This window comes from Tunicatimonas pelagia (assembly GCF_030506325.1).
Taxonomy (GTDB): domain Bacteria; phylum Bacteroidota; class Bacteroidia; order Cytophagales; family Cyclobacteriaceae; genus Tunicatimonas; species Tunicatimonas pelagia.
Genome location: NZ_CP120683.1, coordinates 403,700 through 461,370 on the forward strand (window position 1 = coordinate 403,700; position 57,671 = coordinate 461,370).

Genomic DNA, 57,671 nt, shown 5'->3' on the forward strand with positions numbered 1-57,671 from the left:
TATTATTCAACCTCCCTTAGTTATCCCTGATGGTTGGGTACCTCAGCATAAAAGGGCGTTTTTTACGGTAGGAACAGGTTACTTACTTGACTTACAGTAACTTAGATAGACCGATATTCCTGTGAAATTGAAGAAATTTACGGTAGATCAAAGTGGCATAGCTATTCTTATCGCGTTGAGTAGCTAAAATCTAACGTCATATCACGCGTCAGTTCAGTCACAGGCTAAATATAATCTTATTAAAGTTAAGTTTCTAATAGGCCTGGTTTGCTTATAGCGACAAAAAGGCGGTAGTCGCGCTGTAAAATAAGAACCTGACAGCAGTAGTTCCTACCGTAAAGTTCGTCCTTTTATGCCCTGCGCCCCATAGTTTACAGCCCTATCGGTGCAGAAAATAAATAATACCAGTATTGACTGGTTAGGCACTTTTACTGTAGGTTTTTATGCCCCCTTACCCCTCTTTTTTTAAAGGGTAGGTGTGACTTGATTCCTTTGCTTCACTCAGTAAGATTAGTATCTGTTTGCTAATTCTTCCTTTCCTAAAGGAGATGCAGGGGATTTATAAACCGATTGTGCTTGGCAAGTGTACAAGTTGACCAATATCGATATAAAATAAACCTTATTCTGATAAGACTCAACTTCTTTTAGCGTAAAACCGGTGGCTCAGGCACGTTGATAAGCAGAATAATATCGAAGCTTTCGGCTAGGTTTGTAGAGCTAGTTCCGGGTTTGCTGTACATTCTTTCGGATAGCCACTGCATTTCTTCCGAGCTTAAGTTTCCCCGGCGTACATCAATAATGTAGGCACTATTGCCTTCTTCTTCACGGCGATCGTTACCCCAAAAGCGTTGCTCTAGCGAAAGGGGTATGGGTTCTTCCTCAAATTGATACATCCCCACTCCTACCGCTAAATAATTATTTTGAAACCGTTCACTCAAATGCTGACCTAGTGATCCGGGAGTGCTCCGGCTCATCTCTTCATTCGGAACCCACGCTACTAGCTGTAAGCTAGAGTCGCTCTGACTAATCCATTCAAAATATTCCCCCAAATCTTTGTCAATGTTTTGGTAGTAGTCTTTTAAATCCGATAGGTTCGTTAAGTAGCGATTTATTACAGCTAACGACTGATAAGCTTTTTGTTGCTGCTCATCGGTAAGATCGGGTAAGTTATCCCGAACCGAGCAAAACCTGAGTAGCAAATAGTCCTGATACGAAGGTGAGTCGTAGTAGTACAACCCCCAAGTTTGCTGTAGGTCGAGTAGCGAGCGAACGTCACCTACCAGCGTACTCACTTCTTGTTGCCACGCAGAGTCATTACTCTGGGTCGCTACGCTACTAAGTAGTTGCAGGCTACTGGCTATATCCTCTCGCTCGTAGCCGAGAAGTTCTACTTCGGGGTGGTCATTGCTCCAATCCAACACTTGAATTACCTCAGCCGTATAGTCATCGTCCAAAACGGTAAAACCCTCATCCAGATACTTTACAATTTGGGTAGCCCGATTAGAATCTAGCTGAAAAGCAACCACTGGATAGTCCATTCCCGCCAGCAGAAATTGGGTGACGCGTGACCGTGAGGTGAATGTAGAAATTGTGTCGTGACCAATACCAATAGCTTGCTTACCCTTTACATACTGTTTTAATGCTGCTAGTCCGGCCGGAGTACGGGTGTGCATAGGTACTGCCTCATCCATTAGCCACTGTCGGGCGGTTTCATCCGTAAGCACTGAGTCTTTTACTAGTTGGTACACAGTTCGTTCGTAGAGCATGGTGGTGTATACCGCCCCGGTGCTTACCAGCCAACAGGGGGCGGGGGTTCGATTTACAGCATCAATGGTAGGTTCTACCCAGTAGTAATCATTAATCACAAAAGCAAACTGAGTGTCGATTCCTTTCAAAGAATCTGTGGGCAGCACTAGCTGATACGTAGCTGATGTTGATAGTTGTAGAGGATGCGCATCAGTCTGCCACCCATTAAACTCTCCGGCTAGAGCCACACTGTGAATAGCAATCTCAGATGAAGGTACTACGTTACCATCGTCTTCCTGAATAACGTATTGATGGTTCTTCATCTTCAGTTCAAAGATTATTTTATCCTCTTGCGTAGAGTACCCTATAATCGCCTGAGCTTGGGCGGTACTAATTAGAGGAAATACCAAAAAGAAAATAAGAATAGACTTCGACATTGTGGTAGTATTTAAGCAATTGAAATCGGCTAACGCATGAGGCTAACTACGCCTTCATCTGTACCCGATGCTTGCCCAAAATAGCAGTACCACAATCAAAATTCAATGACTAAAATCAGGCAGATCACGAACTTCGGTTAAGGCCAAGTGGGGATAATAAGCAGGGCCTAACATGACTTTGGTCATAAAATCAGGGGGTAAGCTTTCGTAAATTAAGGCTTTAAGCATTTCAATCATGCCCAAGCTATCGCAATACCACCGGCTACACCTTACCTACTTAGATGAGATTCTTGTGCCCATCGCTCGTGAGCTAGGCTACTCCGAAAATACTGAACAGGCATTAGCATTAATAGAATCACTGTTCAGTACTATCTGCCGAATCCTTCCGTTTTCTCAAGCCATACAGCTATTTACCGCTTTGCCCCTACCATTTCAGGCACTTACGCTCGGGCGATGGGAGGTCGATCGGTGGTTGCCTAACCCAATTACCTCCTTATCTGATCTGCTGGATGAGGTTGTCGCTTCTCACCCCCAACTATACCCGAAGGGTGAAACGGGCAAAGTACTGGCGCAACATACTCTGTTGGCCATAATGAAGGTGGTTTCAGTTCATACCTCTCCCCCAGAATTAGAACAAATTATTAGCGTTTTACCCAGCGATGCCCGAGAACGCATTTATGCCTCTATTGCTTTGTATCATCATAATCAGATTAACACTCCAACATCTAAAGTATCCACCCTATGATTACTTTCGTGCAATTAGCTACCACTATCGTTCGCATTTCTTCTAAACCTACCCAGGGGGCTATTGACTTGAAGGAGTACTGTTGCACCAAGCTTGTTAGCTCCAACTAAAATTCAACTTTCAACCTGATTAGCTTACAAATTATAACTATTAAATAACAACATATGAAACCGATAAAGCACATCCTCGCCCCCACCGATTTCTCTAACCGGGCTACCCGAGCGTTGAAGTACGCTATCTCACTAGCCCAGGCTACCGAAGCTAAACTATTTATTCTAAATGCTTACCCCATGACGGGAGTGTACCTCGATATCATGGCTAGCCAAGAGCAAGTTGTGAACGAAGTTCAGGAGCGTTTTCAGGAAATAGAGCGCGTCCATTTAAAAGACAATAAAATTACCTACGAATTTCTGGATAGTGGGGCTTTTCCCGAAGATGCGATAGAAGAAGCTATTAAAGAGCAAGAAATTGATTTAGTAGTAATGGGCAACCGGGGCGATAGTAACTTTGAAAAGCTGCTCGGGAGTACCACTTTTCACCTCATGACCCGTACCTCCTGCCCTATTTTAGCTATTCCTGAAAATGCTGTTTTTTCTAAAGTAGATTCCATCTTATTTGCTACCGACTATCAGAAAATAGATCGCCCTAAGACTTTTCAGGGGCTTATATCGCTGGCGGATGCTTTTCACGCCAAAATTGATGTACTACACGTTTCTAAGTCAGATGGTAAGCTGGAGAATAACAAGCTTACCGTAGGTGACTCGCTGGAGCGCGCGCTTCATTCGGTTCGCCATTCTTACCACTACCAGCCCGGTGAAAATGTGCTAGAAGGGTTACGAGCATACCTGGAAAGGCACAGCGAGGTAGGTATTTTAGCCATGATGCCCCGCGATCATACTATCTGGGAGCGACTTACTAGAGGTAGTATCACCAAACAAGTAGTCTTTGAGACCGACCGTCCGGTACTCGTATTTCACGGCCATCGTTCCTGAGTATTGTTAGAAAAAGTGATTAATGATAAGACAGCAGTCAGTCGCTTTCCTTTGCCTTCATTGTAATAATTTTGGTGCGTATATTAGTCCGATGGAACCTAACGTATAAAATGCGCGGACATCATGTTTAACTCCAGGAATATACGTCTCTATGACTCGGGATATTATCGATATTAACGACTTCACTATTCTGGTGGAGACATCTGCCGCAGAAGAAACCTCAGTGGATTCTTGCGTTTTTGAAGAACCGCTCATTGCCGTGGCGTTTTACGGCTCAGGTAATGTTAATTTAAGCGTACGGTACGGAGAAAAGCAGAAAGACTTTAGCTACACCAAAAGTATGGCCCTGTCATTTTATGCCGACGATCAGGTAGAGTTTATCCACACCGTATCGGCACAAAAGCCACTCCGTTGTATCGTAATTGCCACTGCGCCTAGAAACCTACAACAGCTTCCCCATCATGAGGGTGAACTATTCTCCCAACTCTTATCTCAGCTAGTAAATCCTGCCGATCACTACGTAGAAGGCCCGTTGTTTTACATGACTCCGGAGATACAGACCGTTGTAGATCAAGTATTTGAAAATCAGTATCAGGGTAAGGCTAAGATGATGTTTTTCCGCAGCCAGATGACATTGCTGCTCGCCCACTTTTTCGGCCAGCTATCCAGTCTGAACGAAGTAACATCTTCGAGCGGGGGGATAAAAAATGAAGAAAGAGAGAGGCTGTACCAAGCCAAAGAGATTCTTACTGCTAATCTGGAAAACCCGCCTTCCCTTACCGAATTATCCAGGCAAATTGGATTGAATAGCTTTAAACTTAAAAAAGACTTTAAGGCGCTTTTTGGAGTACCAGTATTCAAGTATCTTCAAAACGAACGCTTGACCCGAGCGCACACACTACTTCGGAATCAGGACGTATCCATTCAGGAAGCTGCTTGGCACGTAGGCTACGACAGCCTGAGCTCGTTCTCCAATGCTTTTGTCCAAAAATTTGGCTTCCGTCCCAGCGAAGTGAAACGATAATCCTTTTCAAACAAATCTTGATCCTTTTCGGACAAATCGTCCGCTAGAGTAAGCGCTAGCTTTGTCTCATTACCTTAACACAACAAGTAATGAGCAAAATCAACGCAATTGTCATTTTACCTTATCCCATAGGGGAGGCTACCGAAGCTTTTTCGGAGCACCCGCTTTCTGGCTGATTACGACCGAGTATTTCCTAATCGTCTCTGCTTACTGGAACCTCAAGGTAAACCCGAAAAGCATACCGACTTAACTACAGACATTTCTATCATATCAAAACCCATAAACCATGGAAATTTCATTTAAATCAATTACACTTTATACAGCAGTAGTGCTGACTGGCCTTTCGGCCGGATTCTTTTATGCTTGGGCGGTATCAGCCATTCCTGGTATTCGCAGAGTGGCAGACCTTACCTATCTGGAAACCATGCAGTCTATCAACCGGGCCGTTTTAAACCCCGCTTTCTTTCTGATTTTCTTCGGTAGTTTAATCTTGTTAGTAATCAGTACCGTCCAACAGTATCAGGCCGGGCTCGTCTTTTGGCTAATGCTAGTAGCGACCACCATTTACTTGATCGGAACTTTCGGGGTGACAGTCTTTGGTAATGTACCACTCAACAACATGCTAGATGCCCTAACAATTAGCGAATTAAGTCCCAATCAGATCATTGAGACCCGGCAGCAGTACGAAGTGCAGTGGAACCAACTACACACAATCCGAACTTGGTTTTCCGTGCTTTCATTTCTAGTCTCACTGCTAGCAGCCTTCAACTTTTCAAAAATACTTTAATGGATACCGGAATTTAAAATCGATCATTGATGGAACCAAAGAACGAATGACTAATGACTAATGACTGATGAATAATGATTAATGGCGTGAGACCCTGTGCAGTAGACAATGAGCAATGGGTACAGCTAAACCCCGTACATCAAACTACGCTAACACCATAACACCTGAACACTTCAACTTTCTAACTCGCACGACGGCCGCCTGTAACTCAGTGCCCGTGGACTATCGACGATGGACTGTGGACTGTCGACTATTGACCGTGGATTAGTCAACAATCAGCAATTCAACCATTCTATTAACTAATAGTCTCAGTCTAAATCTGGGACGAATTTTATCACTTTATAAACATCAACAATTATGACTAGCAACATTTTAGTTATCGGCGGAACCGGAAAAACCGGCCGAAAGGTAGCCCAACGACTACAAGCGAAAGGGCAAAACGTTAGAATTGGATCGCGTAATGCTAGCCCGGCGTTTGACTGGCAAGATTCCACTACCTGGCTCACTGCACTGGAAGGAATGAACAAAGTGTACGTTACCTTTCAACCCGACTTGGCTGTACCAGGAGCAGTAGAAGCAATTCGGGCATTCGTTAATCAAGCTCAAAAAAGTAAAATTAAGAAACTAGTGCTTCTGTCGGGGAAAGGAGAACAAGAAGCTGAGCGATGCGAACAAGCTATTATGAATTCGGGACTGGATTACACCATTGTACGAGCCAGTTGGTTCAATCAGAATTTCAGCGAAAGCTTTTTTCTAGACCCTATTCGGGCTGGCCACGTAGCACTGCCTAAAGCCGAAGCGAAGGTACCTTACGTAGACACAGATGATATTGCCGACGTAGTGGTGGGGGCACTAATGAGCAATCAGCATAACAGTCAAATCTATCAATTGACTGGCCCCCAACTGCTCACCTTCTCGGAGGTAGTTCGTGAAATCGCTCAGGTCGCCGGCAGAACAATTCAGTTTACGCCAATATCAATGGATACCTACGCTACGATGCTGAAAGAACAAGGCGTACCTAAAGAATACATCTGGTTGATTAGTTACCTATTTACCGAAGTGCTGGGCACTCCCGGCAACAATATAGTGACTGACGATATCGAAAAAGTACTAGGCCGAAAACCCAAGAGCTTTTCTCAGTACGTGGCCGAGACTGCGATCACAGGAGTTTGGCAACCTCAGGCGACAGCATCGGTGTAAACTCAGTAGATGCTACTTCTCTCAGGGAAGTAGCATCATTTCTTAACGACGACCAAAAATATACCCTAATTCTCTACAAACCTCTTTGATGTAACCGTGCATTCTTACTGGACTCGATAGATCATTCCGAAGCACATAAACTATGTGGCAAAAACGAGGTTGTATTTAAAACTTTCTTTAAAATAATTTCAAAATATTGTTTGATTTTCGCGAAACCTCTATCATTGTGTGAAGTGTAGCCGAAGTAGATGGAACAGGATCAACTTTTTATTTTAACCCGCTTAAAAAAGGGGCACGAGTCTGCCTTTCGGGTAGTGTATGATCGCTATCACCAGCGTATTTACGGCTTCTCTTTAAAGTTCACTCACTCCGCAGAAGATGCTCAGGAGGTGGTGCAAAACACTTTCATTAAGCTTTGGCAGCACCGTGCTCAAATTGACCCTAAACAACCGTTAGAACCCTATCTCTACCAGATTGCAAAGAATGAAAACTTAAAGTTTCTTCAGAAAGTAGCCCGAAATAAGGATTTACGCGATCAATTGCACCAGCGAATGAATTCGCTAGTATCTACTACGGAGCAAGAAGTCATTTTTACTGAATACACTGCTATTGCTCAGCAAGCTATTGCGCTACTTCCTCCCAAGCGAAAATTGGTATACGAACTATCGCATCAGCAAGGAAAAACCACTCGCGAGATTGCCACGTATATGGGTACTACTCCCCAAACCGTACGCCAACAATTAGCGCAAGCCTTGCACTTTATAAAAATCTACCTCAAGCAACACGCTGACCTCAGCCTAGGATTATTAATGGCTCTACTGGCTCAGTTCTAATAATCGCTATCTACACTACTCTAGTAATTGATTACATATTTGGAAGCATTCATTATGCTATGAAATTTCCACCTCTTGCTTTATTTTTTTAAATTATTATCACCTGTGACTCACCTTTGCTAAAAATTATATAAAAATTCAAACAGTTATCTTCTTTTTAACTGCCAAGCGGATAGTAGATATAAAACGTGTTTATGTCTCAAAATCAGCAGCAGTTACTTCAAAAATACTTGGCCGGTCAGTGTAACCGAGCCGAATTGGAGGAGCTACTCAACTATCTGCAAAATCATCCAGAAGGCGAAGCCCATCAAGATACTATTCAAAATCTCTGGCAGGAACTTCACGATACCCAAACTCTTACTCAAGAACAATCCGAAGAGTTATATCAGCAGATTTCTGATCGCTTGCCCCGTCAACAAGTATCTGCTCCCTGGAAAATAGCCGCTAGTATTGGCGGGGTACTACTAGGCCTACTGCTAGTTTATTCCCTGTGGATAAATGGTGAGGTAACTCAAATGGCCGGTTTTGCTGAAACTCGCACCATCGTTCTACCTGACCAATCTACCGTAGTGCTAAACGGTAACTCATCGGTCCGTTACGATCGGCAGTGGGACTCTAGTGCGCCTCGGCAAGTTTGGCTGGAAGGTGAAGCTTACTTCTCGGTTCAACACCTGGCCAACGATCAATCATTTACGGTCTATACCGATAACCTGGTAGTGGAGGTGCTGGGAACTGAGTTTAATGTGCAGAGCCGACGCGGAGCCACTCAAGTAACCCTGGATGCCGGAAAGGTGAAACTCAATGGTTTAGGAGCAACGGCTACTCAATTTGCTAATGTCATCTTACAACCCGGTGAGCAGGCGACCCTTACTGAGCAGCAAAATTTCGTACTCACTACCGTGGAAACCGCTCCGGTAACCGCCTGGCGAAACCACGAGCTAATCTTTAATGAAACTCCCCTCAGTGAAGTGGCGCACACCATTGAGGACTTGTACGGTCATCCGGTGATTATTGCCAGTGATAGCATTCGGCAACTAAAGCTCACTGGTACTTTACCCAACAACGATATGAACACCCTCTTAGCACTACTGAGCGAGATATTTGGCATTCAGGCTACTGAAGAGGAAGGAAAGATACAACTACGAGAATAGCACTTTACCACTACCTATGTACCGAGTAAAAACCTTAACAACACCAATGATTACACTATGAACACATCCGTACCTCCCCCGCAACGGTCAGCTAGGCTGATCGCTTTATTGTTTCTTTTTCTGGCTACTTTTTCGGCCTCAGCTCAGGAGCTAGCTGCCCACTGGACAGCTACGGCTTCAACTCCCGAGCAAACAACCGCTCAATCGCTCAAACAGACCCTGTTTGAGATAGAAAAAAAGCATGACATCAAAATTACCTATCAGAGCGATTTGGTGAATGATAAAACCATCGATATTCAGCAGGCGCAACGCCTACTATCTGTATCCAAGAACCAACTGGAAGGAACTATACACCAACTCGTTAAACCGATGGGCTTACAGTTTCGGCAGTTTCAGGCGGATTACTACATTCTCCAGAAGCGAGCGAAATTACCGAAGGTGGAAAAAAAATCTATCCAAAACACCACTTCGCCGGATCAAGTACCACCTGTAGTATCTCGTAGTTTTTCTCAGTGGAAGGCATCCCGCCAGCGTTACGTGGCCGTCATTACCGGGACAATTACTGATTTATCCGATAATAGCACCTTGCCCGGGGTCAATGTAATCATTAAAGGAACGTCTACTGGAACGGTCACTGATCTGGACGGAAAATACCGGATAGAAGCCTCTCCCGAAGATACACTTTCATTTTCTTCAGTAGGCTACGAAACCGAAGACATCTACGTAGGGAATCAGACCATCATCAACGTAGCGATGGCTCCCAGCATTACCTCCCTTTCTGAGATTGTGGTAGTGGGATACGGAACTCAGGAGGAAAAAGATTTGACTTCGGCTATTTCTACCGTCGATGCGGAGGAAATTCAGCAGACCCCTACCGCTCAGGCTATGCAAGCTCTTCAGGGACGGGTAGCTGGGGTACAAATTGTAAGCAATGGTGCTCCGGGAGCTTCGCCTACGGTGCGGGTACGAGGGGTTGGCTCATTCGAGGGCAATGCCGCGCCACTCTATGTGGTTGATGGAATGTTCTTCGATAACATTGACTTCCTCAACCCCAACGACATCGAGACCCTTTCGGTACTCAAAGATGCCTCAGCTTCCGCCATTTACGGAGTGCGAGCCGCCAACGGCGTAGTGCTGATTGAAACCAAGTCGGGCGACTATGAGCAAGCGCCTGAAATTGTGTACGATGGCTACTACGGCATTCAAAATCCGCAGAACGTGCTTCAAATGGCGAATACCGAGCAGTTTGTACGCTACGTAAATGAAACCGGTTCAGCCGCGGATATCGAGTTTGTTGACAATGCTATACAACGCTTCGGTCAAAGTAGCACCAACCCCGGCATACCGAATGTAAATACTGATTGGTACGACGTAATTATGGAACCCGCTAGCATCCAGAATCATACACTGAGCTTCAACGGCGGTGGTGCCAAAACCCGCTACTCCATCGGTGGTAGTTACTTTAATCAACAAGGATTGCTAAAATCAGCCCGTAACGACTTCACCCGGCTTAATTTTCGCACCAAGCTCGACTCGAGAGTAAAAGACTGGTTAACAGTAGGGGGTAACTTCAATGTGAGCACTTCCCGCCAATTTGTGGGTGAAAATGCGGCTTGGTTTCGGGGCTACTTTGCTGTTCCTATTCTTCCGGTTTACGATGAGCTGAACACAGCAAACGAAGATCAACTTTCTAATGCTCAACTGATTGGCTACCGTCAAAGCCAAAACCCACTTTATCCACTGTTGTATAATGATGACCGTAACCAAACGGGAACGGTTAACGGGAACTTCTATGGCGAAATTGACATCGTGCCTAATATTCTTTCCTTCCGCTCATCGTACAACTACAGCTTAGAAGGAAAGACCGCTCGTAATGTGGATTTTGCCTACGCTGACGGTAATCAAGATTTTCTTTCGGCCATCCGGCGCAATAATCTAGCGACATTTGACCAGGTTTGGGATAACTTCTTGACTTACGAAAACAACTTTGGCGATCACTTCTTAACCGTAGTTGGTGGCTATTCCTACCGTAGTGAGTACGCCGAGCTATTATTTGTTCGGGGAGAAGATATTTCGCCTATCCCAAGTCGCGATCAACAGGAATTATGGTACCTATCCCGGGCTTTGAACTTCGATGTTGACAATATTGGCGATGCAACGGGTACCGATGGAGATAATGAGGACATCTTCGGTAACCGAACGATTAACGGTCAACTGTTCTTCCAGTCGTTCTTCGGTCGGGTAGCGTACAATTACGACGACCGCTACTTACTGTATACTACCTACCGTCGTGATGGTAACAATAAATTTCAGCAGCAGTGGGGAGACTTCTTCACCTTTGGTGCGGGCTGGGTGCTCTCAGAAGAGAATTTCTTTAATGCCAACTTCATAGACTTCCTCAAACTACGCGGTAGCTGGGGACAACTGGGCAACGATAATATCCGCCCAGCCGTGGGGGCACCCACCCTGGAAGAAACCACTACCGCTATTGATGGGGTGCTGGTTACCGGACGTCGCTTACGCCCTACCTTCGACCTGATTGAACAGTGGGAAACTACCGAGGAGATCAACATCGGCCTTACTTCCCGACTATTTAACGAGCGTTTATCAGTAGAAGCCGACTACTTCATCCGCGATACCGAGAATCTGGCAGTGGGAATCATCCCTCCGGTATTTCGGGATACGGAGCGACGCAGCCGCGGCGAAATTCGCAACGAAGGCTTAGAGCTTAGCCTCAACTGGAGTGATAACTTTCTAGATGGGTTCTCCTACAATATCGGGGGAAATTTGGCCACACTAAACAACGAAGTGCTGAGCTTGGGCGGTGATGTCCAATACCTAAACGCCGGTTCAGGAGAATTTCGCCAGCGATCCATTATCGGCGAACCCTTCCAAGCCTTCTACGGCTACGAAGTGGTAGGTGTGTTTCAAGATGAAGAGCAGATCAATAGCAGTGGTTATACCCAGGAATTTATCACTGACAACAGTCTGGAACCCGGTGACTTCTTCTTCCGCGACCAAAACGGCGACGGGGTGGTAGATGCCGATGATCGAGTGGTACTCGGATCGTACCTACCTACCCTAAACTATGGCTTCAACTTTGGGCTATCGTATAAGAATTTTAATCTTACCGCTAACTTCCAGGGTCAAACAGGTCATCAAATCCTAAACCGCAAGCGGGGGGAAATCATCTTTACCAACGATACCAATCTGGATGCCGAACTAATTAACAACTTATGGCGAGGCCCGGGCACATCCAATCGCTACCCATCGGCCGCTGGGCTGCGAAAAGGCTGGAATCAGAATATGAGTGATTACTTTGTGGAAGACGGTAACTACTTCCGCATTCAGAATGTCCGCTTGTCGTACCTGCTTTCCCAACAACCTTGGTACGGTGAAAACTTACCCAAAACCCGCCTAACCCTGACCGCCGAACGACCACTAACAGTTTTTAACTACAACGGCTTTAACCCGGAAGTAAACGATGGTATTGACCGTCAGGTGTACCCCATTCCAGCCGTTTACACCATTGGATTAAATATTACTCTTTAGCAATTAATTCAAATGAATAGTATTATGAAATTTCATAAGGAAATATATCGCTTACCAGTGCTAACACTGTCACTTTTGTGGGCAGTCTCTTGTCAAGATCAGCTCGAGCAACCTCTGCAAAATCAGGATATAGTGGAGAATATTGATTACTCGGAGACGAGCAATATGATTTTGATGCTCTACGGCTCCTACGCCGAGCTAAACGATTCGCAGTGGGCAACTTTCCCGATTATCTCGGTACGGGGCGATGATGTGAATGCTGCTGGTGATCAAGTGCCACTTACCGCTACCGATGAGTTTCGTTATGATCGTAACTTCTGGATGTATAATTCTACTTGGCTTAATCTGTACACCGATATTTTATATTGGCACGGAGCGATGGAGGAGATTGAGAAATACCAAGAAGCTGGAGCCGATGCTTCTGCCGCCGACCAATACATTGCCGAAATAAAGGTGATGCGAGCCTTTGAAATACTGCAATTAGCAAAATTATGGGAACGCATTCTCATTCCTGAATCCTCCAGCCCCAATGACTTATTTGATATTGAACTTAGCTCGTTTGAGGAAGTAATGCAGCACCTGTCAGCTCAGATGGATGAAGCAATTCCCTTACTGCCCAACGTACGCCCGAACGAACGCACCGACGTACCCGGCGGGGTAACCCGCTATACGGCTTTGGCAGTGAAGGCAATGGCTCATCTGGAACTACAAGACTACCAAGCGGTAGCCGACGCTACCAGTCAAATTATCGGTACCAACGCATTCTCTTTAGTAGAAGATTACTACCAACTGTTCAAAATACCCGGAAAGCTGAGCGACGAGAGCCTGCTGGAGTGGCAGTACTCAGATTTTGGTATGGCATCCGGCACCCGGACTCGCTACCTGTGGAACTTCTTCGGACCCTCTAACTGGACCCCGGCGGTAGAAGGAGCTGGGGGTGGCTGGGGCTTCTGGGAACCCAGTGTAAAGTACGTAAAATTTATGCTCGACCGGGGCGAGCGCGAGCGACTGGAAACTACTGTCTTGTTCACCCCCGATGGGATTGCCGAAATTCAGTCAGACCCGGATTATGCTACGTTGCCCGATTGGGTTTCTAACACTACGCAGTCGGGTGATACGTTTAACAATCATCCCCGCTACAACTTTCTGAGTGGTAAGTTTTACTTACCTTCCGACCAGCTTACGCCCGGTCGGTTCACCTACGGTGAAAATAACAACTTCCAAGTCATTCGCTACGCAGAAATACTGCTGATGCACGCCGAGGCCTTGGTGAACGGGGCTACTAGTTCGTCCATTACCGCCGACGAAGCAGTGAACTTGGTACGCACCCGGGTAGGCATGGCACCACTTAGCGGAGTAACGCTGGATGATGTGTTGGATGAAAAGTTTGCTGAGTTCGGTACGGAATGGGGAGTCCGCTTTTATGACCTTACCCGCTATAACCGAACCGACGAGCTAAACTACGCCGAACGCAGCTACGATCCTGCTACTGATCGCTACTTGCCGTACCCACTGGAGCAGCAAGATCTTTTACCCCAAGTTCGGGAAGCTGCCCAGAATAATAATGGTTAATGAAACCGGAGGATGGAAAAGACAGAAAGGTGAAAGACAATGATCGTCCTTCATTCTCCATCTTCCCTTCTCCTTTAATTACAGGTAAACCACCCGTAAAAAACGGCTCAACTAATCTAAACTTTACTTACGAATGAATTTAACAATACGGAAAATGGAAAACGGAAGACGGAAAACGGAGGACAGAAAAGATATTCCGTTTTCCTTTCTCCGTTCTCCCTTCTCCATCCTTCACATTTTACGGTCGGCTACGTTAATACTCTTGTTTTTTGACGTTCTCGCTCAAGAGACTCAGATGCGTACCTATTGCAACCCAATTAATCTTGATTATACCTACATGATTTATAACGCCCATCGCGACCTGTCGTACCGGTCGGGGGCTGACCCAGCGGTGGTGGAGTTTCGCGATGAGTACTATATGTTTGTGACCCGCTCGATGGGCTACTGGCACTCTACTGACTTACTGAACTGGCGATTTATCAAACCCCAGCAGTGGTACTTTGAAGGGTCTAATGCTCCGGCTGCTTTCAACTACCAAGATTCTTTGTTGTACGTAGCGGGCAATCCGTCCGGTGCCATGAGCGTGCTATACAGCGATCGCCCTGCCAAGGGAGAGTGGCAGGCAACTCCGGCCATACTAACCCAGTTGCAAGATCCGGCTTTGTTTATCGACGATGATCGGCAAGGGTACATTTTCTGGGGGTCTTCTAACAAGTTCCCGATTCGTGCCCGCACGCTGGATGTAGACAAAAACTTCCGCCCGAGCGAAGAAGTATACGAACTGTTTAACCTTGAACCGGAACAGCACGGCTGGGAGCGATTCGGGGAAAACCACGCCGATACAATACTGGGTGGCTATATTGAGGGGCCGTGGATGACCAAGTACAACGATAAATACTACTTGCAGTATGCCGCCCCCGGCACGGAGTTCAATGTGTACGGCGACGGAGTTTATATCAGTGATAATCCACTAGGACCGTACGAATACGCGCCTAATAATCCATTTTCTTACAAACCAGGCGGGTTTATTAACGGGGCTGGACACGGCAGCACAGTAAAAGGACCGTTAGATATTTACTGGCACTTCGCTACAATGGCAGTGGCAATCAACATTGGTTGGGAGCGACGCATCGGAATGTTTCCCACTTTTTTTGATGAAGACGGCCTGATGTACTCCGACACCTACTTCGGTGATTATCCGCACTTTGCTCCAGCGGTTCCGGGTCAGCAGGGAGGTTTTGCTGGTTGGATGCTACTTTCCTACCAAAAACCAGTAACCGTATCTTCAAGTCAAGATAATTATTCGGCAACTCAGGCCGTAGACGAAAATGTAAAAACCTACTGGCTAGCACAAGAAAACAATGATGAGCAATGGTTAGAAATTGACCTAGAAACTCCAGCCACTGTTTACGCCATTCAAGTAAACTTTGCCGACCACCAGGCCGGATTGTACGGCAAAGTTTCCGGTTTGCAGCATCGCTACTGGGTAGAGGGTTCCGCTGACGGAGAAAGTTGGGAAGTACTGGTTGACCGAAAAAATAGCTACGAGGATACCCCCAACGATTACGTAGAACTATCTACACCGCAGAAATACCGATACATCCGCTACCGCAATATCCAGATTCCCACCCCGTACTTAGCCATCTCCGGTTTGCGCGTATTCGGAAAAAGTGATGGAAAAGTCCCTCACCCGGTTAAAGGATTTTCAGTACAGCGAAAGACTGACCGTCGCGATGCAGTAATTAGCTGGAAAGAAAATGAAGCCGCTCAGGGCTATAATGTGTTGTGGGGTATCGCTCCCGATAAACTGTATAGCTCCTGGCTGCTCTACGACGAAACTCAACTGGAGTTGAAAAGCTTGAACGTGGATCAGACCTACTATTTTAGCGTAGAAGCCTTCAATGAAAACGGCGTTTCCGAACGGTTAGATGTAATTAAGGTCGAGTAATTTTTTCCGATTATATAAAAAATTCAATATTATTTAACGTGAACTATGGATTAAAAACTGATTTTTCGCCGTTTGGGGGAAGATTTGCTGTCTGAGCGAAGTGAGTTTCAAAGCTTCCTAGATTTTTTGCATACTTTTTCATCGATGGAAAAAGTATGAGCCACCCGGCTTGAGGGTGAGACACTGAAAATCAGGTGCTTATAGATTGCCATTGATAAAATCTAATCCATAGTTCACGTTATTTAGCGCACTTCAATCTAGCATGTTAGTATGAGTGAAACTATAATTGGTGTTGTTATTGGAGGTCTGGTATCAATCTTTACTGTACTTGTCACAAAGCTGTTTGATTTGAAGCTAAAAGATAAAGAATACGAAGCTGCACTGAAGAAGGAGTATTTTGTCAAAAAGTTAGCTGTTATGGAAAAAGCAGTCAGTCAATGGTTTATTCTGGTTTCTGTTTTGGATAGTACATCTCACTTTTTTAAGCTCTCATTAAAATGGGTTGAGGAAGGAGTTATTCCTGAGGAAATTCAAGTAGAAATATCTAAAAATATTGAGTATCAGTTCCAAAAGATTAATGACTCCTCTTATGACATTTCTAATGCAATCTTCCTCTACTATGATTTGGATGAGAAAGATTTTTTGAGCCAAGGCCCCTCAGGCAAGTTTCTAAAGATATTGGCTGAAATAAATGTACTAAAGTGTGATCTAGAGCTTCTTTATGATGTAAGGGATGGCGCTAAGGGAACTGAATTGGAAGGTAGAGTGGAGAAGTCAATTGATATTAATGAAAAAGCTACTTTAGATAAAATTCATGAATTATCTAGTGTGCTTGAGGAAATCAAATCCACCTTCACTATCCTAATTAAAGAAACGAGAAAAGATTTAAAGAAATTTGAATGAACTGAACTTATTGAAGTTCAAAATGATACGGTCACAATCATTAGTTTTTAGTATTTGTCTAAAACCTTATTAAAATATAAAAAATCTATCTCGTGTTATAACTAATACACTGTGTAAGAAGTTTTCAAATGTTTTATATCGTCATCGGACGCCGAGCGTTGCGAGAAGCGAAGAATGAGCGACGTGTCGGACAGCCGATGCCGCAATCCTGCGTTACGGCGGATGGTGCGTGAGATGGTCGCGTCGGCGATCGCGCGGCGAACCGTCCGATTCGCGGACTCGCCATGACAAAATAAGTATACATAAATTTTTTACACAGTGTACTAACAACCTATTCTATAATGAAAAGAATTACTCCTCTAGCACAATCTCTCGTCTTAGGGCTAACTATTTCTCTATCTACTTCAGCACAGCCTCATCAAGCAAGTCAGTTCCGAGCTAAAGCTGACTCCATTATCGCACTAATGACGCTAGAGGAAAAAATTGGTCAGCTAAACCTACCCGCTGCTGGAGATATTACTACCGGACAGGCCGCCAGCTCCAACATTGCCGAAAATATTAAGGCGGGAAAAGTTGGTGGATTGTTCAATGTTAAATCGGTAGAGAAGATTCGGGATATTCAGCGGGTAGCGGTAGAGGAAAGTCGGTTGGGAATTCCGCTGCTATTTGCGATGGACGTGATTCACGGTTACGAAACTATGTTTCCTATTCCGTTGGGGCTGGCCTGTAGTTGGGATATGGAATTGATTGAACGAACCGCCCGTCTGGCGGCGGAAGAAGCCAGTAGCGATGGTATCTGTTGGACTTTCTCGCCGATGGTTGATATTTCCCGTGATCCGCGCTGGGGTCGCGTATCCGAAGGCTCCGGCGAAGATCCGTATTTAGGTTCGCAGATAGCCCAGTCGATGGTGAACGGCTACCAGGGGGGTGATTTATCGCAGCCTAACACCATACTTTCTTGTGTGAAACACTTTGCGTTGTACGGCGCCTCCGAAGCGGGCCGCGACTACAATACCGTGGATATGAGCCGTCTGAAGATGTACAACACCTTCTTTCCACCCTATCAAGCTGCCGTTGAGGCGGGAGTGGGTAGCGTGATGACTGCGTTTAACGAGGTAGACGGTATTCCGGCCAGTGCTAACCGATGGCTGATGACCGACGTACTCCGTAATCAGTGGGATTTCGATGGGTTTGTGGTAACCGATTATACCGCCATTAATGAAATGACCGCACACGGTTTAGGTGACCTGAAAACGGTATCGGCCAAAGCTCTTCAAGCTGGGGTTGATATGGACATGGTGGGCGAGGGTTTTCTGACTACGCTTCAGGAATCGCTCAATGAAGGTAAGCTTTCCGAAGATCAGATTGACGAGGCTTGTCGGCGGATTCTGATAGCCAAATTCCAGTTGGGACTTTTCGACGACCCGTACCGCTACTGCCGTGCGGAAGAAGCCGAAGAGGTTATTTTTTCGTCGGAACACCGGCAGGAGGCTCGGGAAATGGCCACCCAAACCTTCGTTCTACTCAAAAACGAAAACAATGTATTGCCACTGTCAAAGGATACTAAGATTGCTTTGGTAGGCCCACTGGCGAAAAATCGAGAAAATATGCCCGGCACCTGGAGCGTAGCGGCCAACTTTTCCGAATCAGTTTCGCTATACGACGGACTGATTAATGCCTTGGGCGACAATGCCACCATCACTTACGCCCGAGGGGCTAATATTGTAGAGGACGCTCTACTGGAAAGTAGAGTAAGTATCTTTGGCAAACCCACCTACCGCGATTCCCGCTCGGCGGAAGAAATGATTGAAGAAGCAGTAGAAGTCAGCAAGGATGCCGATGTGATTGTTGCCGCCGTAGGCGAAGCGGCCGAAATGAGCGGAGAAAGCTCCAGCCGCACAGATATTAATTTACCCACAAGTCAGCGAAAATTGCTGGAAGCATTGGTAGCAACTGGTAAGCCCGTGGTGATGGTACTATTTACCGGTCGCCCGCTATCTATCACCTGGGCGAATGAGCACGTTCCGGCTATTCTGAATGTTTGGTTTGCCGGTAGCGAAGCCGGAGATGCTATTACTGATGGGCTGTTTGGGGATGTTAATCCGTCGGGAAAACTAGCGATGACTTTTCCGCAGAACGTGGGGCAGATACCAATTTATTATAATCACAAAAATACGGGTCGGCCTCTACCCGAAGGACAGTGGTTTCAGAAGTTCCGGTCTAATTATTTGGATGTTACGAATGAACCCCTCTACCCTTTCGGCTACGGCCTCAGCTACACTACTTTTGACTACGGCGAGCTACAACTAAGCAAGACCAGTCTAACTGGAAACGAAACGCTACAAGCCAGCATTGAGGTAACCAACAGCGGTGAGTATAGTGGGCAGGAAGTAGTACAACTCTACATTCGCGATGTGGTAGGTTCTATCACCCGCCCAATGAAAGAGTTGAAAGGATTTCAAAAAATCAGCTTAGCTCCGGGTGAAACCCAAACGGTGCGCTTTGAAATTACTCCTGATGATCTGAAATTCTATAATTACGATCTGGACTATGTTTGGGAACCGGGTGAGTTCGAGATAATGATTGGCGGTAACTCAGCTGATGTCACCACCCAAGCAGTTCAGTGGAGTAAATAGCTGGGCAATTCAGAAAAGTGGGCTAAGTACTTAGAGCGTGTTTGAACTTTATCCTTTAGTTTTCTGATGGCTGTTTTCCGCCCATACTTCGCCTTTTTTTCGGACGATAGCTTAGGCTATCCTCCTCAAAAAGAGTCTCGTCTGTCCGAAAAACACCTCATAATAAATTCTAAAAATAAAATCCAAACACACTCTTAGCAGAGCGAACAAAACTAAGCAGAAGCACCTTAGCCGAGCCGTTTGGGTACAAACAAGCGTTACTTCTAATTTGGTCGCTTATCTTCGTGCTTGGATTTACCGCGCTTATGTACTCCTTTTTTGATATTCTGCTGTTCTTAGGAATCAGCCAAGGGCTGTTTCTGGTAATTGCCCTACAATCGCTGCAAAACCGCAACGTAGAAGCTAACCGAATGCTAACGCGCTGCTTGCTCATTGCCGTGCTGATGCTCTTTGGGCGAATCGCTCTGCTCCGGGTGCAAGAACTCTGGGTTTGGCGGTTTGCCATTCTGGCCGATACAACTATCTTTCTGTTCGGCCCCTGGTTGTACGCTTATTTCCACCGACTATTTTTACAGAAGACAGGTAGCCCCGCACTACAAGTTTGGGAATATGTACCCGCTTTACTAAATGCACTTTTCTTTCTCTGGACACTGAGTTTGAGTTTAGAACACTTTATGCAGCTATACCAAGAAGTGACTTTTCAGTATATTTTCTTAGCAGTAGAGGCCGGAGGCATCATTTCATTATTTGTGTATCTGTTCCGTATTTCTAAACTGATTCAGACCTACCGGCGGGTAAAAGATCAGCAAATTTCATTTCCTCAAACAGCCTTACCTTTTTCCATCATTGTCGTAGGGTTTCTGACCATACTCGGACTGCTTTGGGTGGTTAGTTTTATTGCTGCCTACGGATTTCAGACGTACTTGCCCGTACTGAATTACAGCACCTTTTGGGTAGCCATTCCGATTCTGACCTATCTCATTGGTTACTACAGCCTCCGACAACCGGAAATTTTCCGTGTACACGTACCTCCTAAAACGCAAGTAAAGCGCGACCGACTAGACCCCATTACGGTACAACGGCTAAAAAAGCGACTTCAGTTTTACCTGGAAGAAGAGCACGTGTACTTGCAAGATGACCTCACACTCAAAAAACTGGCCGATATGATAGACACCTCACCCAACAATCTAAGTTGGTTGCTAAACCAGGTGTACCAGACAACTTTCTACAAGTACGTCAACAGATACCGGGTACAGTCGTTTGTCCGTCGGGTAAAAAATAAGGAGCACGAACAGAAAACGCTGCTCGGTTTAGCCTTTGATTCGGGCTTTAGCTCCAAGTCGGCCTTTAACACCTCCTTCAAAGCTGAAACCGGATTTACTCCCTCCCAATTTGTGAACAGCAGGAGTAGCGATGGGTACAGAAACACCCAGTTGTGAGCAGAAAGGCGGGTTCGTAGCCTGGTTTTCGGTGTTTTGGGGAAAACCTAATCTCACCGAACATGAAACAATTTTCACACATCTTTTTTCTGTTTTCCCTCACACTCGGAGTACTTGCCTGCACTGAAGATGATACAGCCGATGGCCCGGTTATTCCCACGGCAGAATTGGTAGCTCAAAATATACAATTAGCCGATCAGGGAAACGTTGATAATCCTTCGGATATTGAAGTACGCTTTGAAACGCCTAGCCAGTCGGGCGATGTAGACCGGTTTAGTCTGTTCTTTGCCCAAGTTGCCGATACCGCTTCGGTAACTGAGCAATTAATTGACGGCTTTTCGGCTGAACAGCAAACCGTGGTGGACAATACCGAAAGTGAGCACACACTACGATTGGGAGCCGATCAAACCGATGCGCTGGGGAAAGCTTTCGATGCTACCCAAAGTTATATTGTGTACGTGGCCAGCATCGGCACTTTTGAAGAAACTCCGTTTACTGTTATAGCTCAAACTGATGCTCCTTTCCAGTTAAGTGAAGAGCTGTTAGTACAAACTCTTATTCCCAATTTTGGGGCCAGCGACGGTTTATTCGTAGCCTCCGACGGTACAATTATCGCCTCTGATTTTGGCGCATTTGATAACGATTTGCAAATAGGGTTAGGCACAAAAGTACTAGCCGTTACTCCCGAGGGCGAAGTCAGCGAGAAAGCCAGCGGATTTATTGCCCCCATGGGTGGCGGAATGGATAGCCAAGGTAATTTCTACTTCACCCACGAAAATGGCGGCGATGGACTTGATGGCAAAGTAGTTCGGGTTACTCCCGATGGCAGCACCGCCGAAATAGCTACCTTGCCCGGTTGGCCTTCGGGAATTGCTGTAGACAGTAATGATAATCTGTACATCGCTAATTTTGCGGGGCCACTTCTGCATAAAATTACTCCCGACGGTACAGTTTCGGTAGTGGCTCAAGATCAGCGACTAACCGGCTGTGTAGGAATTGATATAGACGAAGATGGAAATATTATCACCGCCAATTTTAATGACGGGTCAATCTACCGGGTGAATGCTGGTACCGGCACTATTAGCCTTATCGCTCAAATTCCTGACCTGGTAGAATTCTTTGCTATTGGCTATATCACCTTATTTGAAGGAGATATTTACGCCACGGGGATAGGCGATAATAAGATTTTCAAAGTAACGATGGCTGGGCAGATAAGCACCTTGGCCGGCACTGGTGCCAACGGTAGCAACGATGGTCCGGTAGCCACCGCTACGTTTTCTAACCCCAATGGCATTGCGGTTGATACAGCTGCACGTCGCCTGTACATTTCTCAGTTCGGGGAACGGGCACTTCGCTTTATTCAGTTTTAGCAAAACATTGTTGCTACTCTCTAAGCTTTTAGCAGTGAAGTAAAGCAGTAATGAAGTAAACTGAGGGCAGTCTAAGTAGGCTGCCTTCTTTATTATAGACTTTCTACTTTGGGCTTCAACCTTCCGACTCCTGCCCCTCACTAATTTCACCGTTAAAAAAAATGATTACTGCGCTATTTTCCTTGATAGTCTGCTGAACATTAAATAGTTTGAGGTTCAGATATTATCGTTATTACACAACTATCGGGATAGTATGGTAGAGAAATATTTAGACGTGTTGGAAGTATGGTTTAAACAGCGCAAGCAAACCATCACCGCTTTTTCGGGCGGAATAGATTCTAGCTTGGTGTTGTATCTGTCGCATCATTTTTTGGGCGATAAAGCCATTGGATGTATTTCGGCCTCCGCCAGTTTAAAGCAGCGCGATTTAGATTTAGCCATTGACTTCTGCGAAAAGTATGGAATTAAGTTGAAGATTATTCGCACCGATGAACTAAACGATGAGAACTACTTGCAAAATCCGGCCAACCGCTGTTACTTCTGTAAAAACCATTTGTACATCGCTCTTACTTCATTAAAAGAAAAATACCCCGGACACACGCTGCTAAACGGCACCAATGCCGACGATTTAGGCGATTATCGTCCGGGCTTACAAGCCGCTCGTGAACACAACATAGCATCGCCGTTCGTAGATTGTGGCATCAATAAACAAATGGTAAGAGAAATCGCCAAACATCTCGGTTTAGCCCACTGGAACAAACCCGCTAGTCCCTGCCTTAGCTCCCGGGTTCCCTACGGAGATAGCATCAGCCGACAGAAGCTGAAACAGATTGAATCTGCCGAGGCAATCCTCAATCGGTACGGCTTTCAGGATGTGCGGGTTCGTCACTTTCAGCAGGAAGCTCGCGTAGAAGTCCCCGCTCAAGAAATGGCGCGGTTACAGGCGGTGTTCCCCCTGGTTTCGGAAGAGATTAGGCAGCTAGGTTTTACCTTTTGCACTATTGATGGAGAAGGTTTGGTTTCGGGTAAACTAAACCGTGCTCTGCATGAGTAGCGATAACTTTAATATTGACCTAGACCGAAAAGGCCGACTGGGTTTTCCCGAAGTAATTTTTGGTCAGTCTAAAACGGTGGAACAACTGAAAAGCATCCTCGCCTACCACCAGCAACAAGCAATACCTGCTTTAGCTACGAAAGTACAGGCCGAAAAAGCCCAGCCTCTGTTAGCAGAATTTCCCGAAGCCTTTTTTGATGAAGAATCTGGGGTGTTTGGGCTGAACCTAAATGATAGCAATAAAACTGACCCCGCGATAGTCATTGTCTCCGGGGGCACTTCCGATGCCTACGTGGTTAACGAAGTATTTTACACCCTCCGTTACTTAGGCGTAACCGCCAGCCGTATTCAGGATGTAGGGGTATCTGGTTTGCATCGGCTAATGAACCGCCTCGAGGAAATCAAAACGTATAAAATTATTATTGCAGTGGCCGGGTTTGAGGCCGCACTACCCACGGTGTTGGGCGGACTCGTAGCTCAGCCCATTATTGCGGTACCCACTAGTGTAGGCTACGGAGTAGCGGCCGAGGGTCAGGTAGCTCTGCACAGCTTACTGGCGAGTTGTGCTAATGGTATCACGGTGGTCAATATTGATAATGGCTACGGAGCGGCGATTGCAGCCTTTCGGATGCTACATACTTTTAAACCAAATCAACCATGAGTGTACTGTATATTGAACCCTTTGCCGGACTGGCCGGAGATATGCTACTGAGTGCCCTCTGCGGTTTATGCGATGGATACGACGAAGTAATCGGCTTACCCGAAAAACTTAACCTGCCCGATGGCAAAGTAGAAATCAGTACCGTGAATAAGAATGGTATTGTTTGCAAGCACGTCAAAATCATTGATTTAAATGAAGCGGCTCAACCCAATGGGCAGGGTGCCACCACACACTCGCACTCCCACAAACATACGCACTCTCACGACCAAGGACATTCTCACTCGCATAATCATTCCCACGCTCATCGCCACCTATCCCATATCAACGACATTATTGATAAGGCGGAGATTAGTGATAACGCTAGAAAAATTGCGAAAGAAATATTTCTAATTATCGGTAAGTCCGAATCCAAAGTACACGATATACCACTAGAGAAAATTCACTTTCACGAGGTAAGTGCGGTAGATTCTATCTTAGATATTGTGGGTTGCGCCGTGATGCTGGATACGCTGAACGTAGAAAAAACCTACTCCGATCCGGTGTGCTTGGGTAGTGGCACGGTAAAAACCCAGCATGGAGTGTTGCCCGTACCGGCACCGGCCACAGCGGATATACTACGCGGAATCCCTACTTTCAAAGGGAATGAGCCGGGCGAAAAAACTACTCCTACCGGAGCGGCGATTCTTCAGTATCTGAACCCTGATTTTTCGGTTCCTACGTCAGCGATAAAACAGTCAGCTTACGGGCCGGGCACCAAAGATTTTACCGTCGCCAACGTAGTGCGGGTCTCGCTACTTGCTTCTTCTCCTATTGAGCAGGCGGAGATGTACGTGATTGAAACCCAACTGGACGATACGTCTAGCGAAATTCTTGGATCCGACTTTCAGCAGCAGTTGCTGGAACTAGGGGCATCGGATTTTTACTACACTCCCATCCACATGAAGAAAGGGCGACCCGGACTTAAGATTTCGGTGCTCACTAGCCCACCTTCTTTGGAAAAAGCCTGCGAGTTTATTCTGGAACACACCCCCACCATCGGGCTGCGCTACTACAAAGTAGGTAAGCAGATGCTGAGCCGAAATGCCCTGGAAATTGAAACGGAGTACGGAACCGTAAAAGTAAAAGAATCAATAAAACCCTCCGGCCGGCGGCAGCGCAAGATTGAATACGATAGTCTGCGAGAGATCAGTCAAAAGCTTAATAAATCGGTTCTGGAGACCCAAGAACTATTGCGACCACTAGTCAACCAGAATAGTTGATGAAATATCTTTTTTCCTCGAGTAGAAATCAGTTTTCCATTAGATCATCATCTTCCGGAATATCCATGCGTTCGGATTCAGTCATAATTAGATCACGAAACTGCGGAAGGTCATTCTTCACAATACTCCAGATAGGTTGATATCCTTTCTCTAGACTGTTGTTAAACTTAGCTGCCTTAAAGGCATCTAAAACGTGGTAATCCACATCGGTAAACTGACTGCTAAACTCATCAGATAGCAAAGAGGCGGCCTGACCGATATGTTGCAGGTTTTCCATCACCGTTACCCGCACTTCCTCTTCCTGCTCAAAGTCAGGGTACTCCATTCCCTGTACGTAGCTTTCAATTTCGCCTATATAATTCGCTATATTATTGATGTGATATTGATCTTGTTCGTTCATGTTTCTGATATTAAAAAATGGTGGAATAGTTTACTGTAAAAAGTAACCCTACTTTCCGGAAGTTGTTTGTTTGCCGTGGGTGATGCTGGCTTCAAACCCCTTATCAACCCGCAAACTATTTCCATCAGCCGAACCAACTGCTAGCTCGTCACAACGTTCGTTTTCAGGAATACCCGAATGACCCTTAATCCACTTGAGGGTTACGTCGTGCTTACGATACGCCGGGATAAATCGCTTCCAAAGATCAGCATTCTTTTTACCTTTAAAGTCCTTTTTCTGCCAGTTCCAGACCCAGCCTTTATTTACTGCATCAACTACGTACTGGGAATCAGAATAGACTTCTACCACTGTACCCCCCTTTTTCAACGCTTCCAGTCCCATAATCACGGCTAAAAGCTCCATACGGTTGTTGGTGGTAAGCCGATACCCCTCCGAAAGCTCTTTACGATGTCCTTTGTACAACATTACTGTACCGTACCCCCCTCTACCAGGATTACCCCTTGAAGAACCATCGGTGTATATGGTTACCATCTACTGTCTTTTGGATAAATGAAGTTTCGTTTTCTCGGTCAACAGCTAAAATTTTAGCGGCGTTTACAACGTAAATTGGGCTTTAAATAACTTAATGGCAATAGCCAACAGAATGATCCCGAATACTTTACGTAAGATATTAAAGCCTGCTTTGCCAATTTTGTTTTCGAGCCAGACCGAGGATTTTAGCACAATATACACCAAAATTAAATTAATCACGATGCCCACGATAATATTCGGGTAACTGTAGGCAGCTCGTAAAGAGATTAGGGTGGTCATGGTACCCGCCCCGGCAATCAGAGGAAACGCCAGGGGAACAATAGTAGCATCGGTTTCGCTTTCGGGATCAGGCTTAAAAATCTCAATACCGAGTATCATTTCCATACCAATCAGAAACATCACAATAGCCCCGGCAATGGCAAAAGAAGCAGCATCGAGTCCGAATAGCCGGAGAATACGGCCACCCAAAAACAGAAACCCAAACATGATAATCCCCGAAACCAAAGTAGCTTTACCGGACTCAATGGTACCAGTACGTTTTCGAAGATTGATAATGATAGGAATATTGCCCAGAATATCGATTACCGAAAAGAGGATAAGACTAACCGACAAAATATCTTTAAACTGAAACATAAAACTTAGCGCATTGAATTTTCGGGCGCGAAGTTGGCAAAAAATTCTTTCAGTTGATGTATATCATTCTCAGTAATCGCCGGAAAATTGGCAATTCGCAGGGTAGTCTCTTTTAACTTTCCGTAGCCATTGCCCAATACAATTCCGTGCGCTCTTGCCTGCTGGCGAATTTGGTTAATAACCTCCTTTTCGGCCTGAAACGTAATTACGGTTTTGGACTGTACTTGAGAATTGTGAATTATATGTTTAACATAATTTAAGTTAAATAACATTTTTTTCCATTCACTATACCGCGCCTTTATTTCTGCTGAAATTATCGAGATAGGCTCCCGATCTTCCATTACGCGCATCAGTAAGTAAATTCCCAGCACATTGGGTGTATGGGTGGTCTGATGGTGCTGGTTTTGCTCATAAATATTTAATAAGCTATTGTAATACCCACGATTTCCTATTTTTTGCACTCGCTCAATAGCTTTTGGGGAAAGAACCATTGCTGCTAAACCAGCTGGCAAACCAAAACACTTTTGCACCGAAGCAAACCACACATCTGCCGCTTCCCAGGAAAGATCAACTCCGGCCATCGAGGAAGTGGCGTCTACTGCAATCAATATTTCCGGAAAGCGAGCGCGTAATTCTTGCATCCAGTCGGAAGGTAAGGCTGTACCGTTAGAAGTTTCGTTGTGCGTTAGTGCAATCAATTCCGAATCTCCAACCTGAATACTATTCACTTCAGGAATACTTTCAGTTTCAAACGCTAGACTTTCGGTAGTCGGCACCAGGATCTGAGCGTAGCGGAGCCACTTTGCCCCAAATGCTCCGTTATACATATGAAACGACTTTTTTTCTACCAGCGACTGACAAATAATTTCCCAGCACTCCGTGGCGGAACTGCTAAAGACTACAGTGTAATCTTCGGGGATATGAAGTTTTTCTTTAACCAGCTGAGTCGTCCGCTGGAATATTTCCATAAACTCCGGGCTACGGTGGTTAATGCTTAGCACTCCAGCATCGTAGGCATCGCGCACGTAGTCCGGTACTTCTGGATAAACTTTAGAAGGACCGGGATAAAATGTAATCATGGTTGGCTACTCTCAATGAGGTAATCAATGGCTAATTTGTATCCGGTTAGTCCTAGCCCAACAATAATGCCCTGAGCCACAGCACTCACGTAGCTATGGTGCCGGAAGGTTTCCCGAGCGTGGACGTTGGAAATATGCACTTCAATAACCGGAGCATCTACGGCCGCAATGGCATCGGCAATAGCCACCGAGGTGTGGGTGTAGGCCGCGGCGTTTAGTACAATACCGTCTACCGCAAACCCCACTTCCTGAATTTTACTAACTAACTCTCCCTCCGAGTTGCTTTGAAAGTAATCTAATGAATGCTCGCTATAAACTTCGGCCAATTCTTCGTAGTACTCCCGAAAAGATAGATTACCGTAAATTTCCGGCTCACGTTTGCCTAGTAAGTTCAAGTTGGGACCGTTGATGATGATAATGTTCATAGTGTTATAGAGTTTTGAACCTTGAGCTATGAGTTACGAGCTGTGAGTTAGCTTACAGCTCGTAACTCATAGCTCAAAACTCGTAGCTCAATTCGAGAGCAAGTTATCATCTTTATGCTAAAAACAGTACCTTCGCTAAAATGACTTTCCGGAATGACCGCTAAGGATTGGAACGTTTACATTGACGAGTTTGGAGATTATCTGAGATTAGAACGATCCCTGTCGGATAATTCGCTCAAAGCCTACCTGAGTGATATTGATAAGCTCCAGCAGTTTGCTGATCTTTCTGACTGGGATGTATCACCGCTGCAAGTAGAGCGGAAGCATTTGTTAGCGTTTCTAGAGTATATCTATAATCTGGGTATGACCCCTGCCTCGCAGGCTCGCATTTTGGCGGGAGTAAAAGCTTTTTATAAATTTCTTCTCTACCGGGAATTGATTGAGAAAGATCCGTCGCTGCTATTGGAGGGTCCTAAAATTGATCGTAAACTTCCCGATACGTTATCCTTTCCGGAAGTAGAGCAAATTCTATCAGCTATTGACCTTTCTAGCAACGAAGGAATTAGAAATCGGGCAATCGTTGAAACACTCTATAGCTCTGGAATGCGGGTAACCGAACTGACCGAGCTACGCATTAGTAACCTTTACACCGATATTGGCTTTATCCGTATTATTGGTAAGGGTAACAAAGAACGAATTGTACCCGTTGGGCAGGATGCGCTGAAGTATATTCAGATGTACACCGAACACGTTCGTCGGCACTTAGATATTGAAGCAGGGCAGGAAAACTATTTATTTTTGAACCGCCGGGGTAGCAAACTTAGTCGGGTGATGATCTTCAATATTGTGCGCGATGCTGCCGAACAAGCCGGAATCACCAAAAAAGTTAGTCCGCATACATTTCGTCATTCCTTCGCTACTCATTTGGTGGAAGGCGGAGCAAATTTGCGTGCGGTGCAGGATATGCTTGGCCACGTATCCATTACTACTACTGAGATTTATACCCACCTTGATCGGGATTATTTGCGACAGGTGATTACCGAATTCCATCCCCGCTCCAAGCGCCCCATTCAGTTTAATGATTGAAGATTGACACAATGTATCTTTTATCTTCCATTCGTCATTATCGATGGGTATCTCAACATGTGTGGACGGATTTTATGGCGACCCCACGTTTACGATAGATCGCGAGACAGGAATAGTTCGTATATAACTACCAGACAGTTATGAAAACAGTCCTTTAAACGTATGAGATTGTTATTAGAGAATACTTCCAGCGTGGTAGCTATCCTGCTACCAAAAGCTGGAAATACTCTCAATAATTATACTATTTTATAAAACTAGAAAAAGGCAGTGAGCACGAATAGTTACCTGGTTACCTCAATGGTAAGGTTATGGTTTTTACCAGGAGTCAACGATACACACGAAGAACAATCGATTCTGTCACCATGCAGCAGAAGATCTTCTATAAACTGCTCTTCAATAAGAAGCGCAATAGCTACTTCATAGAAGTGAACATTAACAGCGGGAAGCACCCCGCTAAAAAAGTTGTTTTCGTCCAGCACTAAAAGTGTGTCGATTACCTGATCTGATGGCGTACCAATGCCATTTGCTTTTATTCCAGCAATATAGACTCGGGTGTTTGCAAGATCGTAGGTATCCGGTAAGAGCACTTCTCCCTGAAAGGTTGTGAGCTCTTCTTGATCACTGCAACCTATGAAGGTCAACCAGCCTAAAACAATCCATAACTTTTTCATTCTAGTACGCGGATGGTAAGATCATAGCTTTTGCCGGGTGTCAAGCTGTTGCAATCGTGAGGTGAACAGTCAATACTAAAAGAGTCGCTTATTCCTCCATCATCATCTAAAGGAAAAACTTGTAACACATAGAAGCCTGCCTCAAGGCCAGAAAGAGCAACTTCAAAGTGGTTATTATGATCTAAATTTATTACGGTATCGACTAAAATGTCCCCCGGATCCCCAATTCCTTTTGGGTCATATCCAAAAATCCTGACAGCAGATTTAGGGTCTTGTTGAAAATCTTCGGGAAAAACTATATTTCCTTGAAAAGTAGTAAGGTTTTCATCGTCACTACAACTACCAATTATAATGAAAAATTTATATAATTTTATAAAAATCACGTTATACAACATTTTTATATTAATATATTGTTAATATACAAAATATTATATAATCATTTTTTACAATCAGTAGTATAAGTTGTTAGCTTATCTAAGCTATCATTCATCACTACGTACTCAATGATACACTAGAGCAATATGAGAATTAATTGTATTAGAAGGTAAAATAGAAAAGCTGTAGCACGAGCTATCGGTTCTTCTTAGCAAAATACCATAAAGAGAGTGCTACCCTTATTTTGTATTAGAGAAGATAGAAACATAGCGATGCTATTTTAGGCTTTTTTTATACTAAAAAATCGACAGTTGACAAAAAAGTTACATGAGATTAGGTTGAGAGGGCTCCGAATAAAGAAGGCTGATACCAGAACGAGTTATTTTTTCAAGGTACCTGTACCATAAAACTCGACTGCTTACGCTGAGAAGCTTATCAATCTGCTACCGTAAATTCTACATTCCCGATGGATACATCAATATCAAAGGAAAGAATATTGGTGGCACCTTCTTGGTAGAACTGATTAACAAACGTGCCTTTCCTGATCTTTTTAAAAGAACTGGGCATGTCTATCCGACATAGAGGAGAATCACTCACACGAATAATAATAGGCGACTCAATTTCTGCGAAAGAAACAGCAAGTGACCCAGCCCCAATACTTGCTTTTACTTGGCTTTCCTCCGATAAATCATCCGAAAAATGCATCACTAATTTTCCGAAGCCTATATCGGCGATTACGTTGCGAGCCCGAGCCAGGTTTAGGTGATCTAGCTCAAGAGTGCCCAAGTCTACGCTAGTGTAGAAAGTATCCATCACTACATCGTTGGGCTGATGGGCGGTGTAGCCAATCCGCAGCGAAGAACTTCCGGTGTTCACTTTTAGATTCTCTACAGCCAAGCCCGATAAATCTACCGTAGAACTTCCCATACCGTAGCGCAGTGATAAATCGTAGGGAGTTTTCTTATTCAAATAAATATACCAAGGGTGCTTTAGCTTTTCGCTTTCTTCGGAAAAGCTACCCAGCATCCGATCAGAAATGCTCGAACTTAAATCAGTTGGGGCACTATCCTTAAAATCCAGCGTAACATTTTGCGCTATACCGTCCGATATGCTGCTAGAAACCGGATGAAATTGAGATGATTGAGGATAACCGTAAACACTAACTACATTCGTATTGGAAGTGGCGTGAATGCGACAATCTACCGTAGTAGCATTTACTTCAAGCTTAACTTTATCTTTCTCACCTACCTGTGTTTGAGTAATATGATAGTGTTTCTTATCCTGCGCTCCGCTTTCGTCGGTGATTAGAACTGTGGCTACAAAAAATCCTAAAAAAGCATATAATCTCATGTTGACTTAGTACGGTAGTCAACTAAAAAAGTTATAAATGTCAAGCTATTTAGAAAGAAAATGATTAACGGATTGATGACTACGAGAAATTGGAAATTAGTCATTACTCATCAATCATTACTCCTCACACCAAGCTCCCAGTCTCACGCCAACTATTTATTAATCATTATTTCCAGCTCTATACTTTGGTTTCCGTTCTTCGTTTAAAAGAACTCCTTCATTCGCTCAAAGAAGCTTTTGTCGCCCTTACTTGGTTGCGGCTGAAAATTAGGTGAATCTCGTAAGCTCTCCAGTGTTTTTTTCTCGTCGGAAGAAAGCGTTTTGGGAGTCCATACATTCACATGAATTAGCTGATCGCCCTTACCATAGCCATTAATATCTTGAATACCTTTTCCGCGAAGGCGAAGAATTTTACCACTCTGCGTACCAGGATCTATCTTGATTTTGACCTTCCCATCAATGGTAGGCACCTCTACCGAAATACCCAAAGCAGCATCAATAAGGCTAATGTACAGGTCGTACACAATGTTGGTTCCATCACGCTTCAGCTCTTCGTCTTCTTTCTCTTCAATCACGATAAGCAAATCGCCCGGTACTCCACCTCGTTTAGGTACATTACCTTTACCCGACATAGAGAGCTGCATCCCTTCTCCTACTCCTTCCGGAATTTTCACCGGAATCACTTCTTCCTCCAAAATACGCCCTTCCCCTTTGCAGGTACCACAACGCCGATCTATAATTTTTCCCTCACCGCCACAGTTACCGCAGGTATTGGTCGATACCATCTGCCCCAGCATCGTGTTTACAACTTTGCGGATCTGACCACTACCATTGCAGGTAGGGCAAGTTCGGAGAGCCGTACCATTTTCGGCTCCGTTACCCCCGCAGGTATTGCAGGTGATGTACCGCTTAACTTTTATTTTCTTTTCAACACCGTGGGCAATTTCATCTAACGTGAGCTTTAGCTTGATACGGAGATTAGAACCCCGTCGCTGACGGGAACCGCCGCCCCCTCCTCCACCGAAAAAGCTCTCAAACGGGCTACCGCTTCCTCCGAAAATATCACCAAACTGAGAGAAAATGTCATCCATAGACATTCCACCTCCGCCACCAAAACCACCGGCTCCACCCCGCATTCCATCGTGGCCAAAGCGGTCGTAACGCTGACGCTTTTCAGCATCGCCTAACACTTCATAAGCCTCCGCTGCCTCTTTAAACTGGTCTTCCGCTTCAGGGTTGTCCGGATTTTTATCCGGATGAAACTTGATGGCGGTCTTTCGGTATGCTTTCTTGATTTCTTCGGGAGAGGCATCGCGCGATACCCCCAGAATTTCGTAGTAGTCTCTTTTTGCCATATTATTACGATCCAATCACAACCTTTGCGTAACGCAATACTTTCTCTCCAATAAAGTAACCGCTCTCAATAACGTCGACTACCTTTCCCTTTAATTCTTCACTGGGTGCCGGAGTTTGCACTACGGCTTCGTGGTACTCACTATCGAAATCGCTTCCTTGCGCTACCTCCATTCGGGTAAGGCCTTTTTGCTCCAATATTTTCACCATTTTCTGATGCACCAGCTGAATTCCCTCGTACATGGGTGCTACTGCTTCATTTTCTTTGAAAATATCAAGTGAACGCTCAAAATCATCAATCACCGGAATCAAAGCCGACATAATGTCCTCACTGGCAGTCTTAATTAACTCAAGTCGCTCTTTGGCCGTACGCCGACGGTAATTTTCAAATTCGGCATAAAGGCGCAAATACTTATCTTTGGCTTCAGCCACGGCAATGTTGGGATCTTCTTCCTCAGTTGGCTTCTCCTCTTTTTCTTCTACCTCATCGAATGGGTTCTTAGAGCCTTCCATTTCGCCAGTTTCTTCTTCAGAAATATCGCGTTCTATTTCTTCGTTCGTAGTTTTATCGTCAGTCATGGTGTCTTGCAGATTTTTATTCTCTTTATCTACTATCGTTTAAAACTTTTGGTTCAAGAACACGGGGGGAAACGACAACTTTTTTGCCAAGCTTCTTTTTATGACAGATTGGCAGCATTAGGTATGTAATGTTCGCCAGATTACATCTTTCAATTCATCAATTTGGTAGCTCTGAGCCGAAGAAATAAATAAAAAAGAAATTGGAACATCTATCTCAGCTCGAATTGCCTCTTGAAGTTCCTCATCCAGCAGGTCAGCTTTAGAGATCGCTAACAAGCGTTTCTTATCCATCATTTCCGGATTGTACGTTTCCAACTCGTTTAGCAGTGTTCGGTATTCTTGGTTGATGTCGTCAGTGTCAGCCGGAATAACGAACAGCAGGATAGAATTCCGCTCAATATGGCGAAGAAAGCGGGTTCCCAGCCCCTTGCCTTCGGCAGCTCCTTCAATAATTCCCGGAATATCAGCTACCACAAAAGATTGAAAATCGCGGTACTCCACTACGCCCAGGTTAGGCGTAAGCGTAGTGAATGGATAGTCAGCAATTTCGGGTTTGGCTGCTGAAACTACCGATAGCAAAGTAGATTTACCCGCATTCGGAAAGCCGATTAATCCTACATCAGCCAGTACTTTTAGTTCTAATATAAACCATGCCTCCCGTTCAGGTTCACCGGGCTGAGCGTAACGGGGAGATTGGTTGGTGGAGGATTTGAAATGGTCGTTGCCCAAACCGCCTCGTCCCCCTTCCAGGATAATTACTTCCTGCCCATCTTCCGTAATTTCCGCTACTTTTTCTTCCGTCTCTTCCAGTCGGGCGATGGTACCAAGCGGCACCTCTAATACTATGTCTTCCCCTTGCGCCCCACTCTTCCGCGAGGGGCCACCTCCTTCACCGTTTTTAGCCATTACGTGCTTACGGTACTTTAGGTGTAGCAATGTCCAGAGTTGAGCATTGCCTCGCAAGATGATATGACCACCCCGACCACCATCTCCGCCATCGGGACCACCTTTCGGCACAAACTTCTCCCGCCGAAAGTGAGCTGAACCTGCTCCTCCCCGCCCCGAGCGGGCATGAAATTTTACGTAATCAATAAAGTTAGGCGAGGACATATGATTAGTGACTAATGATGTATGAATAATGATTAACGACAATTGGTAGTAAACTATTCATTCATCAGTCATTAATCATTATTCACTACTTTACTACTTGAATTCTCACCATGTTGGTGCGATCTTCCCAGTGCAGGGGCATACTAGCGGTGCTAATGTAGGTATCATTATGATGCAGCAACCCTTTAGCCCGCAGTATCTTTTCCAGATCATCGAAAGTTTCGTCGGTAGAGCGGGTGCCATCGTAATAGAAGCCCCGTAGCCCCCAGTAGAGATTAATAATATTGAGCAACCGACGGTTAGAAGTAAAAATGAAGATATTGGCCTTTGGTCGGTGCCCCGAAATTCTGAACCCAGTGTAGCCAGATTTAGTCATTCCGATGATGGCATTGGCATTCACTTCTTTACTCAGGCGACAAGCCGTACGCACTAAGTTATCATTATTAAAGGTAGGCGAATCAGCTGGGATATGTGATAGCTTGTCATACACATCGTCTTGTTTTTCTACGGCTAAAATAGTCCGCACCATACTCTTCACCGTTTGTATCGGGTACTTCCCGGAAGCTGTTTCGGCCGAGAGCATAATGGCATCGGCGCCGTCTAATACGGCATTCGCCACATCGTTGGTTTCGGCTCGCGTAGGTCGCGGATTTTCAATCATGCTCTCCATCATTTGGGTAGCAATAATTACTGGCTTAGAAGCCGCGTTGCACTTTTCTACCATCATCTTTTGCGCCATAGGCACATCTTCCATCGCAATTTCCACTCCTAGGTCGCCCCGGGCAACCATCAGCCCATCGGTAGCACTAATAATTTCGTCGATATTGCGTAATGCCTCCGGCTTTTCAATTTTGGCAATCACCTTTGGCTCCTTTCCCTTTTCTGCAATGATGTCCTTCAAATCGTAGATATCACTGGCATAACGGACAAATGAAAGCGCAATCCAATCAACATCATGTTCTAATCCGAAGAGCAGGTCTTTTTTGTCTTTCTCGGTGAGTGAGGGTGCCGAAATTTTAGTATCCGGCAGGTTCATACCCTTGCGCGATTTTAAGGCACCGCCGTAAATTACTGTTGCCTTTACCTCATCGCCTGATGATTCAGTTACCCGTAGTTCAATTTTGCCATCATCAACCAGTATGGTATCACCAATTTCTACATCAGTAGACAGGGAAGTATACGTAGTGCTTACCTTCTGAGCGGTGCCTAACATCTCTTTGCAGGTAATGGTTAGGGTTTGACCGGGGGTAATCTCTACCTCGCCGTTTTCCACTTCACCAATCCGAATTTTAGGCCCCTGCAAATCCTGAAGAATGCACACGTTCGTCCCCAATTCTTCATTTACTTCCCGGATGTACTTTATTACTTGTTGGTGCCCAGTGTGGTTTCCGTGGGAAAAATTGAGCCGAAAAACCCCTACTCCCGCCTTAACCAGTTCAATAAGCATTTCCTTATTATTGGTTGCTGGGCCAATGGTAGCCACAATTTTAGTTTTGTTAGAAGGTAAATGATCCATACTAAAACAATAGGTTATCTTTATTTGGGAGTAAATCTACCGAAATTTGTGAAAAGCCCTTGATATCGGGGGTTATTTTCAGGTTCTGATGGAGCTGACGTAAGGATATATGGTTGCCCGGATCATCAAGTCGGAGCAAAAAATTCCACTGTGCCAGCTCCGGTAGCAGCAACGCAATTTCCTGGTTCTCTGTAAAGGCTTCGTTTCTCAATAAACGCCAGGTTTGCGTACCTCGCTGGTAACAAAAGTGCGAAAATGAAGCTACTGAGTCAATGGTGACATTCAGCGTAATATCAGGCACTTTTATAAAATGGCAGTAGCAACTTTGGTTCAATGCCCAGGCCAACTTATACTCTTTGGAGCTAGAACTGAGACCGAACAAAATAAAGTCGTACTGAAAGTCGGTATCTAACTGCGTATACACAAATAAAATTTAGGCTCAGTTAGTTGCGAAACTAGGGCTAAATTTTTCAAGTTTGCACTTAGGCACCAAAAAAAGATTGAAAAACTTTCGTTTGACATTATTACATTAAATCTCTTTCTTTGCGCCGTTAACTATAAATGCAACCAATATGTCTGAAATTGCACAGAAAGTAAAAGGAATCATCATCGACAAGCTAGGAGTGGAAGAATCTGAGGTTACTCCCGATGCTAGCTTTACCAATGATCTAGGTGCTGATTCTTTAGATACTGTAGAGCTTATTATGGAATTCGAGAAGGAGTTTAATATTTCTATTCCTGACGACCAAGCCGAAAACATTGCCACAGTAGGGCAAGCTATCTCTTACTTGGAAGAGAACGTAAACTAGTAGATCACTTTTCCCTTTTGTATGAAGTCTCGGAGAGTTGTTGTAACGGGATTGGGGGCACTTACTCCCATTGGTAATTCAGTAGCCGACTATTGGCAAGGATTATCGCAGGGAGTAAGTGGTTCAGCCAATATCACGCATTTTGATACTGAGAAGTTCAAAACCAAGTTCGCCTGTGAGCTGAAAAATTTTAACCCTAACGATCATTTCGACCGCAAGGAAGCTCGAAAGCTGGATCCTTGCGCTCAGTACGCAATAGTTGCTGCCGATGAGGCAGTAGCCGATGCTGGCTTGGTTCAGAGTGCGGTTGACCCTGATCGGGTTGGCGTTATTTGGGGGTCGGGCATTGGTGGCCTTATTACGTTTCAGCAGGAGGTGATGCAGTTTGCCCAGGGCGACGGCACCCCTCGCTTCAATCCGTTCTTCATCCCCAAAATGATTATAGATATTACCCCCGGGCATATCTCAATCAAATACGGGTTTCGAGGGCCAAATTTCGCTACCGTTTCCGCGTGTGCTTCGGCTACGCACGCTCTAATTGATGCTTACACCTACATTAAGCTAGGTAAGGCCGATGCTATCGTCTCGGGTGGTTCGGAAGCCGCCGTTTGCGAAGCGGGCGTAGGAGGTTTTGGGGCTATGAAAGCACTATCAGAACGCAATGACTCTCCAGAAACTGCTTCGCGTCCGTTTGATAAAGATCGGGAAGGGTTTGTGCTGGGCGAGGGTGCCGGAGCATTAGTTTTAGAAGAGTTAGAACACGCTCAAGCTCGAGGAGCCAAGATTTACGCTGAGATCTTAGGTAACGGCATGACCGCCGATGCTCACCACATTACCGCTCCTCACCCCGAAGGAGTAGGAGTAAAAAAAGTGATGCAAAACGCATTGGAGGATGCCGGAGTTTCTCCCGAAACGGTAGACTACATCAACGTACACGGAACTTCCACCCCGTTAGGCGACATCAGCGAAGTAAATGCCATCATTGATGTGTTCGGCGATCATGCTTTTGATCTTAACATTAGCTCCACCAAGTCTATGACCGGTCATCTACTCGGCGCAGCCGGAGGCATTGAAGCTATTGCTTGCATTATGGCTATTAACCATAACTTGATTCCGCCTACCATCAATCATTTTACTGATGACGAGCAGATTAACGACCGCTTGAATCTGACGTTCAATCAAGCCCAGGAGCGAGAAGTAGTTACGGCCATCAGCAATACTTTCGGGTTCGGAGGGCACAATACATCGATGATCTTTCGCAAATTTGAGAAATAGACGTGGCGGGTTCCTTCGTAGGTCGTCTGATTTCTCTAACCCGTACGTTGCTGCTTGCTATTCCCCCGGTAGCAGCCCTGGCAATTCCTGATGATAAAGAACGAAAAATTTCGCGATGTGTCTACCAAATGGTGGGGCGACCTCCTGCCAACCTGGGCTTATACCAACTGGCCTTTAAACACGTATCGGTAGCTAAGCGCAATCGTTACGGATTAAAAGAATCTAACGAACGTTTGGAGTACTTAGGCGATGCGGTGCTCTCGACAGTAGTGGCTGAATATCTCTTCAAAAAATTCCCCTTCCGGGATGAAGGCTTCTTAACCGAAATCCGAGCACGTATTGTGAACCGCGAATCGCTCAATGGCGTGGCGCGTAAAATTGGAGTAGATCAACTGGTAGAGTACGACAGTTCGCACCGGGGTGGCCATCGGGCCCACAAGTCTATCAACGGAAATACACTGGAAGCCTTAGTTGGAGCGGTATACCTAGATCATGGATTTGCTTTTTGCCGAAGGTTTGTTCTGAACCGAATTCTAATTCCCCACTTCGATCTTTCTACGATTGTTAACAACAATACGAACTTCAAAAGCATGATTATTGAATGGGCACAGAAGCATAATCATCAGGTTCGTTTTGAGATTGTAGATACCCGAGGCACCAGCCACCAGCGCGAGTTTATCGCGCAATTGTTCCTTGATGAAAAACCTATCTGCCAGGGAAGTGGTTATAGTAAAAAGAAAGCCGAACAGCGCGCTTCTGAAAAAGCCATTCAGGAACTAGAGCCTGAATTTGAGTAGCAAAAGTAACGTTTATTTTATCCCTGCGCCTATGAAGCTCACCGTAGCCGGAGCTGCCCTCAATCAAACTCCCATCGACTGGGAAGGGAACGTATCGCGTATCCTGGAAGCTATTGAAATAGCCCGAGAGCAGCAGGTTGATATTCTGTGCTTACCCGAACTTTGTGTTACCGGATACGGCTGTGAAGATCTTTTTCTAAGTGATTGGGTCTACGAAAAAGCATTGAGGATTTTACCCCGCATCGTATCGGCTTGCCAAAATATTACGGTAGCCGTCAGTCTGCCCATTCTTTACCGCGGAAAACGCTACGATACCGCTTGCTTAATTCACGATCAAACGATTTTAGGCTTTACCGTCAAGCAGTTTTTAGCCAACGATGGCGTACACTACGAACCTCGGTGGTTTACTCCTTGGCCTGCTTATCAGCAAGAGCAAATTGAAATTAACGGACAACTATATGATTTTGGTGATGTAACCTACGATGTGCTTGGCATCCGGATTGCATTTGAAATTTGCGAAGATGCTTGGCGCGAAAACCTTCGTCCGGGCTGGATTCACCGAACCCGTAACGTTGACCTTATTCTCAACCCCAGCGCCAGCCACTTTGCGTTTGGTAAAACGCGGCTTCGGGAGCGCTTGGTCATTGGCGGTTCCGAAGACTTCAACTGTACTTATCTGTTTGTTAACCTCTTGGGTAATGAGGCCGGACGAATGGTGTACGACGGCGAAATTCTGATCGCCCAGCAGGGTAAGTTACTCAAAAAAAATAATCGCTTATCATTTCAGGATATTAATTTGGTTTGTTGCAAAATAAATTTTGCGAATAAGTCTAAGTCCGAAATGGCAGCGGTTACCGACGAGTACGATAAAGAAATTGAATTTACCAAAGCCGAAAGCCTAGCTCTATTCGATTATCTTCGAAAAAGCCGTTCTCGAGGGTTCGTGCTTTCGCTAAGTGGAGGAGCCGATTCGTCTAGCTGTGCGGTACTGGTCTCGGAAATGGTTCGGCGCGGAGTGCGGGAGCTAGGCTTAGCCAGCTTTCTGAATAAGTTAGGCATGGCCTCTACCCTACCGGAATTGGAGGCGTTGGACGCACAACAAGCTCTGCGCCAACTGACTAGGAAGTTACTCACCACGGCCTACCAAGGCACGGTTAACTCTTCTGAGAATACTTTGAAGGCGGCTCAAATCTTAGCTGATTCCGTGGGGGCAACGTTTCATGAGTGGAAGATTGATGATGAAGTAGGGGGCTATACCCAAAAAATTGAGGAAGCTCTACGCCGGGAGCTTACCTGGGAGCAGGATGATATTGCATTGCAGAATGTACAAGCTCGAGCCCGCAACCCCGCCATTTGGATGTTAGCGAATATTCATAACGCGCTGTTGCTCACCACCTCTAACCGTAGCGAGGGCGACGTGGGCTACACCACGATGGACGGCGATACCAGCGGTAGCATTGCTCCCATTGCTGGAGTAGACAAACACTTTCTTATTCAATGGCTAAAGTGGGCTGAAGAACATTTAGATTATCCGGGACTACATCCAGTGAACCGCTTAAATCCTACCGCTGAACTCCGTCCGTTAGAACAGTCTCAAACCGACGAATCTGATCTGATGCCCTACGCTATTCTGGTAGAAATTGAACGCTTGGCAATCCGCGATCGCCACGGTCCCTTAGCAGTTTATCAGATTATGCAAGAGGAAGGAATTGTAGAAGACCAACTGCTGAAGGCTTACATCACAAAGTTTTTTCAGTTATGGTCGCGCAACCAGTGGAAACGAGAGCGGATTGCTCCTTCTTTTCATATGGATGATTTCAATGTTGATCCCCGCTCGTGGTGCCGCTTCCCTATTTTATCAGGTGGTTTTCAGGAGGAACTGGCTGAGTTGAAGAACCTTTAGTTTAATTATGTTCAACCACTTAATCCTTACTCCTTTTTGTACTCCAAAATATCTCCGGGTTGGCAATCCAGGGCATCACAAATCGCATCTAAAGTGGAAAACCTCACTGCTTTGGCTTTGCCTGTTTTCAGAATTGACAAGTTAGCTTCGGTGATACCAAGTTTTTCCGCTAAGTCTTTAGAGCGTATCTTCCGCTGAGCCATCACCACGTCAAGATTTACGATAATGGGCATCACTCAAACAGTTAAATCTTGCTCTTCTTGAATTTTTATTCCTTGCTCCAAGATTTTACCAATCGTTAAAAGAAGAACGCCAGGTACAAACCACGGAGAAAAATCAAAAGAAATACCTTCCACTATCATACTTAAGAAATCCGTTGAATTATCTTTTAGTATCATACCCGAAAATTCGAAATTAGCGATGAACCATCGTTTTTGTAGATAAGAACTGAGGTTAGCAATAAGAGGTACTAAGAAAAATAGTGTTGACAAGATATAAATCCGCCAAACATTGATCCGTACAAATGGAGTACCTGACTCTACGGTCTTAATCATTCTTTTAAGCTGTTCCAGCCCAAGAATTGCTAGAAATACTGGTAAAATAGCTAAATAAATGATATTAACCCCAAACATTGGAACCTCCATTTCTAAAAGAATTTCAGTTTCACTAATCAGAATTTCAGGCGAGACTGTTGGGTCTTTCTTGAAAACTATTGAAACCGATTCTGATCCGTTTATAATTTTTTGGTCTTCCGGTAGGAAAGAAATACCGGAATATCTCAGCTTAGTAGAGACCGGACCATTATCTTCCATCTGATATATTGAAATAACGAGTGCTATAGGTATAACTATAAATAATAGCTGAAACAATACTAAAACCCATTTCCAAGCGGTTAAGAGCGGTATCTTTCTCATCGTTTTTTGATTATTAATTATTGATAAACAATAATAATAAATTATTCTCAAATTATTGATAAACAATAATTTTTTTTAGGACATTAAACTAGCACTTCGCTCCTACAAAAGAACATTCTTCTTCGCGACCGAAAGCTTCACTTTTGCTAGTGCAAAGGTTACATCTGTAGCATACCCTAAAAGTAATTATACTACAATTAGGAAATTATTCTACATAATACTACATTTAAGAATTAATTGTTGCAAGTGCGTTAATTATCTTGGTTACCACCCCTAACTAGTCACATCCATGAAGAAATTTCAGCTCGGTGAATTTGAAGAAATTGTCATGCTCACCGTAGGTGTGCTACACGGAGACGCTTACGGGGTTTCTATCAAAAAAGAAATTGAAGAGCGGTTAGATCGCTCGGTCAGTGTTGGTGCTTTACAATCCGCTCTAAAGCGACTGGAAGACAAAGGCTACTTACGCTCGTATTCGGGAGAAGCTACCCAAGAGCGGGCAGGAAGGCCCAAGCGGTACTTCGAGATTACCGCCTACGGCAAGCAAGCCCTGGAGTACGTAAGAAGCACCCGCAATGCGCTGTGGGATGCTATTCCCAAGGTAGCCCTGGATGTGAAATATCTACGTTAAACCGGTATGCGCCCCACCCCACCCAAATTTCTTCTCCGCTTCTTCCGCTGGTTTTGCCACCCGGATTTACACAAGTATATCGAAGGCGACCTGCTGGAGCTGTACGAAGAACGGGTGAAGACATCAGGAAGACGAAAAGCCAATATCAAGTTTGCCTTGGATGTCTTGTTGCTTTTCCGGCTCAGTATTATCCGACCGTTTACACAACATCAATCTATAATTCATACGGCTATGCTTAAAAGCTATTTTACCATTGCCTTTCGTAACCTAGCGAAAAGAAAATTTTACGCGGGTATCAACATTCTAGGATTATCTATCGGGCTTACCTCCTGCCTACTGATCGTCCTATACATTCACCACGAGCTGAGCTACGATACTATGCATACCAAGGCCGACCGAATTTACCGGGTCGGATTGAAAAGTTTAGAAGCAGGAGATATAGTTACTACTGCCCCGTTAGCATTTACCGCGGTAGAGGAGTTACCAGAAGTAGAAAGTGCCACTCATATCTGTCATTTTCTCAGTACCCAGACGATCCGCTATGATGAAATCACCATTGTTGAGGAGAAGATTTACTTTGCTGATTCTACCTTTTTTGATGTCTTTAGTTTTAAACTTCTAGCAGGCGACCCCACCACCGCCCTGACTGAACCTAATACCTTGGTTATTACCGAAGAGATGGCTCATAAATACTTTGAAGACGAGCCCGCTCTAGGTAATATCTTACTCGTAGGTGACGGAAAGATACCACATAAGGTAACTGGGGTGGTAGAAAACCTCCCTTCAAACGTGCACTTCCACTTCAATATGCTACGACCGATGGCTTCGCTAGCATTAAGCCGAGTTGATGATTGGTTCAGCAATAGCTTTGTTACCTATCTTTTGTTGCACGAAGGTGCTCCTCCCGAATCAATAGAAGCTAAGTTTCCGGGACTAGTGAAAAAATACGTAGGGCCGGCATTAGAGCGATACTTGGGAGTTTCTTTAGAAACATTTGCTGAACAACAGGGTATTCAGTATGGCTACTTTCTACAACCACTGTTGGACATTCATCTACACTCTAATCTGAGGCAAGAGTTAGAACCCAACGGCGATATTACCTACGTATATATTTTCGGTGCTATCGCCTTTTTCATTATTCTGCTGGCCTGCATCAACTTTATGAACCTAGCTACCGCCCGTGCGGCTAATCGGGCGAAGGAAGTAGGAGTACGCAAAACACTGGGATCATTACGCTCCAGTTTGGTGGGACAATTTATGACCGAATCGGTCGTATTGAGCCTAATAGCTACTAGCTTAGCTGTAGTGGCTACTAATCTATTACTTCCTTCTTTTGGCAATATTGCTGGTAGAGAAATATCATCTGCTCTTTTCACCCAACCCTGGTTCCTACTTAGCTTACTAGGATTGATGCTAGTCGTAGGAATGCTGGCGGGCAGTTACCCCGCATTTTATCTCTCATCTTTCCGTCCGGTAGAAGTGCTCAAGGGAAAGCTGAAAGCCGGTGCACGAAGTAGTGGAATTCGGAATACGCTGGTGGTGTTTCAGTTCTTTGTTTCCATTACACTGATTATCTGTACATTACTAGTATATCGGCAATTGGAATACGCTCAAGCAAAAAACTTAGGGCTTACTAAAGAGAACGTACTGATCGTGTATGGAGCGCAACGTCTGACCGGTAACCAGCAAGCAGCTTTCAGACTAGCTTTATTAGATAAATCGCAAATAGTGAATGCCAGTGTTTCTAACAGAATTCCACCGGGCACAATTAGTACAACGATTTTCAGAAAAGCTACTACCGAAGAAGATGCTATCTTGCGTATATATGAGGTTGACTATGACTATCTACCTACGATGCAAATTGAACTGCTGGAAGGCAGAAATTTCTCCCAAGACTTCTCCACTGATACCACAGCTATTCTGCTTAATGAAGCCGCCGCCAAGTCATTTGGCTCGAAGAATCTATTGAATGAAGAAGTGGTGCATACCGGTTCGGGTAGAACTTATCGAGTAATCGGAATAGTTAAGGACTTTAACTTCGAGAGCTTACGAAATGAAATACAGCCTTTGGCTTTAACCCTCACTACCCGAGGTTCTTATCTTTCGGCCCGAATTAGCGGTAAAGATGTATCAGCCACGGTGGAACAAATAGAAAGCCTGTGGGAACAGTATGCTCCGGATCAACCCTTTCAGTACGCTTTTCTGGACGATAACTACGACGCTTTGTTCCGAGCCGAGCAGCGATTGGGCAAAGTGTTTTCTATTTTCACCGGACTGGCTATCGCCGTGGCTTGTCTGGGACTGCTCGGGTTGGCTACGTTTATGGCTGAGCAGCGCACTAAAGAGGTTGGTATCCGCAAAGTGATGGGTGCTTCAGAAAGTCATCTTATCCTGCTACTATCGAAAGATTTTACCAAACTGGTCGTAATTGCCTTCGGCATTGCCACTCCCGTCGCGTATCTCATCGTGCAAAAGTGGTTAGAAGGATTCGCGTATCACACCGACATTGCCCCCTTGATTTTCGTACTATCCGGAACCGGCGCTTTACTCATTGCCTGGCTTACTGTGAGTTGGCAATCGGTCAAAGCCGCCCTCGCCAACCCCGTAGACTCCCTCAGAAATGAATAATAAGCCTTCGCCACCAAAACTACTCCTTCGTTTCTTTCGCTGGTTCTGCCACCCAGAGTTGCATAGATTTATTGAGGGGGATCTGCTAGAGCTGTACGAAGAGCGGATGGAAGCATCAGGAAGACGAAAAGCGAATATCCAGTTTGCTCTGGATGTATTGCTGCTTTTTAGGCCAGGAATTATCCGACCAGTACAACAACCTTACCTCTTAAATTATACCGCTATGTTTAAAAGCTATTTCAAAATTAGTTGGCGAAATATGCTTGCTCACAAACTATACTCAGCTATCAAGACCGGAGGACTAGCCATCGGCATTGCTGCATGTTTGTTAATCACTTTATTCATCAAGAATGAGCTTAGCTACGACATGCATTATCCCGATAGTGATCGCATCTACCGAGTACTATTCGAGTACAGCTATCACGGAGAGCATGGTTTCGGGGTAGCTACCCAAGCCCCTTTAGCAGCAAAGTTAACCAGTGACTTCCCCGAAGTAGAAATAGCCGGACGGCTCAACCCCTACTCTTTCATGGGGGCGGGGGGTAAGGAAGTTCGCTTCGAGAACCAGCAGAGTAGTCGGTATGAAGAGCATACAGCCTATGCTGATCCAGAGTTATTAAAAGTACTTCAACCTGTGATGGTGGAGGGCAACCTTCATCGCGCACTTTCCAAGCCTGCTACCGTAGTGATTACAAAGAGTAAAGCTAATCTCTATTTTCCGGGAGAAAGTGCCTTGGGGAAAGTACTCATTTTCAACGAAGACAACAAACATCCTTACACGATAGACGGGGTCATAGAGGACTTTCCTGAGAACAGTCACCTGAATTTTGACTTTTTACTAACGCTGAGCGAACAGGAATTTTGGAAAGAAGAGCAACAGTCTTGGCTCAACACCAACTATTTTACCTATGTAAAGATAGCTCCCGGAACGAATGTAGTTCAACTCGAATCTAAGCTAGCTACCATCCTGCTAGATTATTGCACTCCCGCAATTTCAGCAGTTCTGGAGATAGAACCGGAGTCTATCCAAGAAAACTTTAAATTTCACCTTCAACCAATCCGAGACGTTCATCTCAATTCTACGCATACCGATGATATGCTAGCTAGCGGAGACATCAAGCTGGTATGGTTATTTGGAGCTATTGCTTTCTTCATTCTGTCTCTGGCGAGCATTAACTTTATTAATTTATCCACCGCTAAATCTGCAAACCGAGCGAAGGAAGTAGGCTTGAGAAAAACGCTGGGTTCACTTCGTAGTAACTTAGTTCAACAGTTCTTGGCCGAATCAGTTCTCTTTAGCATGATTGGGTTCCTGGTAGGCGTACTACTAGCTTGGCTACTCCTACCCTACTTTAATTCGCTAGCAGCGAAGTCGCTCATTTTTCCCTGGAAGCAGATATGGTTTGTTCCGAGCATATTTTTGGTTGCGTTGCTCTTAGGAGTGTCTTCGGGACTCTATCCGGCTTTTTATCTATCTGCTTTCAAACCAGCTAAAATACTAAAGGGCAGTATGCGACAAGGCAGTGGAAATGCTAAGCTGAGAAATGGCTTGGTAGTATTTCAGTTCGGCATCACCATCGTACTACTAATCGGCACCTTAGTGGTAAACCAACAAATGAATTTCATTCTCAATGCCAGTATTGGGTTTGAGAAAGATCAAGTTATCCTGTTGCAAGGGGTTCAAACATTGGGCAACAAAGTAGCAACGCTAAAGACTGAACTACTAAAGCTTCCGGATATAGAGCGAGTATCGGTGAGCGATTACCTCCCAATTACCGGCCCGGAAGTAAAACGAAATGGGACAAGCTTTTGGAAAGAAGGACAAAAAGGAGAAATCCAAGCGATGGGGCAATTATGGCAGGTAGACGAAGATTACGTGGGAGCGATGGGGATGAACATTTTGAAGGGTAAGGACTTCTCTCGAAATAAAGGTTTTAATCGGGAAAAAGCAATCATCAATGAAACACTCGCTCAAAAGTTAGGATTGGATAATCCAATCGGCCAACTGATTGAGAAGAACGGCGGAGACGGGGGCAACAAAGTTGAAATAATTGGAGTAGTAGAAGATTTTAATTTTCAATCTTTTAAGGAAAATATTGGTGGGTTATGTCTGATAATTGGAAATAGCCCATCGATAGCTTCACTAAAAGTACGCACTGGAAATGTGTCTCACCTGCTTCCGGCTATCGAAGAAATCTGGAATCAGTTGTCTCCCACCCAACCTATTCGGTATGATTTTCTCGATGAGCGGTTTGCGGTGATGTATGGCAATATCCAACAAATGGAGCGGGTGTTTTTTACTTTTGCTCTCTTAGCCGTCATAGTCGCCTGTTCGGGTTTATTTGCTCTGGCTGCATTTATGGCCGAGCAGCGTAGCAAAGAGATGAGTATTCGTAAAGTGCTAGGAGCCTCAGTTAGTAGTATTTACTTCTCATTGACATGGGGCTTCCTGAAGCTAGTGCTTTTTGCTCTAATAATCGCATTCCCCATCGCCTGGTATATAATGCAACAGTGGCTAACTGACTTTGCCTATCGGATTGAGTTGGCTTGGTGGTTTTTTGGTGCAGCCGCTTTCGCGGTCATTGGAATAACACTATTAACGATCAGCTCACAAGCTCTGAAGTTATCCTTTGCCAACCCTGTAGACTCCCTCAGAAATGAATAGCAACCCTTCACCACCGAAACTACTCCTTCGTTTCTTCCGCTGGTTCTGCCACCCGGATTTACATAAGTATATCGAAGGCGATCTGCTGGAGCTATACAAAGAGTGGGTGAAGGAAAAAGGGAGACGGACTGCTAATATCAAGTTCGCTTGGGACGTACTGCTGCTCTTCCGACCAGGAATTATTAAACCACTAAAAAGAGATCAACCCTTGAATCATACGGCTATGTTACAACACAACTTACTACTTACTTTCCGCAACTTCCGTCGCTACAAAAGCACCTTTTTTATTAATCTAATTGGTCTGTCTTCCGGTTTGGCTTGTGCTCTGCTCATTTTCTTATGGGTGCAGGACGAACTAAACGTAGATAAGTTTCATGCCAAAGACGATCGACTCTATCAGGTAATGGAGAAGCAGCGCGGCGATGAAGGTATTTACACTTCCTTTCAAACTAGAGGGCCGGTAGCTGATTTGTTGCGGGAGGAAATGCCTCAGATAGAATATGTGGCCGCCGTCGGTCCCGTTTCCTGGGCTGATCATGGCCGTCTCGCGCTTTCTGTAGGTGAGAAAGCCGTACTAGCAGCGGGACAGTATGTTGGTAAAGATTACTTCAATATCTTTTCTTATGAACTGCTTATCGGCAGTAAAGATCAGGTGCTGGCTGACAAAAATTCTATTGTGCTTTCCGAAGAGCTAGCTACCCGGCTCTTTGATTCGGCTCAGGAGGCGGTTGGCAAGTCGGTAGAATTTCAGCAGGAACGAGAATTTATTGTTTCGGGTATTTTCAAAGGAACCCCCGCCCGTTCTTCCGTACAATTTGACTTCGCGCTGTCTTTTGAAGCCCTGAAAGATGAAAAACCCTGGGTAGATGAGTGGGGAAGCAGTGGCCCGTTAGTTTTTGCTATTCTGAGAGAGGGAGCCGATGTTGAACAATTTAACAACGAACTGGAATCTCTGCTGAAAGAAAAGTTTGGCCACGATATCAATCGTACGATACTGCTCCAGCGCTATTCGGATAACTACCTGTACGGTTCGTATGAAAATGGCGTACGAGTTGGGGGTCGGATAGAGTACGTTAGATTATTCTCAGTCGTGGCGATCATCATTCTGCTTATTGCCAGTATCAACTTTGTAAATTTAGCTACCGCCCGGGCATCGAGAAGGCTAAAAGAAATTGGTATAAAAAAGGTAGTCGGTTCCGGACGAAAGAACCTGATTTTTCAGTACATCGGTGAATCCGTTCTAATCAGTTTCTTTTCACTGGCGGTTGCTATCTTGTTAGTAGCTCTTGCCTTACCGGCGTTCAACGAAATTACCGGAAAGCAATTTACGCTAGGTTTTGATGGCCCCCTTATTTTATCCGCCCTTATCATCACGTTCGCTACGGGCGTAGTAGCGGGTCTTTATCCGGCACTGTACCTTTCGGGCTTCAAACCAATTACCATACTGAAGGGGAAGCTAACTCCGTCTTCCGAAGGGGCTTGGGCGCGGAAGGGATTGGTCATATTTCAGTTTACCCTTTCTATTATTCTGATGGTCAGCGTCTGGGTAGTAAACCGGCAAATTGCTTTTGTTCAAAATCAGCACTTGGGTTACGATAAAGATAATGTAGTCTACTTTCCAATTACCGGAAGACTAAAAGGGAACGAAGAAACTTTTCTAACAGAAATGAAGAAAATACCCGGTGTTCTTAACGCATCTAGTACCGGACACCGCATTGTGGGGCACAACTGGTCGGTTGGAAGCATCAGTTGGGCGGGGAAAAGTCAGGATGACGAGACGCAATTTCAGGTGGTAACCGCTAACTATAACTTGCTAGAAACATTAGGCATAGAAGTAAAACAGGGGCGTTCTTTCTCTCAGACTTTCGGGGCCGAAACCACGAAAATCATATTTAACGAAACCGCTATTGAAGCGATGGGGCTTTCGTCCCCAATCGGTAGTACGGTAGAATTTTTCGGCGAAAAGGAAATTATTGGGGTAGTCAACGACTTTCACTTCGAGTCTTTACACGAAGAAATAAAGCCGCTATGTTTTGTCATACAGCCTAATTCTGAAAACAGGATCATGGCTAAACTACAGTCAGGAAGGGAAAAAGAAACACTAGCCGAACTTCAAAACCTTTACAGTAGCTACAATCCGGGGTTCGTGTTGGATTATCGCTTCCTGAATGACAACTATCAGGCGTTATACGAAGCTGAGCAACGAGTCTCAACCTTATCCGAATATTTTGCCGGTATCGCCATCCTCATTTCTTGTCTGGGATTATTTGGATTAGCCACGTTTACCGCTGAGCGGCGAGTAAAAGAAATCGGTATCCGCAAGGTGTTAGGGTCTAGCGACTTCGGCATTGTTCGTTTACTATCCGGCGATTTTACTAAGATGGTGCTAGTAGCCATTGTTATTGCGTTACCCATCAGCTACGTTATTGCCCGGCAGTGGCTGCAAGATTTTGCCTTCAGCATTGAGCTGGAATGGTGGTACTTCGCCGGAGCTGGACTGGTAGCCTTACTCATCGCCTGGTTAAGTGTAGGCTTCCAAACAATCAAAGCCGCCCAGATGAACCCCGTAGATTCCCTCAGAAATGAATAAACAACCTTCACCACCCAAATATATACTTCGTTTTTTCCGCTGGTTCTGTCACCCAGAGTTGCATAGATATATTGAAGGGGATCTGCTGGAACTGTACGAAGAGCGGATAAAAGCATCAGGAAGACGAAAAGCCAACATCAAGTTTGCCCTAGATGTTTTGCTGCTATTTCGTCCCAGTATCATAAAATCAGTGAGTGCCTCTTACCAACCTAATCACTACAGTATGTTTAAGAATTATTTTAAAACTTCCTACCGCAATATGGTGCGGAGCAAGCTATTCACGACCATCAATGTGGTGGGGCTGGCCGTTAGCATGTCGGTCGGCTTATTGATGGTTGCCTTCATTTCCGACTTACTATCCTATGATAATTTTCATAAGAAAAAAGACCGAATCTACCGGGTGATTACCACGAACCAACCGGATAACGGACCCGCTATGAACCTGGCATCTACCTCAATAAAGGCCGGATATCAAATACGGGAAACCATATCAAACGTGGACACATTGACAATACTCCGCCGGGGGTTTAGTGGTGATGCCGCGGTGGGCGATCATACAGTGCCCTTGCAGGCATTATGGGCCGATCATTCATTTTTCAACGTGTTCACCTATCCCCTACTACAGGGTGATCCCGCCACGGCACTAGCCGAACCTTATTCGTTAGTGTTGACCGAGCCGGCGGCGGAAAAACTATTCGGAAGAACAGATGTGGTGGGGCAGTCGGTGACATTTGACACGGTTAACTATCTGGTTACGGGGGTGGTGCCCGCTACGCCCAAACTCTCTCATCTTCAATTCGAGGCGTTAGTATCATTTGCTACCTTTGAGCTTCAAAATCAGCAGGCCGATGAGGATGCTACTGGGTGGGAAAACATTTTCATGAATCATGTTTACCTCCTACTACCCCAAGGTCAGAGCCGTCAAGCTCTACAGGCCAGCCTGGATCAATTGAGTGACGCTGAAAATACCGCGATCCAAAACCGGAGGTTCATGCTCTCCCTACAACCATTAAGTAAAATTTCCATTGGGAGTACCTTAACGAATGAAATAGGCAAATCGGTGAATAATATCGCCTTGTGGGTACTGCTCGGGCTGACATTTGTCGTAATCCTCTCCGCTTGTTTCAACTACGCCAATCTCTCTATGGCCAGAGCTTTAAAGCGTTCTCGGGAGGTAGGTATCCGAAAAGTAGTGGGGGCTAGAAAAAGCCAGGTAATTAGTCAGTTTCTCACTGAGGCAGTCATGGTTTCAGTATTGGCACTGGTTGGCTCTTTTGGATTGTTCTTGCTGTTAAAACAACAGTTTACTGCTTTACACTCCTATATCGACAAACATGTAGTCCTTGACCTCTCCCCTACCTTACTATTGTCGTTTGGCCTGTTAGCAGTAGTTATCGGTATGATGGCCGGGGTGTTACCCGCTGTATTTTTTTCTCAAATAAAAGTACTACACGTGCTGAAGGGGCTTCCGGCATTTCGGGCGTTCCGACGGGTTACAATGCGTAAATCGCTGATCGTCACGCAGTATACTTTTTCACTTATGTTTATTACTGCTACCATAATCGGCTATCATCAATACCAAAATTTTTTGGCTTTTGACCTGGGCTTCAACACTGAAAACGTGTTGAACATTGATTTGCAGGGCAACCAGGCGGAACTTCTTACGCAAAAGCTTGCCGCACTACCAGCCGTAAGCGAAATTTCACAATCCGCCCTGGTGAGCAGTCTGGGCAGTGCGTGGAGTACCCATTTAAAATATCAAGATCCCAACGACTCTACGAGTGTGTGGCAAAACTTTGTGGATGAGCATTATTTACCGCTTCATGCCTATTCTATGGTAGCAGGCAAAAATTTCACATCTAATCAACAGAGCCAAGCTATCGTCAATGAGAAGTTGCTGCAACGCTTTGGAATTGGGGAAAATGATCCTTCTCAGGCATTGGGCGAAGTGATAACCTTGGATGGTGAAGAGACAGAAATTGTAGGGGTCGTAAAAGACTTTCATTACGAAACGTTGGAAGATGCGATAAAGCCCGTGGTTTTTCGTTACTCTTCCGATCCTGGCCGATACCTTAACGTAAAAATTTCAGCTACCAACTGGCCGGAAACGTTAGAAAACATTGAACGAGCCTGGAAGGAGCTAGATCCGGTTCATCCGTTAAACGCAAAGTTGTATGATGACCAACTAGCACACAGCTATAGTCCCTACGTAATGATGGTAAAGGTGATTGGCTTTCTGGCGTTCTTAGCCGTACTCATTTCTTCCATAGGATTGTTCGGAATGGTAGTGTTTACTACCGAGACTAAACGTAAGGAAATCAGCATCCGTAAAGTGTTGGGTGCTGGTGAGGGCAGTTTAATGTATTTATTAAGCAAAAGCTTTTTCAACTTACTAATCATTTCGGCTCTTATTGCCCTACCTATCACCTACCTGTTTTTCGATCAAGTAGTGCTCTCTAATGTAGCTTACCATTCGCCGATTGGGTTAAAGGAGCTATTGACTGGTCTGGTGGGAGTATTGACAATAGCACTGTTAATGATTGGCTCCCAAACAATAAGAGCAGTTCGGGTAAACCCTGCTAAAACCCTGAGTGAGGAATAGCAGGAGATGATAAGTTTGTGAGTATTAATTCTGGCTAAAGGGCATTCTTTGGAGTGGTATTACTATGAATGAAAGACAAAGGTGGGCTTACAGGATAGACCACGCAACGCCAGTAAAACAATCAAATTAGTTAAGGCTCAGGTATCTACTGCTCACTTCTCTAAGAAATTTACGTATGCGGTTGATCCTCATCATTATCAGCTTTCTATTAAGTACCAATACGGCCGTTTATGCTCAAGATAGGTACGAATACATTGACATTCATACTATGCGCGATCAACCAATTGTGAAAGGTACCATCAACGGCAAGGAAGCTTTCTTTTTGCTAGATACTGGAGCGGATGTAAGCCTGATTCACATTAATGACGCTAAACGTTACGGTTTTTCCTACCATACCCGACACTCCAGGCAAGGGTTTCGTGTCACCGGATTGGGAGCAAGTGTCAAGGGGTTAGTAGGAGTGTACGGTATGAATTTAGAGATAGGTTCCCAGAAAATTATTGACGATTATATTGCGGTAGACTTATCCAATATCATCCGTACTTTGCATACCGGCTCAACCGTGAGAATTAGCGGTATCATTGGCTGCAAAGCACTCCGACTGCATGGTTTCGTAATTGACTATCACCATAAGAAGGTCAAAATGAAGTTACCCTCCTCCAAATAATTAGGCTGGAATAGCGAAAGACGTAGTATTAACTACTCACTTCGCAGTGCCTTGGCTGGATTCGCTCGAGCCGCTTGAAGTACTTGAGTAACTACGAATGCTAGTGCGAAGATCAGAGCAGCTAAGCTAGTAAGCGGAAATATCCACCAGTGAATGTCAGTACGAACGGTGTACCATTCTGGATACTAATTTATGATCCACCGAGCAAAAGATAGTAAAATGGCGTTGTATTTGATGTAGTTTTGGTGTAATATTGAAACTATGTCACGATTAAGTATATCTTTTACAAAACCCAATGACGACTGGCTGAACGCGCAAGTAGATAGCCAAGAGTATAAATCTAAAAGCGATGTGGTGAATGACCTCATTCGCCAAGCTCGCCGCGAACAGGAACAAATTGAAATTATTCGCTCCAAGTTAATCAGAGCCGAGCAGCGCGGTTTCACTGATCAAACGCCTGAGCAAATCCGAGAAGAAGTTCGAAAAGAACTGCGGATCGATGGCATCTTATAAGCTAACTGAAGAAGCAAGAGACGATCTTCGGGATATTTATCGCTATGGTGTCACCCAGCATGGGCAAACCCAAGCCGATGAATATTATGATGGTCTGATGGACAAATTCCAATATATCGCCGAAAATCCTAATTTCTATCAGGCGGTTGATTATATTCGTAAAACCTACCGCCGTTGTGTTTACGGTGAGCACAGTATTTTTTATCGTATAATAGGTAACGATGTTGAAATTATGACGATCATTCGTGCTCAAAACTTACCAGATAAGCTCCAGTAGAGTAAGGGGCTTTGCCTATCGCAGGCTTCACCGTCTTAGATGTAATGACTTACGGTTTCTTCGGCGCACAGGCATCGAGATTGAAGAAACAGAGCTACTTTTCTTACAGCATTTTGTTCTTCCTGAAATGCAGATCGCTTAAAAGAAACTGAAACTATACTAGCTACAGCAACTCAAGCTATTCACTTCGCAATGCTTTAGCGGGATTAGTACGAGCGGCCCGAAGTGCTTGAGTAACTACGAATGCTAGTGCGAAGATCAGAGCAGCTAAGCCAGTAAGCGGAAATATCCACCAGTGGATGTCAGTACGAACGGTGTACCGCTCAAGATATTGGCTTAAGGCCCACCAAGCTATTGGGGCGGAGATCACGAAGGCGATAATCACTAGGCGAGAGAAGTCTCTCGACATCAGTGATATAATGCTAGTCACCGAAGCCCCCAGCACCTTCCGGATTCCGATTTCCTTCGTGCGCTGCTCGGCAGTATACGAGGCTAGTCCGAATAAGCCTAAACCGGTAATAACTAATGCCAATACCGTAAATAAATTGGCTAAACTTTTCGTCAGATTGATGATAGTGTACTTCTTCTGGAATTCTACGTCGGCAAATTCGTACTTAAACGGATACGCAGGGTTGTGCTTGTTAAAAATATCTTCAACCTGGGTCAGGGCTCCGGGAAGATTATTCGTTTTATCAAGCCGTAGGGAGTAGCCCCCACCCCAGTCACCCATAAGTATCATCATGGGTTCTATTGGCTGATGGGGAGATCCCATTAGTACATCATCTACAATACCGATGAGTGTTCTCTTCTCTCCGCCAAATTCAAGCTGGGTTCCGATAGGGTCATCGAGTTGCATAATATCCGCCCCGGCTTTATTCACCAGAATAGCGGCAGTATCACTAGCGAAGTCTTCCGAAAAATCCCGGCCTTCCAGCACATCAATGCCCATTGTTTTGGTATAGTCGTAGCCCGCTACAATAGTGGAGAAAATTACCCGTTGTTCTTCGGGTTTTCCGGGCCAACCCAGAAAGTTGTTAGAGTACACATCGGTAATTGGACTGTTAGAGCGGGTCATACTAGTGACTAACCCCGACTGTAATAATTCGTTTTTCAGCACTTCGTAGTTCTTTTTCAGATCATCGGTTCCCTCTACAAAAATGAGGTTCTCCTGGCTGTACCCAAGTTCACGGTTTTGCACCAGACGTATTTGCTGGTAAATGACCACGGCTCCGATAATTAGTAAAATTGAGAAACCAAACTGAAGAGTTACTAGCACTTTGCGTGGAGTACTGGCTCCTTTTCCGGCCTTTATCGTGCCTTTTAGCACCCGAGCCGGTTGAAACGATGACAAATATAACGCTGGGTAGCTACCGGCAATAAGCCCGGTGAACAACACTACTACTAAACTCGCTATCCAAAATTGCCAAGTAGAAAAATTGATAAAAAGCTCTTTATCCACTAGATTATTGTAAAATGGCAAAGCCAGTTCCGTAAAAAGTATCGCAATCAGAAACGCTAATAATGAGATGAAGATTGCTTCACCCATAAACTGTAGAATCAACTCCCGCCGATGCGAACCCACACTTTTACGGATGCCCACCTCCCGAGCGCGTCCTTCTGAGCGGGCGGTAGCCAGATTCATAAAATTGATGCAGGCAATCACCAAGATAAAAATAGCAATTGCGGTGAATAGCTGCACATATTCTATCATTCCCCCTTCTTCTTTGCCATCCTCGAAGTTAGAATGAAGTCGCCAGCGAGCCAGTGGATATAAAAACAGCTCCCGCTTAAAGTCCATATTACCATTTTCGTGTACAATATCGCGGATACTATTCTCTACCTCAGCCTGATGAGTAGGATCGGTTAGCTCGGCGTATACTTGCCAAGAGTGGTTGTCCCAGTTTTCCTCATGATAGCGTTTAACATAATCGAAAGTAGCGTTTAGTTTCCAGGGCAATAAGAAGTCAAATTCAAAAGAGGAGTTACTAGGAATGTCCTCTAATACTCCCATTACCTGCAACTCGTGTTTATCATCTACCCGCACCACTTTTCCTATTGGATCCTCTTTATCAAATAATGCCTTAGCAGCGGACTCAGTAATGACAATAGACGAAGGATCATCAAGCAGTGTACCGCGTTCGCCACCCTGCACCAACGGAAATTCAAACATCTCTAAAAATTCTTCGCTAACAAAGAAGCCTTCTTTAACTATGGCATCTTCACCAACCGCAAGTAAGTGGTTACCACCCCAATTCGAGACAGCCACTCGCTCAATGTGGCTATTGGCACTTTTAAGGGCTTCGTAGGTAGGTAACGGGAGTGCTACTTGGGAGCCAATATCCTCATCCCACTGGGCTTGTAACCAAACCTGGTACAGGCGGTCAGCTTTTGGATGAAAAGAGTCGTACGATGTTTCGTCTTGCACCCACAGCAAAATCAGAATGCTACAGGTAAGCCCAATAGCCAGACCAAAAATGTTGATGAACGAATAAACCTTGTTCTTAAACAGGTTACGGATGGCAATTCGGAGGTAGTTCTTGAACATAGCTAGTTCAGTTAGCAGTTTGCAATGAACAATGAGCAATCAAACTGAAAGAGTTGAAGAGTGTCTTTCCTTTTCTAATTGCTCACTGCTAACTGTTCATTGATAATAGTGTGCCAAAGCTAAAATCGGCGATTATGGTTGGTAAACACGGTTTATGGGTAAGATGACTGTTCACTAACGAACAATATTGCTCAGAAGTGAACAATTTGAATTTTAATAAAATCCGCATTACGTAGGGTGAGAAAAAAGTACAGAAGAATATGACTCTACAATCTGATTCACATTATTACAGTACGGTTGCCTCAAGCAAGAGCGGAATGCTAAGCATCGCTAATAGCGTCTGAATAGTGATGATAGCCGCAATTAAGGTTTTGTCTCCGCCTAATTCGGCAGCTAAGGTGTACGATGATACTGAGCAGGGTAAGCAAGTGTACAGCA

48 protein-coding genes (1 of these 48 cut by a window edge) are annotated in these 57,671 nt (G+C 44.9%); 30 read left to right on the plus strand and 18 right to left on the minus strand.

Features of this window, described 5'->3' with window-relative positions; translation table 11 throughout:
• Positions 1-644 precede the first annotated feature (644 nt).
• Complete coding sequence (locus P0M28_RS01620; protein ID WP_302207666.1) at positions 645-2,183, minus strand: hypothetical protein; 1,539 nt, start codon at positions 2,181-2,183, stop codon at positions 645-647.
• A gap of 235 nt (positions 2,184-2,418) precedes the next feature.
• Here P0M28_RS01620 and P0M28_RS01625 point away from each other — a divergent pair, with 235 nt between their 5' ends.
• The 17 genes from P0M28_RS01625 to larC all read left to right on the plus strand — a co-directional run bounded on the left by P0M28_RS01625 (position 2,419) and on the right by larC (position 25,309).
• Positions 2,419-2,928: a DUF2267 domain-containing protein gene (locus P0M28_RS01625; RefSeq protein WP_302207667.1), complete on the plus strand. Its 510-nt coding sequence runs from the start codon at positions 2,419-2,421 to the stop codon at positions 2,926-2,928.
• 164 nt (positions 2,929-3,092) lie between these two features.
• Positions 3,093-3,920 carry a universal stress protein gene (locus P0M28_RS01630; RefSeq protein ID WP_302207668.1) on the plus strand — a complete coding sequence of 276 codons (828 nt, stop codon included), beginning with the start codon at positions 3,093-3,095 and terminating at the stop codon, positions 3,918-3,920.
• A gap of 151 nt (positions 3,921-4,071) precedes the next feature.
• Entirely contained in the window at positions 4,072-4,944 is an 873-nt protein-coding gene (locus tag P0M28_RS01635; protein ID WP_302207669.1) for a helix-turn-helix transcriptional regulator, read from the plus strand.
• A gap of 286 nt (positions 4,945-5,230) precedes the next feature.
• The gene (locus P0M28_RS01640) at positions 5,231-5,731 is read left to right on the plus strand and encodes an anthrone oxygenase family protein (RefSeq protein ID WP_302207670.1); all 501 of its coding nucleotides are present in this window, start codon (positions 5,231-5,233) and stop codon (positions 5,729-5,731) included.
• A 357-nt stretch (positions 5,732-6,088) separates the two neighbouring features.
• Positions 6,089-6,931: an NmrA family NAD(P)-binding protein gene (locus P0M28_RS01645; RefSeq protein WP_302207671.1), complete on the plus strand. Its 843-nt coding sequence runs from the start codon at positions 6,089-6,091 to the stop codon at positions 6,929-6,931.
• Between the two features lie 248 nt (positions 6,932-7,179).
• Positions 7,180-7,764, plus strand: a complete 585-nt coding sequence (locus P0M28_RS01650; RefSeq protein WP_302207672.1) for an RNA polymerase sigma factor — start codon at positions 7,180-7,182, stop codon at positions 7,762-7,764.
• Between the two features lie 194 nt (positions 7,765-7,958).
• Positions 7,959-8,915 (plus strand): FecR family protein, encoded by a 957-nt coding sequence (locus P0M28_RS01655; protein WP_302207674.1) that lies wholly within the window; start codon positions 7,959-7,961, stop codon positions 8,913-8,915.
• Between the two features lie 57 nt (positions 8,916-8,972).
• Positions 8,973-12,467, plus strand: coding sequence for a SusC/RagA family TonB-linked outer membrane protein (locus P0M28_RS01660; RefSeq protein ID WP_302207675.1), 3,495 nt, complete (start codon positions 8,973-8,975; stop codon positions 12,465-12,467).
• A 24-nt stretch (positions 12,468-12,491) separates the two neighbouring features.
• Positions 12,492-14,039, plus strand: a complete 1,548-nt coding sequence (locus tag P0M28_RS01665; protein WP_302207676.1) for a RagB/SusD family nutrient uptake outer membrane protein — start codon at positions 12,492-12,494, stop codon at positions 14,037-14,039.
• A gap of 133 nt (positions 14,040-14,172) precedes the next feature.
• The gene (locus P0M28_RS01670) at positions 14,173-15,987 is read left to right on the plus strand and encodes a family 43 glycosylhydrolase (RefSeq protein ID WP_302207677.1); all 1,815 of its coding nucleotides are present in this window, start codon (positions 14,173-14,175) and stop codon (positions 15,985-15,987) included.
• A gap of 270 nt (positions 15,988-16,257) precedes the next feature.
• Positions 16,258-16,890: a hypothetical protein gene (locus P0M28_RS01675; protein ID WP_302207678.1), complete on the plus strand. Its 633-nt coding sequence runs from the start codon at positions 16,258-16,260 to the stop codon at positions 16,888-16,890.
• Positions 16,891-17,231: 341 nt separating this feature from the next.
• Positions 17,232-19,526 (plus strand): beta-glucosidase BglX, encoded by a 2,295-nt coding sequence (bglX, locus tag P0M28_RS01680; RefSeq protein ID WP_302207679.1) that lies wholly within the window; start codon positions 17,232-17,234, stop codon positions 19,524-19,526.
• A gap of 305 nt (positions 19,527-19,831) precedes the next feature.
• A complete protein-coding gene (locus P0M28_RS01685; protein WP_302207681.1) occupies positions 19,832-20,965 on the plus strand; it encodes a helix-turn-helix domain-containing protein in 1,134 nt (377 codons plus the stop codon).
• Positions 20,966-21,027: 62 nt separating this feature from the next.
• Positions 21,028-22,335: an NHL repeat-containing protein gene (locus P0M28_RS01690; protein ID WP_302207682.1), complete on the plus strand. Its 1,308-nt coding sequence runs from the start codon at positions 21,028-21,030 to the stop codon at positions 22,333-22,335.
• 253 nt (positions 22,336-22,588) lie between these two features.
• Positions 22,589-23,389, plus strand: a complete 801-nt coding sequence (larE, locus tag P0M28_RS01695) for an ATP-dependent sacrificial sulfur transferase LarE (RefSeq protein ID WP_302207683.1) — start codon at positions 22,589-22,591, stop codon at positions 23,387-23,389.
• The gene (gene larB, locus P0M28_RS01700) at positions 23,382-24,050 is read left to right on the plus strand and encodes a nickel pincer cofactor biosynthesis protein LarB (protein WP_302207684.1); all 669 of its coding nucleotides are present in this window, start codon (positions 23,382-23,384) and stop codon (positions 24,048-24,050) included. Before larE ends, larB begins: the two co-directional genes overlap by 8 nt.
• On the plus strand, positions 24,047-25,309 hold the full coding sequence (gene larC, locus P0M28_RS01705) for a nickel pincer cofactor biosynthesis protein LarC (RefSeq protein ID WP_302207685.1): 1,263 nt from the start codon (positions 24,047-24,049) through the stop codon (positions 25,307-25,309). Before larB ends, larC begins: the two co-directional genes overlap by 4 nt.
• Positions 25,310-25,337: 28 nt before the next feature.
• Here the strand turns inward: larC and P0M28_RS01710 are convergent, their stop codons facing one another.
• From P0M28_RS01710 to aroQ, 5 genes are all read right to left on the minus strand, one after another.
• The gene (locus P0M28_RS01710) at positions 25,338-25,709 is read right to left on the minus strand and encodes a HepT-like ribonuclease domain-containing protein (protein WP_302207686.1); all 372 of its coding nucleotides are present in this window, start codon (positions 25,707-25,709) and stop codon (positions 25,338-25,340) included.
• A gap of 48 nt (positions 25,710-25,757) precedes the next feature.
• Complete coding sequence (gene rnhA / locus P0M28_RS01715) at positions 25,758-26,240, minus strand: ribonuclease HI (protein WP_302207687.1); 483 nt, start codon at positions 26,238-26,240, stop codon at positions 25,758-25,760.
• Between the two features lie 63 nt (positions 26,241-26,303).
• A complete protein-coding gene (locus tag P0M28_RS01720; protein ID WP_302207688.1) occupies positions 26,304-26,873 on the minus strand; it encodes a MarC family protein in 570 nt (189 codons plus the stop codon).
• A gap of 5 nt (positions 26,874-26,878) precedes the next feature.
• Positions 26,879-27,952, minus strand: coding sequence for an aminotransferase class V-fold PLP-dependent enzyme (locus tag P0M28_RS01725; protein WP_302207689.1), 1,074 nt, complete (start codon positions 27,950-27,952; stop codon positions 26,879-26,881).
• The gene (gene aroQ / locus P0M28_RS01730) at positions 27,949-28,377 is read right to left on the minus strand and encodes a type II 3-dehydroquinate dehydratase (RefSeq protein WP_302207690.1); all 429 of its coding nucleotides are present in this window, start codon (positions 28,375-28,377) and stop codon (positions 27,949-27,951) included. The genes P0M28_RS01725 and aroQ overlap by 4 nt, the downstream gene beginning before the upstream one ends.
• Positions 28,378-28,530: 153 nt before the next feature.
• Between aroQ and xerD the strand changes: the two genes are divergently transcribed.
• Positions 28,531-29,463 (plus strand): site-specific tyrosine recombinase XerD, encoded by a 933-nt coding sequence (xerD, locus tag P0M28_RS01735; RefSeq protein WP_302207691.1) that lies wholly within the window; start codon positions 28,531-28,533, stop codon positions 29,461-29,463.
• A gap of 281 nt (positions 29,464-29,744) precedes the next feature.
• Here xerD and P0M28_RS01740 read toward each other — a convergent pair whose 3' ends face one another.
• The 8 genes from P0M28_RS01740 to P0M28_RS01775 all read right to left on the minus strand — a co-directional run bounded on the left by P0M28_RS01740 (position 29,745) and on the right by P0M28_RS01775 (position 36,841).
• Positions 29,745-30,134 carry a hypothetical protein gene (locus tag P0M28_RS01740; RefSeq protein WP_302207693.1) on the minus strand — a complete coding sequence of 130 codons (390 nt, stop codon included), beginning with the start codon at positions 30,132-30,134 and terminating at the stop codon, positions 29,745-29,747.
• A complete protein-coding gene (locus tag P0M28_RS01745) occupies positions 30,131-30,517 on the minus strand; it encodes a hypothetical protein (protein ID WP_302207694.1) in 387 nt (128 codons plus the stop codon). The genes P0M28_RS01740 and P0M28_RS01745 overlap by 4 nt, the downstream gene beginning before the upstream one ends.
• A 427-nt stretch (positions 30,518-30,944) precedes the next feature.
• Entirely contained in the window at positions 30,945-31,859 is a 915-nt protein-coding gene (locus tag P0M28_RS01750) for a toast rack family protein (protein ID WP_302207696.1), read from the minus strand.
• Between the two features lie 203 nt (positions 31,860-32,062).
• The gene (gene dnaJ / locus P0M28_RS01755; RefSeq protein ID WP_302207697.1) at positions 32,063-33,214 is read right to left on the minus strand and encodes a molecular chaperone DnaJ; all 1,152 of its coding nucleotides are present in this window, start codon (positions 33,212-33,214) and stop codon (positions 32,063-32,065) included.
• A gap of 4 nt (positions 33,215-33,218) precedes the next feature.
• On the minus strand, positions 33,219-33,791 hold the full coding sequence (locus P0M28_RS01760; protein WP_302207698.1) for a nucleotide exchange factor GrpE: 573 nt from the start codon (positions 33,789-33,791) through the stop codon (positions 33,219-33,221).
• Positions 33,792-33,908: 117 nt separating this feature from the next.
• On the minus strand, positions 33,909-34,901 hold the full coding sequence (obgE, locus tag P0M28_RS01765) for a GTPase ObgE (protein WP_302207699.1): 993 nt from the start codon (positions 34,899-34,901) through the stop codon (positions 33,909-33,911).
• 85 nt (positions 34,902-34,986) lie between these two features.
• Positions 34,987-36,417 carry a pyruvate kinase gene (gene pyk / locus P0M28_RS01770; RefSeq protein ID WP_302207700.1) on the minus strand — a complete coding sequence of 477 codons (1,431 nt, stop codon included), beginning with the start codon at positions 36,415-36,417 and terminating at the stop codon, positions 34,987-34,989.
• Position 36,418: 1 nt separating this feature from the next.
• Positions 36,419-36,841, minus strand: coding sequence for an IPExxxVDY family protein (locus tag P0M28_RS01775; RefSeq protein ID WP_302207701.1), 423 nt, complete (start codon positions 36,839-36,841; stop codon positions 36,419-36,421).
• Positions 36,842-36,989: 148 nt separating this feature from the next.
• Here P0M28_RS01775 and P0M28_RS01780 point away from each other — a divergent pair, with 148 nt between their 5' ends.
• Genes P0M28_RS01780 through nadE form a run of 4 tightly spaced genes read left to right on the plus strand, consistent with a single transcriptional unit; the run spans position 36,990 to position 41,201 of the window.
• Entirely contained in the window at positions 36,990-37,226 is a 237-nt protein-coding gene (locus P0M28_RS01780; protein WP_302207702.1) for an acyl carrier protein, read from the plus strand.
• A 21-nt stretch (positions 37,227-37,247) separates the two neighbouring features.
• Entirely contained in the window at positions 37,248-38,501 is a 1,254-nt protein-coding gene (gene fabF, locus P0M28_RS01785; protein ID WP_302207703.1) for a beta-ketoacyl-ACP synthase II, read from the plus strand.
• Positions 38,502-38,503: 2 nt separating this feature from the next.
• Positions 38,504-39,298, plus strand: coding sequence for a ribonuclease III (gene rnc, locus P0M28_RS01790; RefSeq protein ID WP_302207704.1), 795 nt, complete (start codon positions 38,504-38,506; stop codon positions 39,296-39,298).
• A 31-nt stretch (positions 39,299-39,329) separates the two neighbouring features.
• A complete protein-coding gene (nadE, locus tag P0M28_RS01795; RefSeq protein WP_302207705.1) occupies positions 39,330-41,201 on the plus strand; it encodes an NAD(+) synthase in 1,872 nt (623 codons plus the stop codon).
• 26 nt (positions 41,202-41,227) lie between these two features.
• Here the strand turns inward: nadE and P0M28_RS01800 are convergent, their stop codons facing one another.
• Positions 41,228-41,434 (minus strand): helix-turn-helix domain-containing protein, encoded by a 207-nt coding sequence (locus P0M28_RS01800; RefSeq protein ID WP_302207706.1) that lies wholly within the window; start codon positions 41,432-41,434, stop codon positions 41,228-41,230.
• 3 nt (positions 41,435-41,437) lie between these two features.
• Positions 41,438-42,115: a DUF2975 domain-containing protein gene (locus P0M28_RS01805; RefSeq protein ID WP_302207707.1), complete on the minus strand. Its 678-nt coding sequence runs from the start codon at positions 42,113-42,115 to the stop codon at positions 41,438-41,440.
• A 289-nt stretch (positions 42,116-42,404) separates the two neighbouring features.
• Between P0M28_RS01805 and P0M28_RS01810 the strand changes: the two genes are divergently transcribed.
• The 8 genes from P0M28_RS01810 to P0M28_RS01845 all read left to right on the plus strand — a co-directional run bounded on the left by P0M28_RS01810 (position 42,405) and on the right by P0M28_RS01845 (position 54,688).
• Entirely contained in the window at positions 42,405-42,746 is a 342-nt protein-coding gene (locus tag P0M28_RS01810; protein WP_302207708.1) for a PadR family transcriptional regulator, read from the plus strand.
• A 6-nt stretch (positions 42,747-42,752) separates the two neighbouring features.
• The gene (locus P0M28_RS01815; protein WP_302207709.1) at positions 42,753-45,374 is read left to right on the plus strand and encodes an ABC transporter permease; all 2,622 of its coding nucleotides are present in this window, start codon (positions 42,753-42,755) and stop codon (positions 45,372-45,374) included.
• Complete coding sequence (locus P0M28_RS01820; RefSeq protein WP_302207710.1) at positions 45,367-48,039, plus strand: ABC transporter permease; 2,673 nt, start codon at positions 45,367-45,369, stop codon at positions 48,037-48,039. The genes P0M28_RS01815 and P0M28_RS01820 overlap by 8 nt, the downstream gene beginning before the upstream one ends.
• Positions 48,032-50,629, plus strand: a complete 2,598-nt coding sequence (locus P0M28_RS01825; protein WP_302207711.1) for an ABC transporter permease — start codon at positions 48,032-48,034, stop codon at positions 50,627-50,629. Before P0M28_RS01820 ends, P0M28_RS01825 begins: the two co-directional genes overlap by 8 nt.
• Entirely contained in the window at positions 50,622-53,231 is a 2,610-nt protein-coding gene (locus P0M28_RS01830) for an ABC transporter permease (RefSeq protein ID WP_302207712.1), read from the plus strand. Before P0M28_RS01825 ends, P0M28_RS01830 begins: the two co-directional genes overlap by 8 nt.
• A 175-nt stretch (positions 53,232-53,406) precedes the next feature.
• Entirely contained in the window at positions 53,407-53,898 is a 492-nt protein-coding gene (locus P0M28_RS01835) for a retropepsin-like aspartic protease (RefSeq protein ID WP_302207713.1), read from the plus strand.
• Positions 53,899-54,159: 261 nt separating this feature from the next.
• The gene (locus P0M28_RS01840; protein WP_302207714.1) at positions 54,160-54,411 is read left to right on the plus strand and encodes a ribbon-helix-helix domain-containing protein; all 252 of its coding nucleotides are present in this window, start codon (positions 54,160-54,162) and stop codon (positions 54,409-54,411) included.
• Positions 54,398-54,688, plus strand: coding sequence for a type II toxin-antitoxin system RelE/ParE family toxin (locus P0M28_RS01845; RefSeq protein ID WP_302207715.1), 291 nt, complete (start codon positions 54,398-54,400; stop codon positions 54,686-54,688). The genes P0M28_RS01840 and P0M28_RS01845 overlap by 14 nt, the downstream gene beginning before the upstream one ends.
• A 178-nt stretch (positions 54,689-54,866) precedes the next feature.
• Here P0M28_RS01845 and P0M28_RS01850 read toward each other — a convergent pair whose 3' ends face one another.
• Together P0M28_RS01850 and P0M28_RS01855 are read right to left on the minus strand one after the other, a co-directional pair.
• Positions 54,867-57,233, minus strand: coding sequence for an ABC transporter permease (locus tag P0M28_RS01850; RefSeq protein ID WP_302207716.1), 2,367 nt, complete (start codon positions 57,231-57,233; stop codon positions 54,867-54,869).
• Between the two features lie 286 nt (positions 57,234-57,519).
• Positions 57,520-57,671 carry the final stretch of an AEC family transporter gene (locus P0M28_RS01855; protein ID WP_302207717.1) on the minus strand. The gene runs 757 nt beyond the window's last position, so 152 of the gene's 909 nt are visible here — the last part of the coding sequence; the start codon falls outside the window, past its right edge; its stop codon occupies positions 57,520-57,522.

Bases quoted from the DNA above. Each gene is read 5' to 3' on its own strand.
- P0M28_RS01620 (WP_302207666.1), bottom strand. From the start codon at position 2,183: ATGTCGAAGTCTATTCTTATTTTCTTTTTGGTATTTCCTCTAATTAGT.
- P0M28_RS01625 (WP_302207667.1), top strand. From the start codon at position 2,419: ATGCCCAAGCTATCGCAATACCACCGGCTACACCTTACCTACTTAGAT.
- P0M28_RS01630 (WP_302207668.1), top strand. From the start codon at position 3,093: ATGAAACCGATAAAGCACATCCTCGCCCCCACCGATTTCTCTAACCGG.
- P0M28_RS01635 (WP_302207669.1), top strand. From the start codon at position 4,072: ATGACTCGGGATATTATCGATATTAACGACTTCACTATTCTGGTGGAG.
- P0M28_RS01640 (WP_302207670.1), top strand. From the start codon at position 5,231: ATGGAAATTTCATTTAAATCAATTACACTTTATACAGCAGTAGTGCTG.
- P0M28_RS01645 (WP_302207671.1), top strand. From the start codon at position 6,089: ATGACTAGCAACATTTTAGTTATCGGCGGAACCGGAAAAACCGGCCGA.
- P0M28_RS01650 (WP_302207672.1), top strand. From the start codon at position 7,180: ATGGAACAGGATCAACTTTTTATTTTAACCCGCTTAAAAAAGGGGCAC.
- P0M28_RS01655 (WP_302207674.1), top strand. From the start codon at position 7,959: ATGTCTCAAAATCAGCAGCAGTTACTTCAAAAATACTTGGCCGGTCAG.
- P0M28_RS01660 (WP_302207675.1), top strand. From the start codon at position 8,973: ATGAACACATCCGTACCTCCCCCGCAACGGTCAGCTAGGCTGATCGCT.
- P0M28_RS01665 (WP_302207676.1), top strand. From the start codon at position 12,492: ATGAAATTTCATAAGGAAATATATCGCTTACCAGTGCTAACACTGTCA.
- P0M28_RS01670 (WP_302207677.1), top strand. From the start codon at position 14,173: ATGAATTTAACAATACGGAAAATGGAAAACGGAAGACGGAAAACGGAG.
- P0M28_RS01675 (WP_302207678.1), top strand. From the start codon at position 16,258: ATGAGTGAAACTATAATTGGTGTTGTTATTGGAGGTCTGGTATCAATC.
- bglX (WP_302207679.1), top strand. From the start codon at position 17,232: ATGAAAAGAATTACTCCTCTAGCACAATCTCTCGTCTTAGGGCTAACT.
- P0M28_RS01685 (WP_302207681.1), top strand. From the start codon at position 19,832: ATGTACTCCTTTTTTGATATTCTGCTGTTCTTAGGAATCAGCCAAGGG.
- P0M28_RS01690 (WP_302207682.1), top strand. From the start codon at position 21,028: ATGAAACAATTTTCACACATCTTTTTTCTGTTTTCCCTCACACTCGGA.
- larE (WP_302207683.1), top strand. From the start codon at position 22,589: ATGGTAGAGAAATATTTAGACGTGTTGGAAGTATGGTTTAAACAGCGC.
- larB (WP_302207684.1), top strand. From the start codon at position 23,382: ATGAGTAGCGATAACTTTAATATTGACCTAGACCGAAAAGGCCGACTG.
- larC (WP_302207685.1), top strand. From the start codon at position 24,047: ATGAGTGTACTGTATATTGAACCCTTTGCCGGACTGGCCGGAGATATG.
- P0M28_RS01710 (WP_302207686.1), bottom strand. From the start codon at position 25,709: ATGAACGAACAAGATCAATATCACATCAATAATATAGCGAATTATATA.
- rnhA (WP_302207687.1), bottom strand. From the start codon at position 26,240: ATGGTAACCATATACACCGATGGTTCTTCAAGGGGTAATCCTGGTAGA.
- P0M28_RS01720 (WP_302207688.1), bottom strand. From the start codon at position 26,873: ATGTTTCAGTTTAAAGATATTTTGTCGGTTAGTCTTATCCTCTTTTCG.
- P0M28_RS01725 (WP_302207689.1), bottom strand. From the start codon at position 27,952: ATGATTACATTTTATCCCGGTCCTTCTAAAGTTTATCCAGAAGTACCG.
- aroQ (WP_302207690.1), bottom strand. From the start codon at position 28,377: ATGAACATTATCATCATCAACGGTCCCAACTTGAACTTACTAGGCAAA.
- xerD (WP_302207691.1), top strand. From the start codon at position 28,531: ATGACCGCTAAGGATTGGAACGTTTACATTGACGAGTTTGGAGATTAT.
- P0M28_RS01740 (WP_302207693.1), bottom strand. From the start codon at position 30,134: ATGAAAAAGTTATGGATTGTTTTAGGCTGGTTGACCTTCATAGGTTGC.
- P0M28_RS01750 (WP_302207696.1), bottom strand. From the start codon at position 31,859: ATGAGATTATATGCTTTTTTAGGATTTTTTGTAGCCACAGTTCTAATC.
- dnaJ (WP_302207697.1), bottom strand. From the start codon at position 33,214: ATGGCAAAAAGAGACTACTACGAAATTCTGGGGGTATCGCGCGATGCC.
- P0M28_RS01760 (WP_302207698.1), bottom strand. From the start codon at position 33,791: ATGACTGACGATAAAACTACGAACGAAGAAATAGAACGCGATATTTCT.
- obgE (WP_302207699.1), bottom strand. From the start codon at position 34,901: ATGTCCTCGCCTAACTTTATTGATTACGTAAAATTTCATGCCCGCTCG.
- pyk (WP_302207700.1), bottom strand. From the start codon at position 36,417: ATGGATCATTTACCTTCTAACAAAACTAAAATTGTGGCTACCATTGGC.
- P0M28_RS01780 (WP_302207702.1), top strand. From the start codon at position 36,990: ATGTCTGAAATTGCACAGAAAGTAAAAGGAATCATCATCGACAAGCTA.
- fabF (WP_302207703.1), top strand. From the start codon at position 37,248: ATGAAGTCTCGGAGAGTTGTTGTAACGGGATTGGGGGCACTTACTCCC.
- nadE (WP_302207705.1), top strand. From the start codon at position 39,330: ATGAAGCTCACCGTAGCCGGAGCTGCCCTCAATCAAACTCCCATCGAC.
- P0M28_RS01800 (WP_302207706.1), bottom strand. From the start codon at position 41,434: ATGCCCATTATCGTAAATCTTGACGTGGTGATGGCTCAGCGGAAGATA.
- P0M28_RS01805 (WP_302207707.1), bottom strand. From the start codon at position 42,115: ATGAGAAAGATACCGCTCTTAACCGCTTGGAAATGGGTTTTAGTATTG.
- P0M28_RS01810 (WP_302207708.1), top strand. From the start codon at position 42,405: ATGAAGAAATTTCAGCTCGGTGAATTTGAAGAAATTGTCATGCTCACC.
- P0M28_RS01815 (WP_302207709.1), top strand. From the start codon at position 42,753: ATGCGCCCCACCCCACCCAAATTTCTTCTCCGCTTCTTCCGCTGGTTT.
- P0M28_RS01820 (WP_302207710.1), top strand. From the start codon at position 45,367: ATGAATAATAAGCCTTCGCCACCAAAACTACTCCTTCGTTTCTTTCGC.
- P0M28_RS01825 (WP_302207711.1), top strand. From the start codon at position 48,032: ATGAATAGCAACCCTTCACCACCGAAACTACTCCTTCGTTTCTTCCGC.
- P0M28_RS01830 (WP_302207712.1), top strand. From the start codon at position 50,622: ATGAATAAACAACCTTCACCACCCAAATATATACTTCGTTTTTTCCGC.
- P0M28_RS01835 (WP_302207713.1), top strand. From the start codon at position 53,407: ATGCGGTTGATCCTCATCATTATCAGCTTTCTATTAAGTACCAATACG.
- P0M28_RS01840 (WP_302207714.1), top strand. From the start codon at position 54,160: ATGTCACGATTAAGTATATCTTTTACAAAACCCAATGACGACTGGCTG.
- P0M28_RS01845 (WP_302207715.1), top strand. From the start codon at position 54,398: ATGGCATCTTATAAGCTAACTGAAGAAGCAAGAGACGATCTTCGGGAT.
- P0M28_RS01850 (WP_302207716.1), bottom strand. From the start codon at position 57,233: ATGTTCAAGAACTACCTCCGAATTGCCATCCGTAACCTGTTTAAGAAC.